The organism is Candidatus Allofournierella merdipullorum, assembly GCF_048426865.1.
GTDB lineage: Bacteria > Bacillota > Clostridia > Oscillospirales > Ruminococcaceae > Allofournierella_A > Allofournierella_A merdipullorum.
On the sequence record NZ_DBFNWJ010000045.1, the window covers coordinates 1 to 41157 of the forward strand.

General features: G+C 64.3%; 35 protein-coding genes and 1 other RNA gene. 3 read left to right on the top strand and 33 right to left on the bottom strand.

Going from position 1 to position 41157, the window contains the following annotated elements; all coding sequences use genetic code 11:
* Nucleotides 1-184 precede the first annotated feature (184 nt).
* The 7 genes from ACMNAY_RS08130 to gdhA form a co-directional block, all read right to left on the bottom strand.
* Nucleotides 185-1177 (bottom strand): WG repeat-containing protein, encoded by a 993-nt coding sequence (locus tag ACMNAY_RS08130; protein ID WP_418719051.1) that lies wholly within the window; start codon nucleotides 1175-1177, stop codon nucleotides 185-187.
* Between the two features lie 28 nt (nucleotides 1178-1205).
* The gene (locus ACMNAY_RS08135; protein WP_418719052.1) at nucleotides 1206-1691 is read right to left on the bottom strand and encodes a 23S rRNA (pseudouridine(1915)-N(3))-methyltransferase RlmH; all 486 of its coding nucleotides are present in this window, start codon (nucleotides 1689-1691) and stop codon (nucleotides 1206-1208) included.
* A 3-nt stretch (nucleotides 1692-1694) separates the two neighbouring features.
* Nucleotides 1695-2483, bottom strand: coding sequence for an MBL fold metallo-hydrolase (locus ACMNAY_RS08140; protein ID WP_394968396.1), 789 nt, complete (start codon nucleotides 2481-2483; stop codon nucleotides 1695-1697).
* 74 nt (nucleotides 2484-2557) lie between these two features.
* On the bottom strand, nucleotides 2558-3841 hold the full coding sequence (locus ACMNAY_RS08145; RefSeq protein WP_418719053.1) for a UDP-N-acetylglucosamine 1-carboxyvinyltransferase: 1284 nt from the start codon (nucleotides 3839-3841) through the stop codon (nucleotides 2558-2560).
* A gap of 235 nt (nucleotides 3842-4076) precedes the next feature.
* A complete protein-coding gene (locus tag ACMNAY_RS08150; protein ID WP_418719054.1) occupies nucleotides 4077-5924 on the bottom strand; it encodes a peptidoglycan DD-metalloendopeptidase family protein in 1848 nt (615 codons plus the stop codon).
* Nucleotides 5925-6051: 127 nt separating this feature from the next.
* Complete coding sequence (locus tag ACMNAY_RS08155; RefSeq protein ID WP_394975953.1) at nucleotides 6052-6930, bottom strand: RluA family pseudouridine synthase; 879 nt, start codon at nucleotides 6928-6930, stop codon at nucleotides 6052-6054.
* 172 nt (nucleotides 6931-7102) lie between these two features.
* Nucleotides 7103-8452, bottom strand: coding sequence for an NADP-specific glutamate dehydrogenase (gdhA, locus tag ACMNAY_RS08160; protein WP_394975952.1), 1350 nt, complete (start codon nucleotides 8450-8452; stop codon nucleotides 7103-7105).
* Nucleotides 8453-8618: 166 nt separating this feature from the next.
* Between gdhA and rnpB the strand changes: the two genes are divergently transcribed.
* An RNA gene (gene rnpB / locus ACMNAY_RS08165) (RNase P RNA component class A) lies at nucleotides 8619-8957 on the top strand.
* Nucleotides 8958-9003: 46 nt separating this feature from the next.
* On the opposite strand, the gene ACMNAY_RS08170 is transcribed toward rnpB, so the two are convergent.
* The 14 genes from ACMNAY_RS08170 to ACMNAY_RS08235 form a co-directional block, all read right to left on the bottom strand.
* Nucleotides 9004-9270, bottom strand: coding sequence for a pro-sigmaK processing inhibitor BofA family protein (locus tag ACMNAY_RS08170; protein WP_394975951.1), 267 nt, complete (start codon nucleotides 9268-9270; stop codon nucleotides 9004-9006).
* A complete protein-coding gene (locus tag ACMNAY_RS08175; protein ID WP_394975950.1) occupies nucleotides 9267-9539 on the bottom strand; it encodes a hypothetical protein in 273 nt (90 codons plus the stop codon). The genes ACMNAY_RS08170 and ACMNAY_RS08175 overlap by 4 nt, the downstream gene beginning before the upstream one ends.
* Before the next feature lie 55 nt (nucleotides 9540-9594).
* A complete protein-coding gene (locus ACMNAY_RS08180; RefSeq protein WP_418719055.1) occupies nucleotides 9595-11670 on the bottom strand; it encodes a ribonuclease R family protein in 2076 nt (691 codons plus the stop codon).
* Nucleotides 11671-11749: 79 nt separating this feature from the next.
* Entirely contained in the window at nucleotides 11750-11995 is a 246-nt protein-coding gene (gene secG, locus ACMNAY_RS08185) for a preprotein translocase subunit SecG (protein ID WP_394968404.1), read from the bottom strand.
* A 101-nt stretch (nucleotides 11996-12096) separates the two neighbouring features.
* Nucleotides 12097-14346, bottom strand: coding sequence for a DNA gyrase subunit A (locus ACMNAY_RS08190; RefSeq protein ID WP_394975948.1), 2250 nt, complete (start codon nucleotides 14344-14346; stop codon nucleotides 12097-12099).
* Between the two features lie 23 nt (nucleotides 14347-14369).
* Entirely contained in the window at nucleotides 14370-16349 is a 1980-nt protein-coding gene (locus ACMNAY_RS08195; protein WP_418719056.1) for a DNA gyrase/topoisomerase IV subunit B, read from the bottom strand.
* Between the two features lie 155 nt (nucleotides 16350-16504).
* Entirely contained in the window at nucleotides 16505-17473 is a 969-nt protein-coding gene (locus ACMNAY_RS08200; protein WP_418719057.1) for a hypothetical protein, read from the bottom strand.
* 39 nt (nucleotides 17474-17512) lie between these two features.
* A complete protein-coding gene (gene ftsH / locus ACMNAY_RS08205) occupies nucleotides 17513-19531 on the bottom strand; it encodes an ATP-dependent zinc metalloprotease FtsH (protein ID WP_418719073.1) in 2019 nt (672 codons plus the stop codon).
* Nucleotides 19532-19692: 161 nt separating this feature from the next.
* Entirely contained in the window at nucleotides 19693-20238 is a 546-nt protein-coding gene (gene hpt / locus ACMNAY_RS08210) for a hypoxanthine phosphoribosyltransferase (protein WP_394968654.1), read from the bottom strand.
* A complete protein-coding gene (gene tilS, locus ACMNAY_RS08215) occupies nucleotides 20235-21596 on the bottom strand; it encodes a tRNA lysidine(34) synthetase TilS (RefSeq protein ID WP_418719058.1) in 1362 nt (453 codons plus the stop codon). The genes hpt and tilS overlap by 4 nt, the downstream gene beginning before the upstream one ends.
* Nucleotides 21583-22986, bottom strand: a complete 1404-nt coding sequence (dnaB, locus tag ACMNAY_RS08220) for a replicative DNA helicase (protein ID WP_418719059.1) — start codon at nucleotides 22984-22986, stop codon at nucleotides 21583-21585. Before dnaB ends, tilS begins: the two co-directional genes overlap by 14 nt.
* A 44-nt stretch (nucleotides 22987-23030) precedes the next feature.
* Complete coding sequence (gene rplI, locus ACMNAY_RS08225; RefSeq protein WP_394968651.1) at nucleotides 23031-23477, bottom strand: 50S ribosomal protein L9; 447 nt, start codon at nucleotides 23475-23477, stop codon at nucleotides 23031-23033.
* A gap of 38 nt (nucleotides 23478-23515) precedes the next feature.
* Nucleotides 23516-25498, bottom strand: a complete 1983-nt coding sequence (locus ACMNAY_RS08230; RefSeq protein WP_418719060.1) for a DHH family phosphoesterase — start codon at nucleotides 25496-25498, stop codon at nucleotides 23516-23518.
* A gap of 28 nt (nucleotides 25499-25526) precedes the next feature.
* Nucleotides 25527-27410, bottom strand: a complete 1884-nt coding sequence (locus ACMNAY_RS08235; protein WP_418719061.1) for a ribonuclease J — start codon at nucleotides 27408-27410, stop codon at nucleotides 25527-25529.
* Nucleotides 27411-27790: 380 nt separating this feature from the next.
* Here ACMNAY_RS08235 and rnhA point away from each other — a divergent pair, with 380 nt between their 5' ends.
* Nucleotides 27791-28240 (top strand): ribonuclease HI, encoded by a 450-nt coding sequence (rnhA, locus tag ACMNAY_RS08240; RefSeq protein WP_394968648.1) that lies wholly within the window; start codon nucleotides 27791-27793, stop codon nucleotides 28238-28240.
* 25 nt (nucleotides 28241-28265) lie between these two features.
* On the top strand, nucleotides 28266-29336 hold the full coding sequence (gene mnmA, locus ACMNAY_RS08245; protein ID WP_418719062.1) for a tRNA 2-thiouridine(34) synthase MnmA: 1071 nt from the start codon (nucleotides 28266-28268) through the stop codon (nucleotides 29334-29336).
* Nucleotides 29337-29410: 74 nt separating this feature from the next.
* Here the strand turns inward: mnmA and coaD are convergent, their stop codons facing one another.
* The 12 genes from coaD to ACMNAY_RS08305 form a co-directional block, all read right to left on the bottom strand.
* A complete protein-coding gene (gene coaD, locus ACMNAY_RS08250; protein WP_418719063.1) occupies nucleotides 29411-29923 on the bottom strand; it encodes a pantetheine-phosphate adenylyltransferase in 513 nt (170 codons plus the stop codon).
* Nucleotides 29924-29975: 52 nt separating this feature from the next.
* Nucleotides 29976-30830: a bifunctional methylenetetrahydrofolate dehydrogenase/methenyltetrahydrofolate cyclohydrolase FolD gene (gene folD, locus ACMNAY_RS08255; protein ID WP_418719064.1), complete on the bottom strand. Its 855-nt coding sequence runs from the start codon at nucleotides 30828-30830 to the stop codon at nucleotides 29976-29978.
* A 25-nt stretch (nucleotides 30831-30855) separates the two neighbouring features.
* On the bottom strand, nucleotides 30856-31959 hold the full coding sequence (gene lgt, locus ACMNAY_RS08260; protein ID WP_418719065.1) for a prolipoprotein diacylglyceryl transferase: 1104 nt from the start codon (nucleotides 31957-31959) through the stop codon (nucleotides 30856-30858).
* A 23-nt stretch (nucleotides 31960-31982) separates the two neighbouring features.
* Nucleotides 31983-33239 (bottom strand): EF-P 5-aminopentanol modification-associated protein YfmH, encoded by a 1257-nt coding sequence (yfmH, locus tag ACMNAY_RS08265; RefSeq protein ID WP_418719066.1) that lies wholly within the window; start codon nucleotides 33237-33239, stop codon nucleotides 31983-31985.
* Entirely contained in the window at nucleotides 33232-34509 is a 1278-nt protein-coding gene (locus ACMNAY_RS08270; RefSeq protein ID WP_418719067.1) for a M16 family metallopeptidase, read from the bottom strand. The genes yfmH and ACMNAY_RS08270 overlap by 8 nt, the downstream gene beginning before the upstream one ends.
* A gap of 15 nt (nucleotides 34510-34524) precedes the next feature.
* Complete coding sequence (locus tag ACMNAY_RS08275; RefSeq protein WP_394975936.1) at nucleotides 34525-35427, bottom strand: M15 family metallopeptidase; 903 nt, start codon at nucleotides 35425-35427, stop codon at nucleotides 34525-34527.
* Nucleotides 35428-35572: 145 nt separating this feature from the next.
* The gene (locus ACMNAY_RS08280; protein ID WP_418719068.1) at nucleotides 35573-36844 is read right to left on the bottom strand and encodes a diaminopimelate decarboxylase; all 1272 of its coding nucleotides are present in this window, start codon (nucleotides 36842-36844) and stop codon (nucleotides 35573-35575) included.
* A 154-nt stretch (nucleotides 36845-36998) separates the two neighbouring features.
* A complete protein-coding gene (gene phoU / locus ACMNAY_RS08285) occupies nucleotides 36999-37649 on the bottom strand; it encodes a phosphate signaling complex protein PhoU (RefSeq protein WP_394975934.1) in 651 nt (216 codons plus the stop codon).
* 13 nt (nucleotides 37650-37662) lie between these two features.
* A complete protein-coding gene (gene pstB, locus ACMNAY_RS08290; protein ID WP_418719069.1) occupies nucleotides 37663-38424 on the bottom strand; it encodes a phosphate ABC transporter ATP-binding protein PstB in 762 nt (253 codons plus the stop codon).
* Nucleotides 38421-39341, bottom strand: coding sequence for a phosphate ABC transporter permease PstA (gene pstA / locus ACMNAY_RS08295; RefSeq protein ID WP_418719070.1), 921 nt, complete (start codon nucleotides 39339-39341; stop codon nucleotides 38421-38423). Before pstA ends, pstB begins: the two co-directional genes overlap by 4 nt.
* Nucleotides 39338-40204 carry a phosphate ABC transporter permease subunit PstC gene (gene pstC, locus ACMNAY_RS08300; protein WP_418719071.1) on the bottom strand — a complete coding sequence of 289 codons (867 nt, stop codon included), beginning with the start codon at nucleotides 40202-40204 and terminating at the stop codon, nucleotides 39338-39340. Before pstC ends, pstA begins: the two co-directional genes overlap by 4 nt.
* Before the next feature lie 79 nt (nucleotides 40205-40283).
* Nucleotides 40284-41157 (bottom strand): phosphate ABC transporter substrate-binding protein (locus tag ACMNAY_RS08305; protein WP_418719072.1); only part of this gene is annotated, 874 nt, incomplete at its 5' end.

The window sequence follows — 41157 nt, forward strand, 5'->3', positions numbered from 1 at the left end:
GAATGACCTCCCTTTGCTTGCTTGTGCAGTTGGCAGACCGCACTCCCAGTATAGCAAAGGGAGTTTTTCTTTTCCCATTATCGACATTAGTCTTCTTTTGAACCACTCGCCTAGCGAGTGGTTTTCGATATACAAAAAAGCGCCGCCCGCCGGGATCACCCGGCGGGCGGCTTTTTTATTTCTTTCAGCCGGTCCAGTCGCTGAGCTGAGCCGCGCCCCAGCCTTCCGCGGTCTTGACCCATGCCTTGCCGCCCGAAGCGGACTGGGCATTTTCAAAGGTCATCACCGTTTTCTCGCTGCCGGCGGTGTTCACAAAACCCCAGCCGGTATCGGTGCGCACCGCGGCCAGGCCCTCGTTGAAGGGACGGACCTCTTTGTAGACAAAAGGCACGGCCTGTTCGCCGGTTGCCGCGTTCACAAAGCCCCACAGGCCCGCCATCTTGGCGGCGAACAGCCCCTCGGAAGCGCTGCGCACCTCCTCGTAGACCACCTTATCCAGCGGCTGGCCGCCGGGCAGGATGATGATCTCGCCCTGCACTTCGCCAATGATCACGGCGGTGTCGGTGCCGTCAATATAAGTATCCTCCGGGCCGCCGGCGCCCTCCTTGGGGGTGATGGCCACAGCCTTGGCGATGAAGGGCTGGTTGGTGCTCACCTGCACCTTGTCCCAGCTCACCAGCCAGTTGAAGTCCTCCAGATAGACGGTGCCGCTGTTGGTGTCGTAATAGACGTCGCCGGAGGCGGAGCCATGCCCGCCCACGCCCACGACGGTGCCGTCCTGCTCGTAGATCTCGCTCTCGTCGGCGTTGGTGATGCCGCACACGCCGCACCAGTGCACGTTCTTCTCGGCGGGGATGCGCACCGTGCCCTCCAGGTCGATCACGCCGGTCTTGCCGTCCTGAGTGAAGAAGGCAAGCTGATCCTGCTGGGCAAGCTGCGTGGTCTGGGGCTTTTCATGGTCAGCCAGGCTTTCGACGATCTCGATGTCGGTGCGGGGCGCCACCACCCAGCCGGGCTGGGGCGTCTGGCTGGCCGAGGGATCACTGGTGGGCGCGGGGGCGCTGGTGCGCTCGGGGCCCACCACCTCCACCGGGTAGCTTTCAGACTCCGCCTTCCCGCAGGCCGCGAGGCTCAGTGTGAGGGCGGCGGCAAGACACAGGGCAAGAACTTTTTTCATGGTTGCAAACCTCCTTTGCGTCAGACAATCATTTGTGGTATTTGCCGTGGTTGTTGATGGAAAAAGCGCGGTAGATCTGCTCCGTGAGCACCAGCCGCGCCAGCTGGTGAGGCAGGGTGATGCGGCCAAGACTGATGCGGTGGGCCGCGGCCTGCTTCACCTCGGGCGAAAGGCCGTGGGAGGAGCCGATGACAAAGGCCATGTCCCCTGCCCCGCCCACCGCCTGGCGGGCGATGAGTTCGGCCAGGTCTTCGCTGCTGACCAGTTTTCCCTCCACACAGAGGGCGGCGATGGCCGCGCCCTTGCGCACGCTGGCAAGGATGGCTTTGCCCTCCTTCTCCAGCGCCTTTTCGATGACGGCGGGTCCGGCGTTCTTCTCGCTGACGGTCACTTCCGGCAGCTCGATGATGCGGAACTCACACAGGCCCTTGAGCCGTTTCTGATACTCCGCCACGCCCTCGGCGCAAAAAGCGGCGTTCAGCTTTCCCACACAGATAAGGTCGATCCTCTGCATTTTTCAAAACTCCATCCATTCGCTGGGTTCCGAGCGTTTCTGAGCCTGCACCCGCACGCCGGGGCCGGGGGTAACGCCCGCCGCCACCAGCGCGCTGCGCACCGCGCCCAGGGCCAGGTCGGGGGTGTTGTTCTCCCGGCTGAGATGGCACAGGGCGAACTTCTGGCAGCCCTGCTGCACCAGTTCCAGGATCTTGGCGGCGCACTCGTTGTTGTCCAGATGGCCGCGGGGCGACTCGATGCGCCGCTTTAAGTAATAGGGGTAGCTGCCGTAGCGCAGGCTGTGCAGGTCGTAGTTGGCCTCCAGCGCCACCAGGTTCGCCCCGGACAGGGCAGCATGCACCGGGTCGGTGAGGCAGCCCAGGTCGGTGGCGATGGCCATGACCGAGCCGTCCGGCGCGGCGATGCGAAAGCCGCAGCAGGGCACGTCGTGGCTGGTGGGAAAGGCAGAGACGGAAAAACCGCCCACCGGCTCCGACCGTCCCTCGATGGCGATGAGCTCCGCCCCCGGCGGGGTAACGCCCATCCCGTCCAGATGGTCGAGGGTGGCGGCGCTGCCGTAGACCGGCACGCTGTAGTGCTTCAGAAAGACGTTGAGACCTGCAATGTGGTCGCTGTGTTCATGGGTCACCAGCACCCCGCGCATACCGCTTACCGAAAGGCCCAACGCCTTGAGGGCGTTCAGAGTGACGCGGCAGCTCTTGCCCATGTCGATGAGCAGATATTCGTCGCCGCAGCGCACCACCGAGCAGTTGCCCGAGGAGCCGGAATACAGAGATGTGAAGAAAGCCATGGGAACCTCTCGTTCTAATAAGTATCAGAAAGGGGCTGTGTACGCCTTGCGCCACAGCCCCGGTATCTCTTTTTTTAAAGCGCCTGGGGCAGCACCGACACGGATTTCTCCACCCGCCGGATGTCCGCGCCGAGGCCCTGCAGCTTCTCCACAAGGTCCTCGTAGCCCCGCTCGATGTGGTTGATCTCGTCGATCTCGCTGGTGCCCTTGGCGGCCAGCGCGGCCATGACCAGCGCGGCGCCGGCCCGCAGGTCGGAAGCGCGCAGCGGCGCGGGCTGCAGCTCGGGCACGCCCTCGATCACCGCCACCTGGCCGTCCACCTGGATGTTGGCGCCCATACGCACCAGCTCATCCACATAGCGGAAGCGGTTCTCCCAGATACCCTCGGTGATGATGGAGGTGCCCCGGGCCAGAGTGAGCAGCACCGTCATCAGGGGCTGCATATCGGTGGGGAAGCCCGGATGGGGCATGGTCTTGATCTTCAGCGGCAGGATGTCGCCGGTGCGCACCACGCGCACAGCGTCATCGTACTCCTCGATGATGACGCCCGCCAGCTCCATCTTTGCGGTGATGGGCTCAAGATGCTTGGGAATGACGTTTTTGATGAGCACGTTGCCGCCGGTGATGGCCGCCGCCACCATATAGCTGCCCGCCTCGATCTGGTCGGGGATGATGGAGTAGGTGCAGCCGTGGAGCGCCTTGCGGCCCCGGATCTTGATGACGTCGGTGCCTGCGCCGCGCACGTCGGCGCCCATCATGTTGAGGAAGTTGGCCAGGTCAACGATGTGAGGCTCCTTGGCCACGTTCTCCAGCACGGTCTGGCCCTCGGCCAGCACGGCACTGAGCATGGCGTTCATGGTGGCGCCCACCGAGACGGTGTCGAAGAACACATGGGCGCCCACCAGCGGCTGGCCGGACACCTCGATCATGCCGTACTCCACCGAATCCTGCGCGCCCAGGGCGCAGAAGGCCTTCAGGTGCTGGTCGATGGGACGCGGGCCCAGATTGCATCCGCCGGGCATGGCCACCTTGCCGGAGCCGAAACGGCCCAGCAGCGCGCCCAGGAAATAATAGCTGGCGCGCATCTGGCGGCTCAGCTCGTCCGGTACCTGGGTGGCGGTAATGTGGCTGGTGTCGATCTCATAGCTGTTTTTGGTCAGCATGCGGATCTTCGCGCCCAGAGCGCTGAGGATCTGCAGCGACACCGCCACGTCGCTGATGTCGGGCAGATTTTCGATGACGCATTTGTCCGCCGCAAGAATGGTGGCGGGCAGGATGGCCACCGCGGCGTTTTTGGCGCCGCTGACAGATACTTCACCGATGAGGGGTTTGCCCCCGTTTATAACAAATTTCTCCAACTGGATGACCTCCGCATAGGCACACTTGCAGGCCCGAATCGAGCCGTGCCGGGCACTGTAACTGTTACATTATACACCGAACGGCGCAAAAAGGGAACCCTTAGGGGTAGTATTTGCCGAATTTGTAACTTCTATGCTCAAAAGTCACAATGCCGGCCCCTGTTTTTTCGCCTTTTTTCGCAAAAAAGCCGCCCTTCCTCCGCTTGGGAGGAAGGGCGGCTGCCTTATTGGTGTGTTACATGCCGGCAAAGTACTTGTAGGCGCTGACACGCACGCCGTTTTCGAACATCTCGAAATGGCAGTGGTTACCGGTGGAGTTGCCGGTGGAGCCCACATAGCCGATGACCTGGCCCTGGCTCACCGCCTGGCCCACATGCACCGCCAGGCTGCTGCAGTGCGCATAGAGCGTCTGCCGTCCGCCGCCGTGGTTGATGATGATGTAGTTGCCGTAGCTGTAATGCCAGCCCGCGGTGGTGACCACACCGCCGTCGGAGGCGATGATGGAGGCGCCGTAGTTGGCGCGGATGTCCACGCCCTTGTGGCTGGCGCTCATCCAGCGGCTGACGCCCTTGTAGTTGGGCACCGGCCACACCCAGGTGCCGTTGGTGCCGGAGACCACCATGCCGTTGGCCAGCTTGGTGCCCCGCAGGCGCACGCGGGTGACAGGTTCCTTCAGAGTGGTGCGGCTGATTTCCACCGTTTCGGGAGTGTTGGAATCGCCGTAGTAGGTGTCCTCATAGACTACCTCGTCCAGGCCTTCCTCGCCCTCCTGCTCGATCTTGTATGTATCGAAGGGCAGGTCCGCGGAGTCGGTGGTGACGGTGTCGTAGGGGATCGTCTCCTGCTCGGTGCGGGTGATGATGCGCTTGACCTCCAGATAGGGCATTGCCTGGCTGATGGTGAGCACGTCGCCCACAAAGAAGTCCTTGAGGATATCCTGCTGCGGGTTCTGGGCCTGCAGCTGGCTCACCGACATGCCAAACTTACTGGCAACGGTGCCGGGCATATCGCCCTGCTGCACGGTGTAGGTCACCTGGCCCTGTTCCTCGCCGGTGAGCGTATCAATGATGCTCTGAAGATTGGTGAGGGAGTCGGTGAAGTAGAGGTTGCCGTCCTGCAGTTCCACATCCTTGGTGAATTCCACCCGCAGGTTGGGGTTGTTCGGGTCCTCATAGGGAGCCTTGAGGCTGTCGATGAACTCGTGGAGCGCCTCGCCCTCGGTGGTGACAGCCAGCAGTTCGCCGTCAATATAGATGGCGGTGGCCTCCTGGATCTCGTCGCTGGACTCCTGCAGCAGAACGTTGGCCATCTGGGCCTCGTCCATCAGCGTGTCGGAAACGTCCAGAGAGTAGGTGGGGGTGATGGTGAACTCCCGGTCCTCGTCGCCCAGCGCGTCGATACGCTGGGTCAGCTCGGCGGTGGCCGCGTCGAACACCTGTTCGCTTTGCACATGACCAACGACCTTGCCGTTGACCTCCACCGCCAGGACGTAATTATAACCCAGGACGGTGTTTACCACATAGACGAAAAGTCCCAGAGCCAGCACGGGCAGCACATAGGCAAAGGACGGACGGATCAGCGGCGCATAGCGGCGCACGCCCCGGCCAAAGTAGGCCAGGCCCTCCCCCACCGCCTTGGCGGTACCCACGGTCTTTTTCTCTTCCCGCACAAGGGCGAAGATGTTCTTGAAGCCGTTCCGCAGGCGGACAAAGGGGGCCGACAGCTCACGCCAGGCGTTGAGCAGGCTTTTGCCGACAGTGTCTTTGATGATCTGGCCGACGGCGCACGCTCCGCCGCGCACCAGCGCGCCGAAGCTGCGCAGGCGGCGTCCGGCGCGGAGCACCGTGTATTCGGCCCAGAAGCCCACATCGTACAAAAACTGGCCCAGCACCGCGGTCTGCGGTTTCTGTTTTGCCTTTGTCACCAGGGGGTCCAGTGCTTTTTTCACTCTGGGAGGCGGAGCCGCCCTGTGCTTTTTCTTTTCCTTCACAGGGGCCGTTTCGGCGGTTTCAGCCGCCTGTTCCGGCGCGGCGCCGCCTTCCAGCTGCTGCTCGTCCGGCGGCGTTTTTTCTTTGATCGCCATGGCTCTGTCTCCTCCTTTCTAGCAGCGGATACACACGCGGGGCGCGTGTTCACCTTTTATTTTACGCTTTTTTCCCGCATAGGGACAAGCGCAAGGCGCGGTTTTTCACAGGATTTTCAAATCCCCGTCACATTTGTGCCAGCGCGGCCATGTCCGGCGGCAGCGGGCTTTCCACCTGCACCGTCTCGCCCGAAGCGGGTTCTGCAAAGCGGATGCAGGCGCAGTGCAGCGCGTGGCGGCCGATGTGTTCCCGGCTTCCTCCGTAGAGGTCGTCTCCCGCCAGCGGGCAGCCCAAGTGGGCAAAATGCACCCGCAACTGATGGGTGCGCCCGGTGATGGTGCGGGCTTTGACCTGCGTGTGGGCGCCGCAGCGGCGCACCACTTCATATTCGGTGAGGCTGGGTTTGCCCTCGGCACTGACACAGCGCAGGATGATGCTGCCCGGCGCCCGGGCGATGGGCGCGTCGATGACGCCCTTTTCTTCCGGCGGAGTGCCCTCCACCAGCGCCAGATACCACTTTTCGGCGCTTTCGGCCAGCAGCGGCGCGGCAAAGGCGTTCTTTGCGCAGAGCACAAGGCCGGAGGTGTTGCAGTCGATGCGGTTCACCGGGCGGAACACCCCCGTCTCGCCCCGCGCTGCCAAAAGGCCCATCCAGGCATTGGCCAGCGTACCGCCGGCGTAGTTCAGCGTGGGATGCACCGCCATGCCGGCGGGCTTGTCCAGCGCCACGGCGTGGTCGCTCTCGTACAGGATGCGCAGAGGGATGTCCTCCGCCGCCACGGTGGTGGGCGGTTCGGGCGGAAGGGCAAAATGCACGGTCATGCCCGCGGCCACCCGGTCGCAGGTGCGCAAAGGGTTGCCGTCGGCAAAAAAGCCGTCGGCCCGCTTGACCTGGCGGGCAAGCCCCGCCGACACGCCCATTCTCGCAAGGAAGTCCCGCAGGGCGTAGCCGTCGAAGGCGGCGTCCACCCGAAAGGCAAGTTCCGCGGGCGGATGCTGCGGCATACGCCCACCTCCCCTTTTACCATGTGACGTACTTTTACATTTTAGCACAAAAGCCGCCGACGCGCAACCGCCCCAAACCGTCCATTTGCTGTGGGCTTTTCCAGCCCATGGAAAAAGCGCCGCCCGCCGAAAAACCGGCAGGCGGCGCTCAAAGTTCACATTGCGTTCAGGATCAGTAGGCGATGCCCTGGGCCACCATGGCGTCGGCCACCTTCAGGAAACCGGCCACATTGGCGCCCACCATCAGATTGCCCTCCACGCCGCACTCCTTGGAGGCTGCGTAGGCGGCATGAAAGATGCCCTTCATGATATCCTTCAGACGGGCGTCCACCTCGTCGAAGGTCCAGGACAGGCGCAGGCTGTTCTGGCTCATTTCCAGGCCGCTGGTGGCAACGCCGCCGGCGTTGGCCGCCTTGGCAGGGCCGTACAGCACACCGGCAGCCAGGAAGGCCTCGATGGCCTCGGGGGTGCTGGGCATATTGGCGCCCTCGCAGACCACCTTGCAGCCATTGGCGATCAAGGCCTTGGCGCTCTCGCCGTCCAGCTCGTTCTGGGTGGCGCAGGGCAGGGCGATGTCGCAGGGGATGGTCCAGATGCCGGAGCAGCCTGCGGTGAAGGTAGCGCTGGGACGGGCGTTGGCGTACTCCACGATGCGGGCGCGGCGCACTTCCTTGACCTCCTTCATCAGGTCGAGGTCGATGCCCTCCGGGTCGTAGACATAGCCGGAGGAGTCGCTCATGGCGACCACCTTGCCGCCCAGCTGGGTGGCCTTCTCGCAGGCGTAGATGGCCACGTTGCCGCTGCCGGAGACGACCACGGTCTTGCCCTCGAAGCTGTCGTTCTTCATGCAGGCCAGGGCCTCCTGGGTGAAGTAGCACAGGCCGTAGCCGGTGGCCTCGGTGCGCACCAGGCTGCCGCCCCACTTGAGGCCCTTGCCGGTGAGCACACCGGTGAACTCGTTGCGCAGACGCTTATACTGGCCGAAGAGATAGCCGATCTCCCGCGCGCCCACGCCGATGTCGCCGGCGGGCACGTCGGTGAACTGGCCGATGTGCTTGCTCAGTTCGGTCATGAAGCTCTGGCAGAAGCGCATGATCTCGCCGTCGCTCTTGCCCTTGGGATCAAAGTCGCTGCCGCCCTTGCCGCCGCCCATGGGCAGGCCGGTGAGGCTGTTTTTAAACACCTGCTCGAAGCCCAGGAACTTGATGACCGAGGCGTTCACGCTGGGATGCAGGCGCAGGCCGCCCTTGTAGGGGCCGATGGCGCTGTTGAACTGGACGCGGTAACCGCGGTTCACCTGCACCTTGCCGGCGTCGTCCACCCAGGACACGCGGAACTGGATGAAGCGCTCGGGCTCCACGATGCGCTCCAGCACACCGTTCTTTTCATATTCGGGGTGTTTTTCGCAGATGACCTGCAGGCTCTCCAGAACCTCGCGCACTGCCTGCAAGAACTCCTTCTCGCCGGGATTGCGCTGCTCCACCTGGGCGTACACACGGGCCAGATACTCGTTTTTCAACATGGATAAAACCCCTTTCTATACTTTCCCTCTGCCGCTTTAGCGGCCTATAGTGTCATTATAAAGCCGCTTTTGCCGCATTGCAAGAAAAAATTCCGCCGAGACGGCGCGCCGCGCGCAAAAAACTTGCGGCCGGGCGCGGTTTGTGTTACAATACCCTGCAGGAAAACGAGTGGAACATACGGCAGCGGGGCGGCATTGCGTTCGCTCTGAGGAAAGTCCGGGCTTCACAGGGGAATGGTAACTGCTAACGGCAGCCGGGGGCGACCCCAGGGATAGTGCAACAGAAATAGACCGCCGCGTTTTTCGCGGTAAGGATGGAAAGGCGAGGTAAGAGCTCACCAGCGCACTGGCGACTTTGCGGCTATGTAAACCCTACCAGAAGCAACACCCGTATGGGGCATATGCGCTCCCCGCGCGCCCCGGAGGTGGCGTGAGCCTTGCGGCAACGCAAGGTCAAGATAGATTGCCGTTTAATACAGAACCCGGCTTACGGTCCGGTCGTTTTCCACCAAAAAGGGCGTTCCCTGCGAAAGGGAACGCCCTTTTTGGTGTTATGTCCGCAGCAAAATTCGCATGAACAAAAGCCAGATGACCCCCGGTACCCCCAGCACCACCGCCATGAAGGAGGTGAACCAGTTGAGGGCAAGGCCCACGCCGGTGAAGGGGGCCAGCACGTTCACAGCCCCCAGGGCCGCCACGCCCGCCACCGCGCCGGCGAGGCCGGACGCCGCGGGCCGCCGGTGCCGCGCCGCGGCAAGGCCCACCGCCAGCAGCACCGCGGCGGCAAGGGCCCACACCGGCCAGGGCGCCCCACTCACAGGATGGCCCGCAGCCCCGCGGCCCGGGCCTGCCGCTGCAGATAGCGGTAGCGGCTCTGGATGGCCTGATACTCAAAGATGCGCTGGTCGATGAGTTCCGGCTCCGTTTCAAGGTCGAACAAGATCTGGTTCTGGCGCATCTCCGCCATACAGTCCCGCAGGTCCTGCTCCAGCTGCTCCGGTCCGCGGCAGGGCGGCCGCAGGGCAGCAAGTTCAGGCCGCGCGGGGGCGGACTTTGCAAACAAAAGCGCAAGGCCCATGGTGTGCACTCCCCTTTCCTTCAAAAAAGGTTTATGCCACCAGTTTAGGCAAATATTCCCGCGCTTATTCCGCCAGCTGAAAATCCACCCGGCCCAGGGCCACGTCGGCCCCCACGGCCTTCACCAGCACTTCGTCGCCCAGCTGCCAGCGGCGGCCGCACGCACGCAGGCTTAAGCCCTCCACCAGCTCCGGCTCGCCGCCCAGAGTGTCGGCGTTCACAAAGCCTTCGGCGGTGTTTTCCAGCTCCACAAAGAAGCCGTGGCGGCTCACGCCGGACACCCGGCCCGGGAAGGTCTCGCCCAAATGGGCTGCCATATATTCCGCCTTATAGCAGCTGTCGGCGCTGCGCTCCAGCTGCATGGCCGCCACCTCGGCGGCGCTGGACTGCTGGCTGGCAATGGCCGCGAAATCGGTGTAGCGGCTTTCCAGCTCCCGGCCGCTGACCCCGGCGCAGAACTCGCTGAGGATGCGGTGGATGGCCAGGTCCGGATAACGGCGGATGGGGCTGGTAAAATGAGCATAGTCCTGCAGCGCCAGGCCGAAGTGGCCCTTGGGCGACGGCTCGTAGCAGGCCTTGGCCATGCTGCGCAGCACGCCCATGTGCACCGCCCGCTCCAGAGGCTGGCCGCGGGTGGCGTCCAGAATGGCGGCAAGCTCCGCCACGGTGGGCGCTTCGCCCTTGAAATCCGCGTTCAGGCCCGCGATGTGCAACAGATCCTTCAGGCGCTCGGTCTTTTCGGCGTCGGGGCTCTCGTGCACCCGGTAGACAAAGGGCAGCTGATGGCTGCGGGCAAGCTTTGCCGCGCACTGGTTGGCCAACAGCATGAACTCCTCGATCATCCGCTCGGAAAGGCCCCGCTGCCGCTTTTCCAGGCCGATGCAGCGGCCTTCCTCGTCCAGCAAAAGCTTTGCCTCGTCGGATTCGATGTCGATGCAGCCCCGGGCCTTGCGGGCCGCGTCCAGACGCTGGTAGAGCTGGACCATCACCGGCAGCTGGGACGCCACCGGGGCATACTTTTCCACCAGAGCCTCGTCGCCGGCGCCCGCCAGCAGGGCGTTGATCTCGGAATAGACGCCCTTCACCCGGCTGCGGATGACGGTTTTTTCAAAGCGGAAATTCTTGATGGCGCCGGCGGCGTCCAGCTGCATGATGCAGCTGAAGGCCAGACGGTCGACGCCCTCGTTGAGGCTGCACACCCCATTGGACAGCTGCCGGGGCAGCATGGGGATGACGCTGTCGGCAAAGTAGACCGACGTGCCCCGCTCCAGCGCCTCCTTGTCCAGGGCGGAGCCGGCCCGCACATAGTGGCTCACATCGGCGATGTGCACTCCCAGCTGCCAGCCGTCGGCGCTGGCGGAGATGCTGATGGCGTCGTCGATGTCCTTGGTCTCGGCGGAGTCGATGGTGAAGATCGGCTCGGCCCGCAGATCCAGCCGCTTTTTGAAGTCCGCCGGGCCGGGCTCGGTCAGCGCCCGGGCCTCCGCTTTCACCTTGTCGGGGAACTGGCGGGTGCGGCCCGCTGCATAGAGCAGCGCCCGCACGCACTGGCGGGCCTTGTCGGCGCTGCCGAAACGCATGGCCACGCCCGCGCGGTGGTCGGCGTAGCCGGCGCCCCGCTCCAGCAGCTCCACCGCCGCCTTATCGCCCGCGCGCACGCCGCCGGCGGCGCTCTTTTTGATCTGCAAACGCAGGAAGGGGCAGTCGTCCGGCGAGAGGAACAGCTTGCCGTTCTCGGCCACCACAACGCCCACAAAGGTATCGCGGGGCTCGGTGACGGCCACCACCTCGCCTTCCAGGCTGCCGGGCACCCGGGGCTTGTCAAACAGCTTCACCAGCACACCGTCGCCGGGCATGGCGCCATTCAGGCCCCGGCCGGGGATAAAGATATCCGGCCCGTCGGCCTGGGCGGCAAAAGCAAAGTTCTCCCCCAGCTTGACCAGTTTGCAGGGCAGAGCGGACTCGGCAAGGCCGCTTTTTGCCACCAGCAGCACGCCGTTTTTGCGCAGCACGCGCCCTCTCTCCACCAGTTCTTCCACCGCCCGCTGGACCTTTTTATCGTTGCCCAGCATGCTTTTGAGTTCTCCCAGGCGGCGGGGCCGTTTTTCCAGCTCCCGCAGCACTTTTGATCGAATGGACATATACTCTCCCCCGTGCCCCCTGTGGGGCAATCGACAAAAAGGGGGCCCGCCGTCTGCGAACCCCCTTGAAGATGCGGATTTACTCCATCACGCTGACGATGCTCACCAGCAGGATGACCACCAGGAACACAACGCCCAGGATGCGGGTGGCCTTGGCCAGCTTCACATCCTTGCGGCGGGTGCGGCCCGCTTCCATCATGCCGCCCTCGCCCATGATCGCGCCGGACAGGCCCTTGCCCTTGGACTCCTGCGCCAGGGTGAGGTAGATGATGGCCACAGCCACCAGCATCAGCACGACGCCGCAAACGATCTCGATAATACTCATAGTGTAAACGCTCCTTAGCTTTTGATACACGCTTTTATGCAATGAACATCATAGCACAAGACCCGGCAAAATGCAAGGAAATTCTTGGGCCGCGGCCGGTTTTAGAGGGTGAGCTGCAGCTGCTCGGCCACATCTTCCTCCCGCAGCAGCGCGCCGGCGGCGGGCAGGGTGCGCACCCGGTAGCGATGGGGGTTGGCCAGCTCCATGGAAGAGGCGGGCTTGACGCTCTCGATGGTCTGGTTCTTCTTCAAGGTGATGACCGACACGCCCGCCGAGTCGCGGGTGGCCTTTTCGCTGATCTGGGTGGAGTGCACCAGCAGAAGGCGTCCGGCGCTGGTGCGCACCGCCAGTTCCTCGCTTTCGGGGAGCTGGAGCATGGCCGCCAGAGGCTCCTTGTCGCTGTAGGCGTTGAGGAGCTTTTTGCGGTTCTGCTTGGTGGCGTAACTGGAAAGGGGCACCCGGGCGCACTTGCCGTTGGCGAAGAAGAAGAGCATGTGGCCCTTGTAGTCGTCGGTGACCGCCAGGAAGATGGGAGTCTCCTCTTCCTCCATGCCCAGCTTGACGGCCACGAAGTCGCCCAGAACGCTGGCCTTGGTGTCGGCAAAGTCGCCGGCGCGGCACTTGTAGACCTGGTGCCGGTTGGTGAAGAAGAGCAGCCAGGCGGTGTTGTGGGTCTCGCACTGCCAGCTGACCTCGTCCCCTTCCTTCAGCTTCTGCTCGCTGCTCATGCGCAGAGACTGGGGAGTAATTTTCTTGAAATAGCCCTCACGGGTGAAGAACACGGTGACGGGATAATCCGGCATGGTGTCCTCCTCCACGGCCTCCTCGGCTTCGGGGGCGTCGTAGAGGATGGGGCAGCGGCGGGGCTGGCCGTACTTTTTGGACACGGCGGAAAGCTCCTCCATGATGATGCGGCGAATTTTGGCCGGGCTCTTGAGAATGTCGCCCAGGCGCTCGATCTCCGCCGCCAGCTCCTCAATCTCTTTGGTGCGCTTGAGGATGTATTCCCGGTTGAGGTGGCGCAGCTTGATCTCCGCCACATACTCCGCCTGCACCTGGTCGATGCCGAAGCCGATCATCAGGTTGGGGACCACTTCTTCCTCTTCCTCCGTCTCACGGACGATGGAGATGGCCTTGTCGATGTCCAGCAGGATGGCCTCGAGACCTTTCAGCAGGTGCATCCGCTTTTCCTTGCCCTTGAGGTCAAAGAAGGTGCGCCGGCGCACGCACTCGGCGCGGAAGGCCACCCACTCGGTGAGGATTTCCCGCACGCCCATCACCTTGGGCTGACCGCCCACCAGCACGTTGAAGTTGCAGGCGAAGCTGTCCTCCAGCGGGGTGAGGCGGAAGAGCTTCTGCATCAGCTTTTCCGGGTCCTGGCCGCGCTTTAAGTCGATGGTGAGTTTGAGACCGTTCAAATCGGTCTCGTCGCGCATGTCGCTGATCTCCTTGACCTTGCCGCCCTTCACCAGCTCGGCAATTTTGTCCATCACCGCCTCCACGGTGGTGGTGGGCGGGATGCGGGTGATCTCGATCATGTTGCCGTCTTTTTCGTAGTCCCAGATGGCGCGCACCCGCACGCTGCCCCGGCCGGTCTCGTAGATCTTGCGCAGCTCGTCCTCGTTATAAAGAATTTCGCCGCCGCCCACAAAGTCCGGCGCGGGCAGTGTGGTGAGCAGGTCGTGGCTCTCGTCCTTCATCAAGGCGACGGTGGTGTCGCACAGCTCGCTGAGGTTGAAGGAGCAGATGTTGGAGGCCATGCCCACGGCGATGCCCAGGGTGTTGTTGGCCAGGATAGTGGGGAAGGTCACCGGCAGCAGGGTGGGCTCGGTGGTGGTGCCGTCGTAGTTGGGGACGAACTCCACCGTGTCCTTGTCAATGTCGCGGAAAAGCTCCTCGCACACCGGTTCCAGTTTCGCCTCGGTGTATCGGCTGGCGGCGCAGGCCATGTCCCGGCTGTAGGCCTTGCCGAAGTTGCCCTTGGAGTCCACAAAGGGCATCAGCAGGCTCTCGTTGCCCCGGCCCATGCGCACCATGGTATCGTAGATGGCGGCGTCGCCGTGGGGGTTCAGGTGCATGGTGCTGCCCACGATGTTGGCGCTCTTGGTGCGGGCGCCCTTGAGCAGGCCCATGCCATACATGGTGTAGAGCAGCTTGCGGTGGGCGGGCTTGAAGCCGTCAATTTCCGGCAGCGCGCGGCTGACGATGACGCTCATGGCGTAGGGCATGTAGTTCTGTTCCAGCGTTTCGGTGATGGGCGTGCGCACCACCACACCGGCGCCGGGAATTTCTACGTTATCGCCCAGCTGAGGCCGGGCGGGCGCTGATTTTTTCGTCTGTTTCTTTGCCATTCTCTTACCTCACAAATCGGCCCTCAGGAGAGGTCCAGGTCGTCCAGATACTCGGCCCCGTGCTCGGCGATGTGCTCCTTGCGGCCGGCAAGGTTGTCGCCCAGCAGCAGATCAAACACGGCGGCGGTGCGCTCGGCGTCCTCCGGCTCCACCTTGATGAGGCGGCGGCTCTCCGGGTTCATGGTGGTGAGCCACATCATCTCGGGGTCGTTTTCGCCAAGGCCCGTGGAGCGCTGGATGGTGTACTTCTCCTTCTCGCCGATGCGGGTGAGGATGCTGGTCTTCTCCGGCTCGGTGTAGGCGAAGTAGGTGCGGGCTTTGGTGTTGATCTCGTACAGGGGGCTTTCGGCGATGTAGACGTAGCCCTCCTTGATGAGGGTGGGCACCAGCCGGTAGATCATGGTGAGGATGAGGGTGCGGATCTGGTAGCCGTCCACGTCGGCATCGGTGCAGATGACCACCTTGTTGAAGCGCAGGTTGTCCAGATTGAAGGTGGCAAGGTCCTTTTTGCTCTTGCCGCCCAGCTCCACGCCGCAGCCCAGCACCTTGATAAGGTCGGTGATGATCTCGCTCTTGAAGATGCGGTCGTAATCCGCCTTGAGGCAGTTCAGAATCTTGCCCCGCACCGGCATGATGGCCTGATACTCCGAGTCGCGGCTGGTCTTGACCGCGCCCATGGCGGAGTCGCCCTCCACGATGTACAGCTCGCGGCGGGCGGGGTCCTTGGTGCGGCAGTCCACGAACTTCTGCACCCGGTTGGCGATGTCCATCTGGCTGACCATGGTCTTTTTGATGGACTGGCGGGTCTTTTCCGCGTGCTCGCGGCTCTGCTTGTTGATGAGCACCTGCTGACAGAGTTTCTGGGCCTCGTCGGGCTTTTCCAGGAAATAGACCTCCAGGTTGTGCTTCAGAAACTCGGTCATCACCTGGGCAACGCCCTTGTTGGTGATGGCCTTTTTGGTCTGGTTCTCGTAGCTGGTGCGGGTGGAGAAGCTGTTGGAGACGTAGATGAGGCAGTCCTGCACGTCGGCGAAGGTGATTTTGCTCTCGCCCTTTTTGTACAGGCCCTTGTTCTTCAGAAAGGCGTCGATCTGGTTCACAAAAGCGGTGCGAACGGCCCGGTCGGGGCTGCCGCCGTGCTCCAGCCAGCTGGAGTTATGATAGTATTCCAGCAGCTGGGTCTTGTTGGAGAAACAGAAGGCCGCGCTCATCTTGACCTTGTATTCCGGCTGGTCCTCCCGGTCCCGGGCCATGGCGGTGGACTCGCAGTACACCACCGGGGTCAGACCGTCCAGCCCGGCGATCTCATTCACATAGTCCTCGATGCCCTTCTGGTAGCAGAAGGTGGTGGTGGTCTTTTCCGGGCCGGTCTCGTCCACCAGAACCAGCTCCAGGCCCGCGTTCACCACCGCCTGCCGCTTCATGGTGTCCAGGAAGTAGGCGGCGGGCACGTTCACGTCGGTGAACACCTCGGCGTCCGGCTTCCAGCGGATGGTGGTGCCGGTCTTGCGGCGGGTGGCGGGCTCCTTTTTCAAATCGCCCACCGGCTCGCCTTTTTTGAAGTCGATGTGGTAATGGAAGCCGTCGCGCCAAACGTCGGCGGTCATCCACTCGCTGGCGTACTGGGTGGCGCAAAGGCCCAGGCCGTTCAGGCCCAGGGAATATTCGTAGTTGTCCTCGCCCGCGGTGTATTTGCCGCCGGCGTACATCTCACAGAAGACCAGCTCCCAGTTGTAGCGCTGCTCCTTGGCGTTGTAATCCACGGGGATGCCGCGGCCGCCATCCTCCACCTGAATGCTGCCGTCCTTGAAGCGGGTGAGGGTGATGCGGGTACCGTAGCCCTCCCGGGCCTCGTCGATGGAGTTGGAGAGGATCTCAAAGATGGCGTGGGCACAGCCCTCCACCCCGTCGGAGCCAAAGATGACCGCAGGACGCTTGCGCACACGGTCCGCGCCTTTGAGGCTGACGATGCTCTCGTTTGAGTATTCCTGTTTCTTTGCCAAATCGTTCTCTCCTCTTTGCCCCGGCACGGAGCAGGGGTCGTTCGTCTATATTTTTTGCATACAGATTTATTTAACCACGCCCCAACACCAAATGTCAAGGGATGGAATAGGCCGCGGCCCCGCCGTTCTGGCAGGGCCGCGGCCGACTTGCGTCGTTACAGGGTGAGCAGGAAGCCCACGGCGGCGATGGCCGCGCAAAGCACGGCGGTGATGGGAGGCGCCCAGCGGATGATGCGCTCGGCAATGATATCACGGGGGTCCTCCTCCGGCTCGTCGTACTGCCCGGCGTACTGTTCCCGGGCGTGGTACTGGCTGCGGGAGGCCTGCCGCTGGGCCGCGTAGGGCTGAGCGGCAGGGCGGGCGCTGCGGCGGGGCGGGGCGATGATCACGTCCTCGTCCTCCTCGTCCACCGGCGCGGCGGGCGCGGGGCGCGGCGAGACCGGCGGCACGGTGCGGGTGGGCTCCTCCTGGCGGACGGGCGGCACCATGCGGGTGGGCTCGTCATCGGTGGCAGGGGCGGTGCTGCCGCCCTGCAGCAAGCTGGACAGGGTGTTCTGCAGCAGGATGCGGTCGGAGCCGCACTCGCTGCACCACACGCCGTCCTCCTCGCGGGGATGGAAGGCGCCGCAGGCACAATACCAGCCTTCGTCCAGCACCTGGGGCACCACGGTCAGCCCCTCTTTGCGGGTGCGCTCACAGAGCTTTTCCGCCAGTTCGGCGGGCAGCTTTTTGGGCGGCGCCAGGCGCACGCGGGGATAACTGGTGAGGTCCAGGGTTCGGCCGTCGGCGAAGCGAGCCGTGCCCAGCTCCACCTCCACGCTGCCGATGGGCGACGAGCTGATATACACCGCGTCGTCCGCGCCGAAGACCTCGCCGTGGGCGGCGTTCAGCCCTTCGTAGAGGAACTGGTCCTGGCAGACCACAGCGCCGCTGCGGTCCTTGCATTTGAAGGTGATCTGCAGCTGGGCCAGAGGCGCGGCGGAGATGTTCTTGAAGGACAGGCAGACGGCGATGTCGCCGCTCACGTCGCCCTTCAGCAGCTCCACCTTGACGAACTGCACCGGGCTGCCCTTGGTGAAGTAGTTGGCACGGGACTGGGCCAACAGGTCAAAATTTTCTTCCATGAAGGATCGCTCCTTTCCATACCGTTGCGCGGGGGCCGGTCAGTTCCGGGGTTCGTCCTCGGGGGCCGGGTCCGCGGTCTGTGCGGGTTCGGCGGGCTGCGCGGGCTCGGCAGCCTCGGCGGGCTGGGGCGCAGCGGGCGCTTCGGGCGCGGCGGGCGTCTCGGCGGGGGCAGGCTCGGCGGGTTTGGTCTCGCTCTCCGCCAGCTGGCCGCCCTCCATCAGGGTCTTGAACTCCTCGCCGCTGAGCTTCTCCCGGCGCATCAGCGCCTGGGCCACCACTTCCAGCTGGTCGCGGTGGTCGGTGAGCATACGGCGGGCGGTCTCGAAAGCCTCGTCCACGATGTCGCGGATCTCGCTGTCGATCTCGGCGGCGATGGTCTCGGAATAGCCCTTGCCCTGGGCAAAGTCGCGGCCAAGGAAGGTCTCGCCGGGGTCGGAGCCGTAGACCACCGGGCCCATCCGCTCGGAGAAGCCGTAGCGGGTGACCATGGCACGGGCAGTCTTGGTGGCCCGCTCCAGATCGTTGGAAGCGCCGGTGGAGATGTCGTCCAACACCAGCAGCTCGGCCACGCGGCCGCCCAGCAGGGTAACGATCTGCTCCTGCATCTGGGTCTTGGTGACGTAGCTCTGGTCCTTCTCGGGCAGGCTCATGGTGTAGCCGCCGGCCATGCCGCGGGGGATGATGGAAATTTCATGCACCGGGTCGGCGGTCTTGCAGTAGTAGTGGGTGATGGCGTGGCCCGCCTCGTGGTAGGCAGTGAGGCGCTTTTCCTTCTCGGTGACCACGCGGCTCTTCTTCTCGGGGCCGGCCACCACCTTGATGCTGGCCTCCTCGATCTCCTGCTCGGTGATGGCCTTCTTGCCCCGGCGGGCAGCCAGAAGGGCTGCCTCGTTCACCAGGTTTTCCAGGTCAGCGCCGGAGAAGCCCACGGTGGTGCGGGCGATGGTCTTGAGGTTCACGTCGGGGGCGAGGGGCTTGTGGCGGGTGTGCACCTTCAAGATCTCCTCGCGGCCCTTCACGTCCGGCAGGCCCACATATACCTGGCGGTCAAAACGGCCGGGGCGCAGCAGGGCGTGGTCCAGGATGTCGGCGCGGTTGGTGGCGGCGATGACGATGACGCCCTCGTTTGCGCCGAAGCCGTCCATCTCCACCAGCATCTGGTTCAAGGTCTGCTCGCGCTCGTCGTGTCCGCCGCCGAGGCCGGTGCCGCGCTGGCGGCCCACGGCGTCGATCTCATCGATGAAGATGATGCTGGGGGCGGTCTTTTTCGCTTTGTCGAACAGATCGCGCACACGGGAGGCGCCCACGCCCACATACATCTCCACAAAGTCGGAACCGGAGATGGAGTAGAAGGGCACACCCGCCTCACCGGCGCAGGCCCGGGCCAGCAGGGTTTTGCCGGTGCCCGGAGGGCCCACCAGCAGCACGCCGTGGGGGATGCGGGCGCCCAGGCTGTTGAACTGGCTGGGGTTTTTCAGGAACTGGACGATCTCTTCCAGTTCGTTCTTCTCTTCGTCCGCGCCGGCCACATCGGCAAAGGTGGTCTTGCGCTTGTCCTCGGTCTGGTCCTTGACCTTGGCGCGGCCCACGTTCATGATGCCGCCGCCCTGGCTGCCTCGGTACATGGTGTAGAACACGAACACCATGCTGCCCACCAGCATGACCATCAGCAGGATGTCGAACCAGGGCACCTCCGCCCGGGCAGCGATGTAGTCATAGACCATGGGCGAATCGGGGTTCGCCTCGTTGTACTGGTCGATGTAATCCTGCACATAGTTCACGAACATGCCCGGGTAGGGCAGCCGGTAGGTGATGTGGTAGATGCCCTCACCCGAGGGAAGGATGTCCTGGGCAGCCTGCTGGCCGCCCATCATGGCGCTGAGCAGGCCCTGGGTGGTGTTGAGGGCCTGTTCCTCCGCGGCGGCCTCCTTGACCCCGTCCGGCAGGGGCACTTCGCCCTCTTTGAGGGCCAGGCGCAGGTTGCCGGTGTTCAGGTCCATCTCAAAGCCAACCACCTGATTGGCCTCGAAGTAATCCACCACCTTGGAATAAGGCATGCTCGTTCCGGTGGAAACGTTGGAAAAGGTGCTCCACAGGTTGAACGCCAGCAGGGCCAGCGCCAGCAGCACGGCGATGTAGACGCCGTTGAATTTTGGTCGGTGCTGCAAAAACTCATCTCCTATCCACGGGGACGCTCCCCGTGCATTTCATTTTTCGGTCAGCCGCCGTAGACGTGGGGCTTGAGCACACCCACGAAGGGCAGGTTGCGGTACTCTTCGTCGAAGTCCAGGCCGTAGCCCACCACGAACTCGTCCGGCACCTCAAAGCCCACATAGTCAGCCTTCAAATCCACCTTGCGGCGGCTGGGCTTATCCAGCAGGGTGGCGATGCGGATGCTGGCGGGGTTGCGGCTCTGGAGCAGGCCCTTGAGGTAGGAAAGGGTCATGCCGGAATCCAGAATGTCCTCCACGATGAGGATGTCCTTGCCGGAGAGGTCCTGGTCCAGGTCTTTCACGATCTTCACCACGCCGGTGGTCTTGGTGCCGCTGCCGTAGCTGGAGACCACCATGAAGTCGATGGCGCAGGGCAGGTCGATGCAGCGCATCAGGTCCGCCATGTACACCACGGCCCCTTTCAGCACCGTGACCAGCAGCAGGTTCTTGCCGGCGTAGTCCTTGGTGATCTGCGCGCCCATTTCGGCGCATTTTTCTTTCAGCTGCTCCTCGCTGAGCAGCACCTTGAGGATGTCGTCTCTCTGGCTCATTGTTTTTCCTCCCTATGTTCAAGGTCAAGGGGCTGGACCACCAGCAGGCGCCGGGTGGCTTCGTCCGGCCGCAGGCCGTGGGCAAAGCCCTCGCCCCAGAGCCACACCACCCGGCTGCCCGCCGCCAGCAGCGGCAGCGCGTCCCGCCGGGAAGCGGGCACCTTTTTTTCGTTGAACAGTTTTTTCAGCGTTTTGTCCACATTCCGCCCCCCGGGCCGGAACATATCCCCCGGCAGGCGCGTGCGCAGACAAAGGCTACTGCTTATTTTATCATAATCTGCGTAATTGTCGAATGGTTTTTTCGCTGTTTTGGCAAATTTTATAGTTTCTTCACATTCGTCCCCTTCCAGCAGCCGCAGACGCAGCCCAAAGCCGCCGGGAAGGCGGTATTCGCCGGGTTCGGCGGCCACCGGGGCGAAGTGTGTTTTCCGGGTGAAGCGGCGGCGTTCCAAAAGCCCGCCGCCCGCGGCCAGCGCCGCGCTGTTGGTGAGCTGCACCGCTCCCGTTCCCCGGGCCAGAAGCGCTTCCAGCAGCGGGATGTCCCCCTTTCGCAGCGGGCGCTCGGCCTCCACCAGAAGGCGGAAGGCCTCCGCACGCTCCACGGCGGGAGCTGCGGCCAGCGTTTCCAGACGCCAGGCATCCGGCCCGGCGGCGGCGCTCACCAGCAAGTGTTCCCCTCTGGCCCGCAAATATTGCGCTAGTTCCCCCATGCGGGCGCAGAATTCTCCAAAGGCCGCCTCGGCCCCGGGGCAGGCCGCCTCGATGGCGGGCATGGCGTGATGGCGCAGCCGGTTGCGGGCGTAATCGTCGGAAAAGTTGCTCTCGTCGATGACCCACTCCACGCCCCGCCGGCGGCAGAAGTCTTCGGCCTCGGCCTTGGTCACCTCCAGCATGGGCCGCACAAAGCACCCCCGCACCGCGGGGATACCCGCCGCGCCCTGCACCCCGGCCCCCCGGGCAAGGCGCAACAGCAGCGTTTCCGCCTGGTCGGAGAGGGTGTGGGCGGTGGCAATTTTCACGCCGGGGCCTGCCAGCGTTTCGAAAAAGCCGTAGCGCAGCTGCCGGCCCCACTCCTCACTGCGGCCGGTCTGCTGCCCGGCGGCGGCGAAGGAATGGAGGGGCACTCCCCTCTCCCGGCAAAAGCGCGCCACAAAGGCGGCGTCCCGGCCGGAATCGGGGCGCATACGGTGGTCCACATGGGCCGCCTCCACGCTCACGTCCAGCAGGTCTTGATAGTCCAGCAGAAACTGCAACAGGGCCATGGAGTCGGCCCCGCCAGAGACCGCCGCAATGACCCTGTCTTTCGGGGCCAGCAGCCCTTTGCAGGCTGCCAGCACCCTGTCTTCAAATCGTTCCATGGTTGTAGTCCACGTTCATGAACCGGGTGTGGGCGCCGTCCCAGGCAAGGTCCACCTTGCCGGTCTCGCCGTGACGGTTCTTTGCGATGATGCACTCGGCCGTGGAGGCGTCGGAGTCCTCCAGGCTCTGGCCGGTCATGGAGGTGTAGTAGCCCTCGCGGTACAGGAACAGAACGATATCGGCGTCCTGCTCGATGGAGCCGGAGTCTCGCAGGTCGGAAAGCTGGGGCCGGTGGTCCGACCGGCCGCTGGACTTTTCCGCCGCACGGGACAGCTGGCTCAGCGCGATGACCGGCACGTTCAGCTCTTTGGCCATGATCTTGAGGTTTCGGGTGATGTCGCTGATCTCCTGCACGCGGTTCTCGGTGCGCTTGCCGCTGGTCATCAGCTGGAGGTAGTCGATGACCACCAGGCCGATGGGCGGACGGGAGGGGTCCTGGTTGACCCGGCGAATTTTGGCCTTGACCTCGGGGATGGTGATGCCGGAGGTGTCGTCCATGTAGATGGGCACGTCGTGGAGAATTTCCGATGCATGGGCCAGATCGTCCCACTCAGAGTCGCCCAGCGCGCCGGAGCGGAAAGCGTGGCTGTCCACGCCGGCCTCGGCGGAGAGGATGCGGTTGGTCAGCTGCTCCTTGCTCATCTCCAGGCTGAAGATGGCCACCGGCACCCGCTGCTTTTTTGCCACGTTGGTGGCGATGTTCAGCGCGAAGCTGGTCTTGCCCATGCCGGGACGGGCCGCCAGGATGATGAGGTCCGAGCGGCCGAGGCCGGTGAGCAGGGTGTCCAGATAAGTAAACCCGGTGGGGATACCGGCGTATTTGGATTTGTCCGGGCCGGTGATCTTCTGCAGGGTGCCCAGCGTCTCCACCAGCGCGGCGGAGAGCTTGGTGAGGCTGTTCTGCTCCCGGCTGGAGCGAATTTCATAGAGCTTCTGCTCGGCGCTTTCCAGAAGCAGGTCGGCGCTGGGCGCCTCGCCGCTCTGCTGCAGGATGCTCTGGGCCACCTCCAGCACCTGCCGGGCGACATACTTCTCCTGCACGATGCGGGCGTAGGCCCCCACATTGCTGATGCTGGGCACGGTCTCGCCCAGCCGCGCAAGGTAGACCTTGGCGGCGTCGGGGCTTTCGAACACGCCGGCGGCCACCACCGCGTCCAGCAGGGTGACCAGGTCCACCCGCTCGCCGGTGGTGAACAGCCGCACCATCTCGGAGAAAATTTCGCCGTTCTGGCGTGCATAGAACATCTCCGGGCGCAAGGATTCCACCAGCTCCGGCAGAACGGACTCGCTCTCCAGCAGCGCGGCGCCCAGCACCGACTGCTCGGCCTCCATGCTGTAAGGCTTTGCGACGCCCAGCGATTCAAGATCAATGGAAGTAAAATCCTGCATGAAACCTCATCCCCTGCCCCGCCCTGCGCGGGGCGGTCCGATTTTTACAGTTCCTCCACCTTCACCTTGAAAGCCGCGCTCACGCCGGGGTGCAGCTTCACGGTGGCGGAATAGGTGCCGAAGTCTTTGATGTCCCGCTCCAGCTCCACCTTGCGCTTGTCCAGCTCGGTGCCCACGGCCTTGCTCAACGCTTCGGCCACGTCCTTCGCGGTGATCTTGCCGAAGAGCCGCCCGGAGGCGCCGCCCTTGGCCTTGAGGGTGACGGTCTTGTCCTTCACCTTGTCCGCCAGCGCCTGGGCCGCGGCCAGGGCCTCGGCGGCGTGGTGCTCCTTGGCCTCGCTCTTGGTGCGGGCCATGTTCACCGCGGCGGCGTCCGCCGGAGCGGCCAGGCCGCGGGGGAAAAGGAAGTTGCGGGCGTAGCCGTCCGACACCTCATGGATCTCGTCTTTTTTGCCGATGGTTTTAACGTCCTGTTTCAGAATGACCTTCATGGTTCGTTTCTCCTTTTATGTGAGCGGGCGGGGCGGCCTTACGGCTGCGTCGCCTGCTGGTTTTTCTGGCTCGCCTGCTGTTGGCGGCGATAGTCGGCAATGGCGTCGCAGAGCATCTGCTCGGCGTGGTCCAGGCTGATATTCTTGAGCTGCGCGCCGGCCATGGTCATGTGACCGCCGCCGCCCAGCTGCTCCAAAATCACCTGCACGTTCACCTTGCCCATGCTGCGGGCGGAGATGTTCACGCCGTCCCCCTTCTGAACCGCCACAAAGCTGGCGCCCACCCCGTTGATGGTGAGCAGGTCGTTGGCGGCCTGAGGCACGGCCACCGCCATGCCCGGGGGCAGCTCCCCGGACACCGACACGGCACAGCCCATGTACAGCCGGGCGCTCTCCACCAGATTGGACTTGACGGTGTACTCCTCCAGCGAGGAGTTGAAGAGCAGCCGCACCTCCTCGGTGACAGCGCCCATCCGCCGCAGGTAAGCCGCGGCCTCAAAGGTGCGCACGCCGGTGTGAAGGGCGAAGCTGCGGGTGTCCAGCATGATGCCCGCCAGCAGCGCCTGAGCCTCCAGCGGGGTGGGGTTGGTCTCTTCGCCGGGCACATACTGCAGCAGCTCGCACACCAGCTCGCAGGTGGAGGAGGCGTAGGGCTCGTGGCAGAAGAGCACCGGGTTCTCGATGTGGCCCACGGCCTTGCGGTGGTGGTCGATGACTGCCACCTGGCCGCATTTTTCCAGAATGTCGCGGCTTTCCACCAGGCCCGTGATGTGGGTGTCCACCACCACCAGCAGGGTGCTGGCGGTAACCAGTTCGGCGGCTTCCTCCGGCTCGATGAAATCTTCGCCGAGACCCGCCTGCTCAAAGCTCTCGATGAGGCTGGAGGCCAGCGTGGCCTTGCGGCGCACCGCGATGACGGCGGGCACGTCCAGCCCTTTGCAGATGCGCAGCACGCCCACCGCGGCGCCCATGGCGTCCAGATCGGACATGCGGTGGCCCATGATGACCACGCTGTCCGCCTGGCGAACCAGATCCACCAGGGCGTTGGCAAGGATGCGGCTCTTGACCCGGCTGCGCTTTTCCACGCTGCGGGTCACGCCGCCGTAAAATTCAAATCCGTCGGGGGTCTTCACCGCCGCCTGGTCGCCGCCGCGGCCCAGGGCCATGTCCAGCGACTGCTGGGCCATCTGCTGGCATTCCTTCAGGCAGCTGCCGCCCCGGCCCACGCCGATGGACAAGGTCAGCTGCACGCTCTCGTTCAGCGCGCGCACCTTGTCCAGCAGATCGAAGCGGGCGGCCACGATCTCCTTCATGTGGCGCTCTTCCACCACAGCGATGTAGCGGGAGACCGACACCCGGCGCAAAAAGCCGTTGGTGCGGGCAAAGTACTGTTCCAGCGTGCGGTTGACCGCCTCCATCACATGGCTGCGCTCGGAGTCACGCAGGTCGGCCACCAGCTCCTGATAGCCATCCACCTCGATGATGAGGTAGGCCGGGCGGCTGGCGGCGTATTCGGCGGCGGCGGCTTTCAGCTCGGTGTCATCCACCAGATAGAGGATGGCAAAACCTTCCGCGCCGGGGGCGGAAAAGGCGGTGTAGCGCCGGCCCGCCCGCTCCAGATTCTGGCCCTTCTCCTCGGCGCACTGGCGCAGGTCCAGGCCGGGCAGGGCCCGGCTCACCGGCTGAAGGAAGGCGTCCTCGCCGGCCAGCAGCCGGGCGCGGAATGCCTCGTTGTACCACACCAGCGTCTTTCCGCTGAGCAGCGCCGCCGGAAGGCCCAGCGAGCCCAGGCTCAGCTGCAGTTCGCTGCCCTCGAACCGGGTGCAGTTCACCGCGCGGCAGATGGCGCGGCGCAGATGCCGCCCGCCCAGAACGATGGCCACGGCGATGAGCGCCAGCGCCGGCACCAGCACCAGCAGGGCCGGCGGATACAGTGCGGCCACCACGGCGGTGAGCACACAGCACAGCGCGGCAAGTGCCGCGCAGAGCAGTTCCAGAGAAAGACGCAGTCGGCTGCGCATGGGATGTTCGCCTCCTTCGGGGAAAGGGTCAGACTTCCATCAGGATGGGAAGGATCATGGGGCTGCGCTTGGTGCGCCGGTAGATATAGGCGGAGAGCGTCTCCCGCACGCGGGTCTTGACGCTGTTCCAGTCGTGGGTACGCTCGTTGCGGCAGCGCTCGAAGCACTGGATGACCAGCTTGCGTGCCTCGTCCATCAGTTCCTCGCTCTCCCGCACATACACAAAGCCCCGGCTGACCAGGTCCGGCCCGGCCAGCAGCTGCCCGTCGGCGGAGACGGTGGCCACCACGATGACCAGGCCGTCCTGGGAGAGGTGGCGGCGGTCCCGCAGGACCACGTTGCCCACGTCGCCCACGCCCAGGCCGTCCACCATGACCACGCCCGCGGGCACCGGCTCGCAGGTCTCCAGCCCGTCGGCGGACAGGCGGATATCCTGCCCGATCTCGGCGATGTGGATGTTCTGGGCGGGGATGCCCAGGCTCTCGGCGGTCATGGCGTGCTTCTTCAACTGCTTGTACTCGCCGTGCACCGGCAGGAAGTACCTGGGCGCGGTGAGGGTGAGGATGAGCTTCTGCTCCTCCTGGCAGGCGTGGCCGGAAACGTGCACGTCGTACATGGATTCATAGATGACCTCGGCGCCCAGCAGCAGCAGGCCGTTGACCACCTTGGTGACCATCTTCTCATTGCCGGGGATGGGGGTGGCGGAGATGATGATGAAGTCCCCCGGGCCCACCCGCACGTTGCGGTGGCTGGCGGAAGCCATGCGGGAGAGTGCGCTCAGCGGCTCGCCCTGGCTGCCGGTGGTGATGAGCACCACCTTCTCCGGCGGATACTTGTTCAGCTGCTCGATGTCGATGAGCACCCCTTCGGGGGCGTGGAGATAGCCCAGCTCCAGGGCCATCTGGGTGTTGTTGGCCATGCTGCGGCCGCTCACGGCCACCTTGCGGCCGTTCTCCACCGCCAGGTCGATGATCTGCTGGATGCGGTAGAGGTTGGAGGCGAAGGTGGCGATAATGATGCGCTGTTTGTCCGCACGGCGGAAGAGGTTGGCAAAGCTCTGGGCCACCTTTTTCTCGGTGGCGGTGAAGCCCGGGCGCTCGGCGTTGGTGGAGTCGCTCAGCAGCGCCAGCACGCCCTTGCGGCCGTACTCCGCGAAGGCCGCCAAATCGGTGGGGCCGCCGGAGAGGGGGGTGTAATCGATCTTGAAGTCGCCGGTCTGAAGCACCACGCCCGCCGGGCACTCGATGGCAAAGGCCACCGCGTCGGGGATGGAGTGGTTCACATGGATGGGCTCCACGGTGAAGCAGCCCAGCTTGAACTTGCGCCGGGGGGTGATCTCCACCAGCTTGGTGCGGCCCAGCAGGCCGTGCTCCTCCAGCTTGTTCTTGATGAGACCGATGGTCAGCCGGGTGGCGTACACCGGCAGGTTCACCTGCTTGAGCAGGTAGGGCAGCGCGCCGATGTGGTCCTCGTGGCCGTGGGTGATGATGACGCCCTTGATCTTGTCCTTATTCTGCACCACATAGGTGAAGTCGGGGATGACCAGGTCCACACCGAACATGTCGCTGTCCGGGAAGACGAGGCCGCAGTCCACAATGAGCATATCCCCCTGGCACTCGTACAGGGTGATGTTCTTGCCCACTTCGCCCAGGCCGCCCAGCGGGATGATGTGCATGGGCACGGCGGCGGGGCCGGTCTTCTGCCTTTGCTGGGGCCGGCGGGTACGGCTGTAGAAGGGCTTGCGGCGGGCATTGTCCGCCGCGCGGGCGTCGGCCGCCTGAGGCTGCGGGGCCTTCTGGGCGGGTTTGCCGCGGCCGTTCTTGGCCGTTTCGGGCTTCGCCTGGGCGCCGCCCTTGGGGGCGCGGGGCGCTCTGGGCTTGCGGGCGTTCTTTTCGGGATTGGGTTGGTTCATAAAGTTCCTCCGTAAAAATGGTGCGCAGAACATGCCCGGGCCACGCAGAAAGCGGGCCGGGGCAAAGCGCGGGGGTGGATGGGCGTATGTAGCCCTCTTGCGGGGTTCGGGTGGGTCTTGCGGCAGCGCCGCCGGGCACGAAAAGTCCATTTGTTCAATGCGACCGGGCCCTGTTTTTATAACGCACTCGGGTTTTAAGCAGATGCTTAAAGTTACGTTTATTATACAGCCGAATATGAGTAATTGTCAACAAAAAGGGCGGGCCGCCTCACGTCAGTATAGACAAAAACCGGGCCCGTGATGCCTTGCCCGCGGCGGCCAAACAGGGTATAATAATGGGGACAGCCGCCCCTTTTGCGGGGCGCGCGCGGGAGGAACGGATGAAACAGATCGAAATTTTTACCGACGGCGCCTGCAGCGGAAATCCCGGCCCGGGGGGCTGGGGCGCGGTGCTGCGCTACAAGCAGCACGAGAAGGAGCTGAGCGGCGGCGAGGCCGAGACCACCAACAACCGCATGGAGCTGATGGCCCTCATCGCGGCGCTGGAACAGCTGAAGGAGCCCTGCGAGATCACCCTGTGCAGCGACTCCAAATACGTCATCGACGGTCTCGAAAAGGGCTGGGCCAAAGGCTGGCGCGCCCGGGGCTGGAAAAAGGCGGACAAATCCCCCGCCTTGAACCCGGACCTGTGGGAGAAGCTGCTGAACCTGACCGAGGGCCACGTCATCCACTACAAGTGGATCAAGGGCCACGCCGGCCACCCGGAAAACGAGCGGTGCGACCGGCTGGCGGTGGCTCAGAGCAAGAAATTCGGCGGGCGGCAGGCCTGAGAAAAGCTAAAAGGAGTTTTTAACGATGAGCGATGCGTTTTTGCCCGGCAGCGGGTTTTCCACCTTTGAAGAGGCGGACCGGGTGCTGGTAGGGCTTTCCGGCGGGGTGGACAGCGCCGTCTGCGTGAATGTGCTGCGCCAGCAGGGGTTTGAAGTGCAGGGGGCGGTCATCCGCTTCTCTCCCGCCCACGACAAGGCAGTGGCCGAGGCGCAAAAGGCGGCGGCGGCGCTGGGCGTTCCGCTGACGGTGATCGACGCGGGCGAGGCTTTTGAAAAAGAGGTGGTGGGGCCCTTCTGCGCGGCCTACTGCGCCGGACGCACCCCCAACCCCTGCGTTTTGTGCAATCCGGCGGTGAAGTTCAAGCTGCTGGCCGCCGAGGCGGACAAGCTGGGCTGCCGCTTCATTGCCACCGGCCACTACGCCCGGGTGGAGGACCGGGGCGACGGCGTTTACACCGTCTGCAAGGCGGTGAGCACTGCCCGGGACCAGAGCTACATGCTCTACCGGCTGGGGCAGGACATCCTCAGCCGGCTGTGCCTGCCGCTGGGCGAGTTTGAGAAGGAGGACGTGCGGGAGATGGCCCGGGACGCCTCCCTCCCCTGCGCCGACGCGCCGGACAGCATGGAGATCTGCTTTATTCCCGACGGGGACTACGCGGCCTTCATCGAGGGCCGGGGCCTCGCGGGCAAGGAGGGGCATTTCATCGCCCCGGACGGGTCAGACCTTGGCCCCCACAAGGGCGTGCTGCGCTACACGCTGGGCCAGCGCAAGGGGTTGGGCCTCGCCCTGGGCAAGCCGGCCTTTGTGAAGGCCATCCGTGAAAACGGCGACGTGGTCCTGGGCTGGGCCGGGGAGGAATTCTTCGGCGGCATGCGCCTTTCGGACGTGTGCACCCCCGACGGCGCTCCCCTGCCCGCCGGGCACTACGAGGTGAAGGTGCGCAGCGCCGCCGCGCCGGTGGGCTGCACCTTCGACGGCGAAGGCATGGTGCGGTTCGACGAGCCCGCCCGCGCCCCCGCCCCCGGCCAGAGCGCCGTGTTCTACGACGGCGACGCGGTGGTGGGCGGCGGCTTCATCGCTGAGGCGCTGGACTGACCCGCAGCACAAAAAGAGCCGGCGGCTTTTCCCGTTTCAGGGACAAGCCGCCGGCTTTCTTTTGTTCTGTGTTCTCAGGCGTTGGGCAGCACCCCGGGGGCCGGGGCCAGGCGCTTTTGGATGTCCTCCAGGATCTCGGGGCAGACGAACTCGGAAATGTCGCCGCCGAAGCTGGCCACCTGCCGCACCACCGAGCTGGACAGGTACATATACTGGATGTCGGTGGTGAGGAAGAGCGTTTCCAGATTGGGATAGAGTTTTTTATTCGTGAGGGCCATCTGGAACTCGTACTCAAAGTCGGTCACCGCCCGCAGGCCCTTCACCAGCGTGCAGGCTCCCTGCTGCCGGGCGTAGTCCGCCAGCAGGCCGGCGTAGTAGTCCACCCGCACATTGGGGATGTCGGCCGTGACCCGGCGGGCCATCTCCACCCGCTCGGCGGCGGTGAAGGCGGTGTTTGTCTTGGTGTAGTTCACCATGATGAGCACGATCACCTCATCGAAGAGGTTTGCCGCCCGGCGGATGATGTCCAGGTGGCCCTTGGTGATGGGGTCGAAGCTGCCGGGGCAGATGGCAATGCGTTTTTCCATAGGAGTCTCTTCCTTTCCCGGGCAAAAAGGCCCGGCGGGATGGGGCGCTTTTTCAGAGCGCGGCGGCCATGCGGGCAGCCTGCACCGTGTTGCACAGCAACATGGCACGGGTCATCAGGCCCACGCCGCCGGGCACCGGAGTGATGCAGCCGGCCTTTTCGGCGGCGGCCTCAAAGTCCACGTCGCCGCAGAGCTTGCCGTCCGCCCCGCGGTTGATGCCCACGTCGATCACCGCTGCGCCGGGTTTGACCATGTCGCCGGTGATGAACTTCGCCTTGCCGATGGCGGCCACAAGAATATCCGCCTCGGCGCAAATTTTCGCAAGGTCTTTGGTGCGGGAGTGGCAGACGGTGACGGTGGCGTTCTCCCGCAAAAGCAGCAGTGCGGCGGGCTTGCCCACGATGTTGCTGCGGCCCACCACCACTGCCCGCTTGCCCTCGATGGCAACGCCGGCGGCTTTGAGCATCTCGATGCAGCCGGCGGGGGTGCAGGGCAAAAAGCACTGCTGGCCGATGGTCAGCCGCCCCACGTTCACCGGGGTGAAGCCGTCCACGTCCTTTTCGGGGGGGATGGCGGCGATGACCGCCTGCTCGTCGATGTGGGCGGGCAGCGGCAGCTGCACCAGCACCCCGTGCACCGACGGGTCGCTGGCCAGAAGGTGCAGCTGTTCCAGCACCTCGGCCTGGCTGGCGTTTTCGTCCAGACGCACAAGACGGCTCTCGATGCCGCACTCGTGGCAGTCGTTCTGCTTGCCCCGCACATACACCTGGCTGGCCGGGTCGTTGCCCACCAGCATCACCGCGAGGCAGGGGGTTATCCCCTGCTCTTTGAGCTGAGCGACCTCTTCGGCCACCCGCTGCTTGACCTGGTCCGCAAGGATTTTTCCGCTGATGATCTGCGCCGCCATGGCGTTCCTCCCCTTTCTGTAACGGTTATTCTTCCGAAGCCTCCGGCTGTTCGACGGCCTCGGGGGCGTTCTCATCTGCCGGGGCGTTCTCCTCCGCCAGAGCGGCGGCCCGGGCGGCCCAGTTGGTCTGGGTGATCTGGGCGGTCTGGGCCGCGAAGGCGGCGTGGGACGCGCCCACCGGCAGCTTGCCGGCAATGGAGGCGATCTGCGCGTCGGTCAGGCCGGCGGCGCGGGCCTGTTTGAGGGTGTCGCCGCTCACCGCCAGCTGCACCTGGAAGGGCACGTTTTTATACTTTTTGCCCAGCACGGCCAGCAGCACAAGGCCGGCCACCACGCCCACCAGCGCCACCACCTGGCTCACCCGCAGCCCCACGCCGGGGATGAGCAGGGAGTCGGTGCGCAGGCCCTCGATCCAGAAGCGGCCCGCGCCGTACCACACGGCGTAGAGCAGGGCGATCTGGCCGTTGTAGCGGCGCTTTTTCATGAACGCCCACAGGGCGAAGAAGCCCACGAAGCACCAGATGCTCTCGTACAGGAAGGTGGGATGCACCGGCATGGAGGGGTCCACCGTCACGCCCTGTTCGGCCAGCGTGCTCTGCCACTGCGCCAGGTATTCATGGGTGGAGCGGCTGTACATGCCGAAGATGGAGTTGGTGTTGGTGCCGAAGGCTTCCTGGTTGAAGAAGTTGCCCCAGCGGCCCATGCCCTGGCCGATGAGGAAGCCCATGGCCACCAGGTCAAAGGTGGGCAGGACGGGCACTTTGCGCCACTTGCAGGCAAGGCCGCCGAACACCGCCGCGCCGATCACCGCGCCGTAGATGGCGATGCCGCCGTCCCGCAGGTTGATCATGTCCCAGATGGAGTCATATTTGAACGGCGCGAAGGCCACATAGTAGGCCCGGGCGCAGACGATGGCGCACACCGTGCCCACCAGCACCACGTCCACCAGACGGTCGGCGTCCACGCCAAAGTCCGCCGCGTAGTGGAAGGCGAAGGCCAGCGCCAGCAGCAGACCCGCGGCGATGATGATGCCGTACCAATAAATGTTCATGTTGCCCAGGGTAAAGGCCACCCGGTCAATTTCAAGCTCCAGCCCCAGACGGGGGAACTGGACCAGATTCGTCATCATAAGCTGTTTCTCCTTTTCTGCCCTCAGGCGGGGTCCACCACCACGGTGGCGCTTCGCTCGGGACGAAGCATGGTCTGCAAGGCGTCGTCCAGGTCCTGTTTGGTCACGCTGGCCAGCGCCGCCAGCTCTTCGCCCGGCTCGCAGCCCCGCAAAAAGCTGCCCGCCAGCAGGGACGCCGCGCTCTCGGTGCTTTCCAAATCTTGCACCATCTCGCCGTAGAGCTGGTTTTTACACAGGGTGAACAGTTCCTCGTCCACACCCTCGGCGCGCAGCCGCTCAATTTCGGCCAGCAGCATGTCACGCACGGTTTCCGGCTGGTCGGTCTCGCCGGTGAACATGAAGCAGCACAGGCCGTCCAGCGCCAGGAACTCGCCGTCAAAGCCGGGGTTCACCAGGTTCTGGTCGTAGAGGGTGCGGTAGAGGGGGGTCATGCCGCCGCAAATGACCTCGGTGAGCATGTCGCAGATGACCTCGAACTTGACCCCGCGCACCGGGGCCTCTTTAAAGCCCACGCCCAGGCAGGGCTTTGCCACCTGCATGGAGAAGCGGGCCTCGGGGCGGGCGATGGCCGCGGGCTCGTCGGCTTCGAAACGCCGCACGCTGCCCGGCCGGGCGGGCAGTTTTGCCCGCCGGCAGGCGGCCAGCACCTGCTCCATGGTCACGTTACCTGCCACCGCCAGCACCATATTGCCGGGGTTATAGAACGCGCGGCAGCTGTCGTAGAGCATTTCCGGGGTGATCTGCGCGATGCTCTCCACCGTGCCGGCGATGTCGTGGCGGATGGGGTGCTTTTCGTACAGGCAGCCGAACAGGGCGGTCATCACCCGCCAGTCGGGGCTGTCGTCGTACATTTTGATTTCCTGGCCGATGATGCCCTGCTCCTTTTGGATGGTCGCTTCGGTGAAGTAGGGCTCGTTCACCATGCTCAGTAGGATATCCAGGTTTTCGTCCACCTTGTCGGTGGCGGAAAAGAGGTAGCAGGTCTTGTCGAAGCTGGTGTAGGCGTTGGCGGAAGCGCCGGTCTTGGCGAAGCGGGCGAAGGCGTCGCCCTCCTCGCTCTCGAACATCTTGTGCTCCAGGAAGTGGGCCGTGCCCGCGGGCAGGTGGACAGGCTTGCCGTCCACCTCAAAGTCCAGGTCCACCGAGCCGAAGCGGGTGCCGTAGATGGCGTAGGTGCTGCTGTAGCCGGGCATGGGGCGCACCAGCACAGTGAGGCCGCTTTCCAGCACGGCGCTCTGGCAGCCGACGGCGCGGCGCACGGCGTCGAAATTCTCAGCCATGGGTCTCCTCCTTTTGGGTCACGAGATAGCTCACCGACAGGGTGAACCGGCGCAGCACCTGCCGCACCTCGTCGGCCCCGATGGCCGCAAGGCGGGCCGAAGCCTCCCCGGGGGTGCTGATGCGGCCGCCCCGCACAATCTCGCCGAAGTACCAGTTTTCCAGGCTGGCGAGGCTGTCGCCCACGCCGGCCATGCCGCTGGCCAGGGCCAGACGGGCGTTCTCCAGTTCCTCGGGGGCGATGGGGCCTTCCAGCAGGGTGTTCAGTTCAGCCAGAATGGCCGCCTCGGCCTTCTGGGCGTTGGCGGGTTCCACGCCGCTGTCCACCATCATGCAGCCGGAGGCGGCGGTGATGCGGCTGGCGCAGTAGTAACAAAGGCTCTGCTTTTCCCGCACGTTCAAAAACAGGCGGCTGGAGGGCAGGCCCCCGAACACGCACATGGCCATGCGGTAAACGTCCAGTTCTTCCGGGTCCGCAGGCGCGCCCATGGTGAACAGCATGCAGAGCTTGGCCTGCACCAGGTCCAGTTTTTCCTCAAAATGCTGCGCCGGAACGGCGGGCATGGCGAGGAAGGAGGGCAGCTGCGCCGGGGCGCGGTGCAGCCCGTCCAGCGCCGCGGTCAGCTTTGCCCGCACGGCGGCCTCGTCCGCCCCCAGCACCATCACGTCGATGGCGGCGGTGGCAAGGATATCCTTGTAGGCCGCGGTGAGGCTGGCGGGGGTGACGGAGGGCAGGTCCTCCAGATAGCCGTCCCGGGCGACGCCCGCCGGGGAATCGCCAAAGAAGCGGCGCTGGGCCTGCCGCACGCAGTACAGGCGCTTGTCGTTGATCTCGCTCTCCAGCTGGCGGGCGAGGGTGGCTTTTTCGATGTTCACCGCCTCGGCGGAAAACTCGCCATTTTCAAAATAAGGTTCAAAGGCCACGCCGAAGGCAAGAGCCGCGTACTCGGCGGAAAGGCGTTCCCCTTCCAGTGCGAACTCGTCCTTGATGCCGGTGACGCTGACGCTCAGCACCCGGCAGGCCCCCTGCATGGAGGTGGCCACGGTGAGGTCCGCGCCGTAGAGTTTTGCCAGCTTGCGGGAGAGAGCGGTCATGTCCGGGCAGGCGGAATAGCCCCGCTCCAGCACCAGCGGCAGCAGGGCGTGGTCGGTGGCTGCCGCGCGAACGGCGGGAAAACGGAAATGGATGGAAATGCGGCAGCGGTTGAATTTATCCGCCGGCAGGGTGTGCAGCTGCACGCCGGGGGCGATGGATTCGGTGTGTAAGCTCATAGGTCTCCTTCTCGGTCAGGCGGAAAGGCCGTCCAGATATTCCTCCAGGCACTTGCCGCTCTCGGTGATGGCCTTGGCGTTCTCCACGCCCACATAGCGGTAGTGCCAGGGCTCGTAGATGATGCCGGTGATGGCCTGCTTGTTCTCGGGGTAGCGCAGGATGAAACCGTAGTCCGGCGCGTGCTCAAACATCCACTTGGCCGCGTCGGTATTGGCAAAGGCGGAGTCCAGGGTCTGGTGGTCGGGGGTGACGATGTCCGCCGCCAGGCCGGAGTTATGCTCGGAATAGCCGGGCACGGCCACCACCGTTTTGGCCTTGTCGTAGGCCTCCTGGTCGGACATACCCTCGTCCAGCCACTTCTGCTTTTCCTGGTCGAAGAGGTTCTGCTGGTATTCCACCGTGCGGTAGCCCGAGCAGAGCAGCAGCTCCACGCCGTCCACGGCGGCGGCCTGCTTCATCTGCATATAGGCGTCGGCGGCTTCCTCCGCCAGCTCCTTCTGGGTGGAGGCCTCGGCCACCTTGGTGGTGATCTGCCAGTTTTCCGGCAGGGCCACATTGTTGTTCACAAGGGTCAGCCGCCAGTCGCCGTCGGTGGTGGGGATGACGGTCTCGGCGGAGGACGCCGGCTCGCTGGCCGGCTGGCTGGCGGGTTCGCTGGCGGGCTGGCTGGTCGAATCGCCGGCGCTCTGGCTGGTGCTCTGACTGTTGCTCTGGCCGGAAGTTCCGTTCTCTTTATCGCCGGCGGTGAGCACGCCCACCAGCTTAAAGACGCCGAAGCCCACAGCCGCGGCCAGCACAAGGCAGATCGCAAAGAAGATCAGCCGGTTGCGCATCACCTGCCGCTTGCGGCGGGCACGGGCGGCGGCGCGGCGGCGGCGCTCGCTTTCACTCATATCACGGGGGGGATAGCTTGCCATGGGGTACACTCCTTCAAGCCGCGCGGGGGCGGCGTTTTTCGATGATTCAGTTATCTATTATACACCCGGGGGACGCGGCTGTAAATCGAAGAATTGCAAAGAAAATATGACAGGCCGCCGCCTCAGAGGGCGGCGGCCTGAGCGGTCAGCCTTTTTGCAGTTTGTCCCAGTAGGGGGTGCAATCGAAGGTAGCGAAGTAGTCCGCCGGGGTCTCGGCGCGGCGGATGAGCTGGTGAGAGCCGTCCTCTTTCAGCAACACCTCGGCGCTGCGCAGCTTGCCGTTGTAGTTGTAGCCCATGGAGAAGCCGTGGGCGCCGGTGTCGTGGATGACCACCACGTCGCCGATCTCGATCTTGGGCAGGGGGCGATCCACAGCGAACTTGTCGTTGTTCTCGCACAGGCCGCCGGTGACGTCGTAGATGCGGTCGCAGGGCTCGTCCTCCTTGCCCAGCACGGTGATGTGGTGGTAAGCGCCGTACATGGCCGGGCGCATCAGGTTGGCGGCGCAGGCGTCCAGGCCGATGTAGTCTTTCTGGATGTGTTTTTCGTGGAGCACAGTGGCCACCAGATGACCGTAGGGGGCCAGCATGTAGCGGCCCAGCTCGGTGAAGATGGCCACATCGCCCATGCCCGCGGGCACCAGAATTTCCTCAAATTTCTTGCGCACACCCTCGCCGATGGCCTCGATGTCGCTCTTGGGCTGGTAGGGGGCGTAGTCCACGCCCACGCCGCCGGACAGGTTCACGAAGGCAATTTTCGCGCCGGTGGCCTCGTGCAGGCGCACGGCCAGCTCGAACAGGATGCCCGCCAGGGTGGGATAGTATTCGTTGTAGGTGGTATTGCTGGCCAGGAAGGCGTGGATGCCGAACTGCTTGGCGCCCTTGGCCATCAGCTTTTTGAAGGCGCTGACCATCTGCACCTCGGTCATGCCGTACTTGGCTTCGCCGGGGTTGTCCATGATGCCGTTGCCCAGGCTGAACACGCCGCCGGGATTGTAGCGGCAGCAGACGGTCTCGGGCACGCCGGCCACCCGCTCCAGAAACTCCACGTGGGTGTAGTCGTCCAGGTTGATGTAGGCGCCCATCTCGGCGGCCTTTTTCATGTCCTGCACGGGGGTCACGTTGGAGGAGAACATCACGTCATGGCCGGTGATGCCGCAGGCCTCGCTGAGCACCAGCTCGGTGTAGGAGGAGCAGTCCATGCCGCAGCCTTCCTCTTTCAAGATCTGCATCAGATAGGGGTTGGGGGTCGCCTTGACGGCGAAATACTCCTTGAAGCCTTTGTTCCAGCTGAAGGCTTTATAAAGGCGGCGGGCGTTCTCCCGGATGCCCTTCTCGTCGTAAAGATGGAACGGCGTGGGCACATCGGCAATGATCTGCTGGGCCTGTTCCAGTGTGATGAACGGTACTTTCTGCATACTGCACTCTCCCCTCTTTGCGGCGCGCGGGCGCTGCTGCCCGGCCCGAAGTTTCATTATTATAGCACGATGAAGCCCCATTGGCAACTTTTCTAAAATCAAAACCGCCCCCGGCAAATCAAAGCCGGAGGCGGCAAGAGAGAAAAGACAAATTTCAGATGCGAAGCTCGCCCTTGACGATGTATTCGATCCACTCCGCCAGGTTGGTGGCGTGGTCGCTCATGCGCTCCAGATACTTGGCGATCATCAGATAGTCCACATACTGGGAGATGGCCCCGGTGTTGGCGGCCATCATCTGGCACAGCTCCTCACAGACTTCCTCGAAGTAGTCGTCCTGGGCGTCGTCCTGGGCGGCCACAAGGCGGGCCTTCTCCACGTCCAGGTCAACGTAGGCCTGCACGGTGTCCTGCACCATCTTCTGCATCAGGCCGAACATCTCAGAGAAATAGGGGATGTGCTCCACCTTCTCCTTGCCGGAAAGCTTCACCACATACTCGCTGATGTCGGCGCAGTGGTCGGCGATACGCTCCAGGTCAGCGATCATGCGCATGATGGAGGCGATGCGCCGCCAGTCGCCCGCCACGGGACTCTGGGTGACCACCAGGGTCAGGCATTCCTGCTCGATGTCGCGCTCCATCTTGTCGAACTCGTCGTCGCCTTCCATGACCGAGCGGGCCAGGTCGGCGTCCAGCTGCTCCAGGGCGCGCTGGGTGCGGCCGATGGCCTGCACGATGCCGCCGCCCATCTCCATCACATGCACGCGCAGCTGGCCCAGCGCCTCGGTGTAATTGTTTCGGGTCTGCATAGTTGCCTCCTTGTCAGCCGAACCGGCCGGTGATGTAATCCTCGGTGCGCTTGTCCTGGGGGTTCTGGAAGATCTGGATGGTGGGGCCGTACTCCACCAGCTCGCCCAGCAGGAAGAACGCGGTCTTGTCCGAGATACGGCTGGCCTGCTGCATGTTGTGGGTCACGATGACCACGGTGTAGTCCTTTTTCAAATCGGCCATCAGGTCCTCGATGCGCAGGGTGCTGCCGGGGTCCAGAGCGCTGGTGGGTTCGTCCATCAGCAGCACGTCCGGCTCCACCGCCAGCGCCCGGGCGATGCACAGGCGCTGCTGCTGGCCGCCGGAGAGGCCCATGGCGCTCTTTTTCAGGCGGTCCTTCACCTCGTCCCACAAAGCCGCGCCCCGCAGGCTCTTCTCCACCAGCTCGTCCAGCTCGGCGTGGGAGTGGTTGCCGTGGAGCCGGGGGCCGTAGGCCACATTGTCGTAGATGCTCATGGGGAAGGGATTAGGCTTCTGGAACACCATGCCCACCCGGCGGCGCAGCTCGTTCACATCCACGTCCTTGGCGTAGATGTCCTGGCCGTTCAGCAGCACCTCGCCGGTGATGCGCACGCTGGGGATGAGATCGTTCATGCGGTCCAGGGTTTTGAGGAAGGTGGACTTGCCGCAGCCCGAGGGGCCGATCAGGGCAGTGATCTCGTTCTTCTGGATATCCATGTTGATGCCCTTCAGCGCCTCGGTCTCGCCGTAGTACAGGTGAAGGTCCTTCGATTGCAAAATGGGGGTCTCGCTCATTGTGCGCCCTCCTTCTTTTTCATTCGGTTGCGTACCAGCCGGGTGGCGGCGTTCAGCCCCAGCACCAGCAGCATCAGGATGGCGGCGATGGCATAGCCCACGTCGAACTCACCACGCTCGCTCACATACATATACAGCGCCACGGACAAGGTGCCGCCGCTGCGGCTGAAGGCCGCGAAGACATTTTTGGCAATGACGGTGCCCACGCCGGCGGTGAACAGCAGCGCGGCGCTTTCGCCCACGATGCGGCCCACGGCCAGGATGCAGCCGGTGATGATGCCCTCCAGCGAGGAAGGCAGCACGATGGTGCGGATCATGTACCACTTGGTGGCCCCCAGGCCCAGCGCGCCCTCACGGTAGCTGGCGGGCACGGTCTTGAGGCTCTCCTGGGTGGTGCGGATGATGGTGGGCAGGATCATGATGACCAGGGTGCAGCCGCCGGAGAGCAGGCTGGTCTTGAAGCCCAGCATCTGGCAGAAGAACAGCATGCCCACCAGGCCGTAGAGGATGGAGGGGATGCCCGCCAGCGCCTCGGTGGCGAACTCCACCAGGCCGATGAGTTTGCGGCTGGTGGCGTACTCGGTGAGGTACACCGCAGCGCCCACGCCCAGCGGCAGGGCCAGCAGCAGGCTGAAAGCCACGATGTAGAGGGTGTTCAGGATGTTGGGCAGGATGCCGATGGTGTCCTTCAGCGCACTGGGCGCGGTGGAGAGCAGCTGCCAGGTGATGTGGGGCACGCCCTTGACGAAGATGTAGCCGATGAGGCCGATGAGCAGCGCGCAGGTGAGCGCCGCCGCGGCGTAGACAAGGCCCAGCAGCACAGCGCTCTTGGCCTTACGCAGGCGGAGTTTGGAAGGAGCGGCGGCCCGTTCGGCGCGCACGCCGGATGCGTTCAGTGTTGCCTGAAGAGTGCTCATTCCTTCTCCCCCCGTTTCAGCACACGGCCCAGCAGGCCGTTGACCAGCATAATAAAGATAAACAGTACCAGAGCGATGCTGAACAGCGCCTGCTTCTGCAGGCCGCTGGCGTAGCTCATCTCCTTGGCCACCGCGGTGGTCAGGAAGGTGACGCTCTTGAACAGGCCGGGCATGTTGGGCACGTTGCCGGCCACCATCATAACGGCCATGGCTTCGCCGATGGCGCGGCCCACGCCCAGCACAACGCCCGCGCCGATGCCGCTTTTCGCGGCGGGCAGGCTCACCTTGAAGATGGTCTCCATCCAGGTGGCGCCCAGAGCCAGGCTGGCGTGCTCGTACTCAGGCGGCACGGCGTTCAGCGCCGTCTCGCTCACCGACACGATGCCGGGCAAAATGATGATGGCCAGAACCAGCATGGCGGCCAGCAGGCAGGTGCCGTTGTCCAGATGGAACACCTGCATCATCAGCGGCACCAACACCATCATGCCCACCAGGCCGTAGACCACGCTGGGGATGCCCGCCAGCAGGTCCACCGCAGGGCGGACGATGCCCGCCACCCGGGGGCTGGCCACCTTGGAGAGGAACACTGCGGTGAGCACGCCCACCGGCACGCCGATGACGATGGCGCCCAGGGTGCCCCAGATGCTGGTGAGGATGAAGGGCAGGATGCCGAAACTGGGCTCAGCGGCGGTAGATTTCCACACGGTGCCCAGCAGGAACTCGCCGAGGCCGATCTCCTTGATGGCAGGCAGACCGGCGGTGATGATATAAAGGCTGATGAGGGCCACGAAGGCGATGGCCAGCATACCGCAGGTGAAGAACACTGCGTGCATGACCGCCTCGGTGATGTGTTTGGTTTTCATGGGCGTTCTCCTTTCACAGCCCGGCAAAAGCCGCACGGCGCCTGCCGTGCGGCTTTTTTCGGGAAACCGTGTGCGCTCGTTACGCCAGGGGCACCGCGCCGGCGTCGATGATCAGCTGGTGAGCGTCCTCGCTCAGGGCGAAGTCGATGAAGGCCTGGGCGGCGTCGCTCAGCTCAGCGCCCTCCTTGGTGACGAAGACGAAGGGACGCTGCACCTTGTAGCTGCCGTCCTGCACGGTGGCCTCGGTGGCCTCCACGCCGTCCACGGTCACAGCCTTGACCTTCTCATCCACAGCGGACAGAGAAGCGTAGCCGAAGGCATTGGGGTTGGCGGCCACGGCGGCGATCACGGCGCCGGTGCTGGTCAGCTCCTGATCGTAGACGCAGACATCCTCCACGCCAACGATGCTCTCGAAGCCGTCGCGGGTGCCGCTGCCGGCCTCACGGCCAATCAGGACCACGGGGGCGTCAGGGCCGCCCACCTCGCTCCAGTTGGTGATGGTGCCGTCGGCCAGGCCCTTGATCTGCTCCAGAGACAGGTCGGTGACGGTGTTCTCATTGTTCACGATGATGGCGATGCCGTCCAGGGCGAAGGTGGTGCCCACCAGGCCGGTCTCGTCCTCTTTCAGGGCGCGGCTGGAAAGGCCGATGTCCAGAGTGCCCTCGGAAGCGCCGGTGATGCCCGCGCCGCTGCCGGTGGGATCGTAAGTAACGTCAACGCCGGGGTTGGCCATCATGAAGGACTCCTGCATGGCCAGGATGACCTTCTCCACGCTGGTGGAACCGCCGGTGGTCACCGCGCCTTCCAGCTCGCTGGTCTCAGAGGCGGGGGTGCTGACGGTGGTGTCAGAGCTGTCGGTGTTGGCGGCGGGGGCGCTGGAAGAAGGGGCGCTGCCACAGGCTGCCAGGCTCACGGCCATGCACAGAGCGGCCGCAAAAGCAACAAACTTTTTC

Coding starts and splice junctions, on each gene's coding strand:
- ACMNAY_RS08130 (WP_418719051.1), bottom strand. CDS start 1,177: ATGAAAAAAGTTCTTGCCCTGTGTCTTGCCGCCGCCCTCACACTGAGC.
- ACMNAY_RS08135 (WP_418719052.1), bottom strand. CDS start 1,691: ATGCAGAGGATCGACCTTATCTGTGTGGGAAAGCTGAACGCCGCTTTT.
- ACMNAY_RS08140 (WP_394968396.1), bottom strand. CDS start 2,483: ATGGCTTTCTTCACATCTCTGTATTCCGGCTCCTCGGGCAACTGCTCG.
- ACMNAY_RS08150 (WP_418719054.1), bottom strand. CDS start 5,924: ATGGCGATCAAAGAAAAAACGCCGCCGGACGAGCAGCAGCTGGAAGGC.
- ACMNAY_RS08155 (WP_394975953.1), bottom strand. CDS start 6,930: ATGCCGCAGCATCCGCCCGCGGAACTTGCCTTTCGGGTGGACGCCGCC.
- gdhA (WP_394975952.1), bottom strand. CDS start 8,452: ATGTTGAAAAACGAGTATCTGGCCCGTGTGTACGCCCAGGTGGAGCAG.
- ACMNAY_RS08180 (WP_418719055.1), bottom strand. CDS start 11,670: ATGTCCATTCGATCAAAAGTGCTGCGGGAGCTGGAAAAACGGCCCCGC.
- secG (WP_394968404.1), bottom strand. CDS start 11,995: ATGAGTATTATCGAGATCGTTTGCGGCGTCGTGCTGATGCTGGTGGCT.
- ACMNAY_RS08190 (WP_394975948.1), bottom strand. CDS start 14,346: ATGGCAAAGAAACAGACGAAAAAATCAGCGCCCGCCCGGCCTCAGCTG.
- ACMNAY_RS08200 (WP_418719057.1), bottom strand. CDS start 17,473: ATGGAAGAAAATTTTGACCTGTTGGCCCAGTCCCGTGCCAACTACTTC.
- ftsH (WP_418719073.1), bottom strand. CDS start 19,531: ATGCCTTATTCCAAGGTGGTGGATTACTTCGAGGCCAATCAGGTGGTT.
- hpt (WP_394968654.1), bottom strand. CDS start 20,238: ATGAGCCAGAGAGACGACATCCTCAAGGTGCTGCTCAGCGAGGAGCAG.
- tilS (WP_418719058.1), bottom strand. CDS start 21,596: ATGGAACGATTTGAAGACAGGGTGCTGGCAGCCTGCAAAGGGCTGCTG.
- dnaB (WP_418719059.1), bottom strand. CDS start 22,986: ATGCAGGATTTTACTTCCATTGATCTTGAATCGCTGGGCGTCGCAAAG.
- rplI (WP_394968651.1), bottom strand. CDS start 23,477: ATGAAGGTCATTCTGAAACAGGACGTTAAAACCATCGGCAAAAAAGAC.
- ACMNAY_RS08230 (WP_418719060.1), bottom strand. CDS start 25,498: ATGCGCAGCCGACTGCGTCTTTCTCTGGAACTGCTCTGCGCGGCACTT.
- ACMNAY_RS08235 (WP_418719061.1), bottom strand. CDS start 27,410: ATGAACCAACCCAATCCCGAAAAGAACGCCCGCAAGCCCAGAGCGCCC.
- rnhA (WP_394968648.1), top strand. CDS start 27,791: ATGAAACAGATCGAAATTTTTACCGACGGCGCCTGCAGCGGAAATCCC.
- mnmA (WP_418719062.1), top strand. CDS start 28,266: ATGAGCGATGCGTTTTTGCCCGGCAGCGGGTTTTCCACCTTTGAAGAG.
- coaD (WP_418719063.1), bottom strand. CDS start 29,923: ATGGAAAAACGCATTGCCATCTGCCCCGGCAGCTTCGACCCCATCACC.
- folD (WP_418719064.1), bottom strand. CDS start 30,830: ATGGCGGCGCAGATCATCAGCGGAAAAATCCTTGCGGACCAGGTCAAG.
- lgt (WP_418719065.1), bottom strand. CDS start 31,959: ATGATGACGAATCTGGTCCAGTTCCCCCGTCTGGGGCTGGAGCTTGAA.
- yfmH (WP_418719066.1), bottom strand. CDS start 33,239: ATGGCTGAGAATTTCGACGCCGTGCGCCGCGCCGTCGGCTGCCAGAGC.
- ACMNAY_RS08270 (WP_418719067.1), bottom strand. CDS start 34,509: ATGAGCTTACACACCGAATCCATCGCCCCCGGCGTGCAGCTGCACACC.
- ACMNAY_RS08275 (WP_394975936.1), bottom strand. CDS start 35,427: ATGGCAAGCTATCCCCCCCGTGATATGAGTGAAAGCGAGCGCCGCCGC.
- ACMNAY_RS08280 (WP_418719068.1), bottom strand. CDS start 36,844: ATGCAGAAAGTACCGTTCATCACACTGGAACAGGCCCAGCAGATCATT.
- phoU (WP_394975934.1), bottom strand. CDS start 37,649: ATGCAGACCCGAAACAATTACACCGAGGCGCTGGGCCAGCTGCGCGTG.
- pstB (WP_418719069.1), bottom strand. CDS start 38,424: ATGAGCGAGACCCCCATTTTGCAATCGAAGGACCTTCACCTGTACTAC.
- pstA (WP_418719070.1), bottom strand. CDS start 39,341: ATGAGCACTCTTCAGGCAACACTGAACGCATCCGGCGTGCGCGCCGAA.
- pstC (WP_418719071.1), bottom strand. CDS start 40,204: ATGAAAACCAAACACATCACCGAGGCGGTCATGCACGCAGTGTTCTTC.